Origin of the sequence: Streptosporangium subroseum, assembly GCF_900188345.1 — a bacterium.
Classification (GTDB): domain Bacteria; phylum Actinomycetota; class Actinomycetes; order Streptosporangiales; family Streptosporangiaceae; genus Streptosporangium; species Streptosporangium subroseum.
Genome location: NZ_FZOD01000064.1, coordinates 1 through 56282 on the forward strand (window position 1 = coordinate 1; position 56282 = coordinate 56282).

Here is a 56282-nt window from a genome sequence, read left to right on the forward strand (position 1 = left end):
CATTCGCTACGCGGAAGGCTTGCTTCGCCGCGCCTGCCACTGCGCTCACTGCGTCGGGCTCACTCACAGTGATCATCGTTCGCTCACCACTCCTCGTTCGCTGCGCGGAAGGCCTGCTTCGCTGCGCTTCACTTGATGACTCCGGTCAGGACGCCGACGGGCACCGCGAGGAAGCCGAGGACCATCACCACGGAGATCGCGGCGGCGACGCCCTTCAGCGCCCGGTAGCCACGCCCGCCCGCCAGGCCGAGCGTCTGGAACGCGCTCCACAGGCCGTGCCGCAGGTGCAGGCCGACCATGATCACGGCGAGCGCGTAGAAGAGGGTGACCGGCCAGCGCGAGGGGGCGAAGCCCTGGACCAGCCGCTCGTACGGCGTGCCGTCCCAGCCCGCCGGGTTGACCGTGCCGAACGTGAGGTCCAGCAGGTGCCAGATCACGAACAGGACGATGACCACGCCGCCGTAACGCATGGTGTGCACGGCATAGCCGCTCGCCCGGGACTTGCGCTTGGCCGCGTACTTGACCGGGCGGGCCTTCCTCGCCCGGCGGGCCAGGGAGATCGCCGACCACATGTGCAGGCCGACCGCCACGGTCAGCACCACCTCGACCAGGGTCAGCAGGACCCGGCGGGGAACGATCGGCTCGCCCATGGTCCGCAGGAAGTCGGCGTAGGCGTTGAAGGTCTCGGCGCCGAAGAAGCTCTTGAGGTTGCCGGCCATGTGGCCGATGAGGAAGAGGACCAAGATGGCGCCGGTGACGGCCATCACGGCCTTTTTTCCGTTGGAGGAGGCCAGGAACCGACCGGACCTCTTGGGCGTCTCGGTCTTCGCGGGGGTGTTCCCCGGCGGGTTAACCGGCGCGGTGGAGGATCCGCGCTCAATCGTGGCAGTCACATACGTGACGCTAGGTAAGGGTATTTACCTTCGTCCAAGTCATCGTAGATGTCGTTTCCATAGCCGCCGGCTATTACCTCTGCGTCCGTGCCCCTTTCATGTCCGCGCGTTGTCGGGTAGTGCGAGCAATCTCACATCATCTCCCACATCGGGGGTCGCCCCGGATCCGCGGCCATGAGGTCCGTACGCTAGGGAAACGTGCAGCTCCAGCAACTGGCCTACTTCGTGGCGGTCGCCGAGACACGTCATTTCACCCAGGCCGCCGAGCGGATGCGCGTCGCCCAGCCCTCACTGAGCAAGCAGATCAAAGCCCTGGAGGCCGAACTCGGCGCACCGCTGTTCAGTCGCGCCCGGGGGAACGTCACCCTCACCCCCGCGGGGGAGGCGCTGCTGCCGCTGGCCCGCCGGATGCTGGCCGACGCCGAGACCGCGCGGAGCGAGATCGGCGAGCTGGCCGGGCTGCGTCGTGGTCGGGTCAGGCTGGGAGCCACGCCCTCGCTCTGCTCGGGACTGCTGGCCGACGCGCTGGCGAGGTTCCACCACGCCTATCCCGGCATCGAACTGTTCGTGGAGGAGGGCGGCTCCCGCGACCTGGTCCGCACCCTCGCCCGCGGCCAGCTCGACCTGGCTCTGATCATCATGCCGCTGCAGACCGACGACCCCTCCCTGGTCACCGAGGAGATCCTGCGGGAGAACCTGGTGGTCGTCTCCCCCTCCACACCCCACGTGCGCAAGCCGTACCTGCGGATAGAGGAGCTGCGCGGGCGGCCGATGGTGATGTTCCGCCGCGGTTACGACCTGCGGGAGGCCACGATCAGCGCCTGCCGCCAGGCCGGGTTCGAGCCCAGGTTCGCGGTGGAGGGCGGCGAGATGGACGCCGTACTGCGTTTTGTGGAGGCCGGGCTGGGGGTCGCGCTGGTCCCCTCGATGGTCCTGGACGGCCGTCCGGGCCTGACCGGAACCCCGCTGGCGCCCCCCGGGCTGCGCCGCACCATCGCCATCGCCCACCGCAAGGACGTCGAGCCCACCCGCGCGGCTCAGGCCTTCCGCTCGACCCTGCTCTTCTTCCTCGCCGAGGCCGCCCATGACGGAAGCCTGCCCCAGGGACTCGACCTGATCACCAAGTCTTGATCCATACAGCTCCTGCCTCATCGGGACACCCCCATACGCCTCCATCTACAGTGAGAGGGCTCACAGCCTGGCTTTACGCGAACCGAAGAAGCGAGAGGACGACATGTACGTCGCGAATCTGAAGATCTCGGGCGTGCGCGGCTTCTCCGGGCCCCGGGAAGTAGATCTCGACTTCGCCCGCCCCGACGACACCTATGCCGGTTGGACCGTCCTGGCCGGCCGCAACGGTACGGGAAAGACCACTTTGCTTCAGGCCATCGGCCTGGCGATGGCCGGATCGTGGTTGATGCCCGGCGCCGACGTAGAGGCATGGGCCGACTCACCTCCTGACGATCAAGCACGCGCGGTGAGCGTCACGGTCCTTCCTGAGGGCCCGTTTGATGAGCTCGACCTCTTCACCAACCAGCGGGAGTCACTCACGATGACCACCCGATGGGGTCCGGACGGTGGAGTCCGATGGGAAGACGACAACCAGGCCTCCGGTCCGGTCGGCGGTCACGCCAACCGCGGTTGGCTCTGCATCGGCTACGGTCCGTTTCGTCGTCTGTCCGGCGGTCCCTCGAACAGGCGAAACCACCCTCGCCGAGGTCGCTATGACATCGGGATGAGCACGCTGTTCGACGAGGACGCCGCCCTGACCGAGGGCGTGAGCTGGCTCGTCGAACAGCACCTCCTTCGGCTGGAGGAAAAACCCGGCGCAGAGGTTCTTCTGGAAAACGTTCTTACTCTCCTCGCCGATGGCCTTCTTCCCGATGATCACCAGATATGCCGAGTCGATTCCGACGGTCTCTGGGTCCGCCGACGGGACGAGGAATTCCCACTGCGCAGGATGAGCGACGGTTACCGAGCCGTCACCGCCCTTGTCCTGGACATCGTGCGGCAGATGCACCTGGCCTATGGAAACCTCCGCCTGGACCACGGCGATGTCCCTGCTCTCCTGTATCCAGGAGTCGTGCTGATCGATGAGGTGGACGCGCATCTCCATGTGAGCTGGCAGCAGAAGATCGGCGATTGGCTGAAGACCCACTTCCCGATGATCCAGTTCATCGTCACCACCCACAGCCCCTACATCTGCCAGAGCGCCAGCCCCGGCGGGCTCATCCGGCTCCCCGGACCGGACGAGCAGGACTCCCCGGGGGTCGTGAGCGAGGATCTCTACCGACGGATCGTGTACGGCAGCGGCGACGACGCCGTCATGACAGAGTTGTTCGGCGTGGAATCCCCCTACTCCCCTCGTGCGGACGAGCTTCGCGAGGATCTCGGCGACCTTGAGATCAAGGTGCTCGACGGGACCGCGACGCCTGCCGAGATCAACGACTACAAGCAGCTCAGCAGGGAGCTGACGAGTTCGCCGACCGCTCGGGTACGGGAAATATCGCAGACTTTTGGGTCCGATTCGTGATCCCACTGATCCGACCGTCCCTTCCCGCGGAACTGGTCGGCCGGCTTGGCATACATACCGCTCATCTCCGTACCCGTTCTGCGAACGGATTGGCGGCCCGCGACCGATGGAAGAACGCGGCCGTGGACCGATCGGCCTTGCGTGAGGTACTACGACCCATGGCGCCAGGGATAGAGCGGTGCATGTACTGCGGTGACAGTCTTGGCACCGCGATCGACCACTTCGAACCGATCAAACTGGCCCCGTTGCGCGCCTTCGACTGGCTCAATCACTTTCTGGCATGTGAATACTGCAACAGCAATGCCAAGCGCGCCGAGTATCCATGCGACCCTCTGACCGGCGAGTGCCTGCTCATCGATCCCTCAATCGAAGATCCTCATGATCACCTTCGGCTCATCCTGAGCACCGGGCGCTATCGCGCCAAGACTCGCAAGGGGGAGGCCACCATCACCACCTTCCGGCTGGACCGCCGGCAGTTGGAGCGAGCGCGTCAGGACGCCTTTCAGCGATGTGAGGACATGCTTCGCGGTTACGCGAACCTTCTCTCCCGAGGAGAGCACCAGCGAGCACACGGACGGGCACAGGCCCTGTTACGGCAGCCGCATGCCGACGTGCTGTACGCGATGGTGCGCACGCTGGACTCCCCGGGAGCGGCCGTGGTTCTTGACGAAGACATCATGGGAATCCTGCGCACCCGGTTTACGGTGCCCGCTTCCTGGATCGGTGTCCCTGAGAGATCCTGAACCGTACACATCGCCAGAGTTCGCGGGTCACCGCGCCGGGCCCGGAGGTGTTGTCGGCCACGACATCCGCCACGCAGATCCGGAGATTGATCAACACCCTGTAAGTCCCGGTGTCACACTATTCTGCATACCGTTAATAGGTGTCCCCGAGCTCACGAAGAGGCGTCCGTGACCGCCCCCGACAATGAAACGCTCACGCTCCTCCTCATCGAGGACGACGCGGGCGATGCCTTCCTTGTGGAGGAGCTGCTCGGCGAGGCGAACAACCCACCCAAGATCATCTGGGTGCGCAGCCTGGCGGAGAGTCGGGTCCGGCTGACCACGGACGTGCACTGCGTGCTCGTCGACCTCTCGCTCCCCGACGCGAGCGGCCTGGAGGCGCTGGAGCAGGTGCTGGCGATGGCGCCTCACGCCGCCGTGCTCGTGCTGACCGGGCTGAACGACACCCATGTGGGCGCGGCGGCCGTGGCCGCGGGCGCCCAGGACTTCCTGGTCAAGCAGGACGTGGAGGCCCGGCTGCTGGCACGGGCGATCCGTTACTCCATCGAGCGCAAGCGCGCCGACCTGGCCCAGCGCAGACTGGTCGAGGCGGAGCTGCTGACCAAGGAGAACTCCCGCCTGGAGCGGGGGCTCCTGCCCGTCCCGCTGCTGGCCCCGGGGACCCTGGATCACCAGGCCCGCTACCTGCCGGGCCGGCGGCGCGCCCTGCTCGCCGGCGACTTCTGGGACACCGTGCAGACCCCTGACGGCTCCGTGCACGTGGTGGTCGGCGACGTCTGCGGGCACGGCCCGGACGAGGCCGCGCTGGGGGTCGCGCTCAGGATCGCCTGGCGGACCCTGGTCCTGGCCGGGCACACCGGCAACGACCTGCTGCGCACGCTCGACTCGGTGCTCCGCCTGGAGCGCAAGTCCGCGGAGATCTTCACCACGCTGTGCATCGCCACGATCGACCCCGCGCTCGACCACGTGCGAATGCACGTGGTCGGTCATCCGCCGCCGCTGCTGATCCGCGACGGCGTGATCGAGGTGGTTCCGGGCACCCCGTCGGGACCGCCCCTGGGGATCTTCCAGAACGTGGAGTGGTCGGAGCTCGATGTGCCGCTCGGCGGCGACTGGTCGATACTTCTCTACACCGACGGCCTGATCGAGGCCACCGTGGGCGGCGGGCCCGACCTGCTCGGCACCGAGGGCCTGCTCAACCTGGTCCACGAGCAGGGCGGCATCCACCTCGACCGTCTCATCGAAAAGGTCATCGAGCTGAACCGCGACGCGCTCAGCGACGACCTGGCCACCGTTCTCATCTCACGGAACGGGAAGCGATGAGCAACCGTGCCCGTCCGCATCCCCTGCCCGCGCCCGCCCCGGCGACGGGCTTCGGGAAGCTGCCCCTGGGCCGCTGGTTCCTTATCTCAGGAGCGGTCATCGCCCTGGTCTTCACGATCGCGACCGTTATCACGGTCGCCTCGCTCGTGGAGACACGCGCGGCCCGGGTGGGCGTGGTGGACGTCGTCGATCCCGCGGCGCTGCGCGTCCTGGAGATCTCCAACGCGCTGACCTCGCAGGAGAGCTCGGTGCGGACGTACGGCAGGACCAACGAGGTGACCGCCCTCCAGGAGTACAGGAAGGCGGTCACCTCCGAGGTCACCGCGCTGACCGCGCTCGACGGGCTGATGCCCCAGATGCCGGAGAAGGCCGTGGTGAGCGCCGAGGTGGCCCGGTTGAAGGCCGTGGGAGAGGCCTGGCGGCGTGACTACGCGGAGGTGGTCGTCGCCTCCGTCCCAACCCTGAAGACGGAGGCCTCCAGGCAGAGCGCGCCGATCAACGCCGCACGATACAACGACGTCCGCCAGTCGCTCACCGAGCTCCAGACCCACCTGAACCGGCTGCACTCGACGGGCAGCGCCCGGCTCGAACGGGGCTGGCAGGCTCTCTACCTCGCGCTCGGCGGGGTGGCCGCGGTGTTGGTCCTGGCCGGGATCGCCGCCGTGCTCATCGTGCGCTACGCCGTGCTCCGTCCGCTGGCCGAGCTGAACGCGCAGGTTCGCGCGGTCGCCCAGGGAGACTTCGACCACCGGCTCAAGGTCGAGCGTCCGGCCGAGCTGACCGAGCTCTCCGGCCACGTGGACGCGATGCGCCGCCGCATCCTCAGCGAGTGGCGCCGGGCATCCGAGACGCAGACGAAACTGGAGGATCAGGCGGCGGAGCTGCGGCGCTCCAACGGCGAGCTGGAACAGTTCGCCTACGTGGCCAGCCACGACCTGCAGGAGCCGCTGCGTAAGGTGGCCAGCTTCACACAGATGCTGGAGCAGCGCTACGGGGACCAGCTCGACGACCGCGCCAAGCAGTACATCGCCTTCTCCGTCGACGGCGCCAAGCGCATGCAGCTCCTGATCAACGACCTGCTCGACTTCTCCCGGGTCGGCAGGCTCGGCGGCGAGCGGACCGGGATCGACGCCAACCTGCCGCTGAAGGCCGCGCTGAACAACCTCGGCGCGCCGATCGAGGACGCGGGCGCGACGGTGACCTCCGACGAGCTGCCCGAGGTGCGCGGCAACCGGGCGCAGCTCACCCAGCTCTTCCAGAACCTCATCGGCAACGCGGTCAAGTTCCGCTCGCAGGAGCCGCCGAAGATCCACATTGGCGTACGGCGCGACGGCGACATGTGGGAGTTCTCCTGCACCGACAACGGGATCGGCATCGAGAGCAAATACACTGACCGGATCTTCCTGATTTTTCAGCGCCTGCACGGACGCGACGCGTACGCGGGAACCGGCATCGGGCTGGCGCTGTGTAAGAAAATCGTCGAGTACCACGGTGGTCGCATCTGGGTGGACGACGATGAACCCGGCAAGGCCGGAACGACTTTCCGCTGGACGCTTCCTCCTGGAGACACCGAATGAATGACCTGCGCTGGATCGACGTGCTCCTGGTCGAGGACGACCCGGGCGACGTCCTGCTGACGCGGGAGGCGTTCGAGCTCAACAAGGTCAGGAACAAGCTGCACGTGGTCAACGACGGCGAGCAGGCCATGGCCTTCCTCCGCAAGGAGGGCGACTACGCCGACGTGCCCCGGCCGGACCTGATCCTGCTGGACCTCAACCTGCCCCGCAAGGACGGCCGTGAGGTTCTCCAGGACATCAAGGCGGACGAGAAGCTCCGTGGGATCCCGGTGGTCGTGCTGACGACGTCGGAGTCCGAAGAGGACATCCTGCGCAGTTATAATCTGCATGCCAACGCGTACGTCTCCAAGCCGGTGGACTTCGAACAGTTCATCAGCGTGGTCCGGCGGATCGACGACTTCTTCGTGACCGTGGTCAAGCTGCCCAACTCCGGCCAGCACTACTGACCGTTGAGCACCACCGCCCGGCGATCAAGGGGTCGACAGGTCAGCTGACCTGGCCGTCGGGGAACTCCGCGGCGCTGTCCAGCCTGTGAGACACTGACAAATGCACAGCTCCTTCCTGACCAACGTGACAGGAATCACACCGGAGTAGTGAAAATGTGAGTGACCCTTCTCACCTAACCCCCGGGCTGCGTCGTAACGTATCCCCACCAATATGCGCGCGCACGTGTGAGCCGGCGCGACGATGGCCCAGCGCGCAGCACCGATGAGCGGCACAACTGAAACGACCCGGACCTCTTTGGCGAGCGAGGTCCGCGGGAGGTGGAGAGGTCTTGATGACCCAGACAACGGCCGACAGCCCGGCCAGACGACAGCGCGCACAGATCAAGGAGCGCACGTTACGAACCGATCCGTGGTGGCGCTATCCACTGATCACGTTCATCATCTTCATGGCATTCCTCGTCTACGCCACGTGGGCGATCTTCGATACAAGCTACTTCATGGCCCCGTACCACGCGCCGTTCGCATCGCCCTGTCTGGCGACGAGCTGTCCGGAGGGGGCGCGGCTCTTCGGCTTCGCGCCCTTCGGTGACTGGTACACGCTGCCTCCGGGGTTGCTGATCCTCGGCCTTCCCGCCGGGTTCCGCTTCACCTGCTACTACTACCGCAAGGCCTACTACAGGGGCTTCTGGCTGTCCCCGCCGGCGTGCGCGGTGAACGAGCCCCACAAGAAGTACACCGGTGAGTCGCGCTTCCCGCTCATCCTGCAGAACGTCCACCGTTACTTCTTCTACGCGGCGATCGTCGTCGGCCTCATCCTCGCCTACGACGCGGTGAAGGCCCTGATCGAGAAGCCTGACGGCCTCGGGACCTGGATCCTGATCGTCAACGCGATCCTCATCAACCTGTATTCCCTGTCGTGCCACTCCTGCCGTCACATCACGGCCGGTCGCCTGAACCACTTCTCCAAGCACCCCGTCCGTTACAGGGCCTGGAACGTGGTCTCCAAGCTCAACGCCAAGCACCAGGAGCTCGCGCTGGTCTCCATGTTCTCCGTCATGGGCGCGGACCTCTACGTCCGCCTGGTCGCCAAGGGCATCATCGCCTTCTCGTTCGCATAAGGATCACCTGTGGAAATCGAGCGTCACGAATACGACGTCGTCGTCATCGGCGCCGGCGGTGCGGGACTGCGGGCGGCCATCGAAGCCCGCCAGCAGGGCAAGCGAACGGCGATCGTCTGCAAGTCGCTGTTCGGCAAGGCGCACACGGTCATGGCCGAGGGCGGCGCGGCCGCTGCCATGGGCAACGTCAACAGCAAAGACAACTGGATGGTGCACTTCCGCGACACCATGCGCGGGGGCAAGTTCCTCAACAACTGGCGGATGGCCGAGCTGCACGCCAAGGAGGCCCCCGACCGGGTCTGGGAGCTGGAGGCCTGGGGCGCGCTGTTCGACCGCACCAAGGACGGCAAGATCAGCCAGCGTAACTTCGGCGGGCACGAGTACCCGCGGCTGGCACACGTCGGCGACCGTACCGGCCTGGAACTGATCCGCACCCTGCAGCAGCGCGTGGTCGCGCTCCAGCAGGAGGACGAGAAGCTGCACGGCGACGCCGAGGCGTACATCAAGGTCTTCCAGGAATGTACGGTCACCCGCCTGCTGAAGGACATGAGCCCCGCGCACGGCCCCGGTGGGGCGATCGCGGGCGCCTTCGGCTACTGGCGGGAGAACGGCAAGCTCATCCTGTTCGACGCCCCCGCGATCGTGCTGGCCACCGGCGGCATCGGCAAGTCCTACGTGGTCACGTCCAACTCGTGGGAGTACACCGGAGACGGTCACGCGCTGGCCCTGCTGGCCGGGGCGAAGCTGATCAACATGGAGTTCATCCAGTTCCATCCCACCGGCATGGTCTGGCCCCCCTCGGTCCGCGGCATCCTCGTCACCGAGTCCGTCCGAGGCGACGGCGGGGTGCTGAAGAACTCCGAGGGCAAGCGCTTCATGTTCGACTACGTCCCCGAGGTGTTCAAGGCCCAGTACGCCACCACCGAGGAGGAGGGCGACCGCTGGTACACCGACCAGGCCAACAACCGCCGCCCTCCGGAGCTGCTCCCGCGTGACGAGGTGGCGCGAGCCATCAACTCCGAGGTGAAGGCGGGTCGCGGATCGCCCCAGGGCGGTGTCTACCTGGACGTCTCCACCCGGCTCCCCGCCGCGGAGATCATCAGGCGGCTGCCGTCGATGCACCACCAGTTCAAGGAGCTGGCGGACGTCGACATCACCAAGGAGGCCATGCAGGTCGGCCCGACCTGCCACTACGTCATGGGTGGCGTCGAGGTCGACGCCGACACCGCGGCGGCGTCCGTCCCCGGCCTGTTCGCGGCCGGTGAGGTCTCCGGCGGCATGCACGGCTCCAACCGGCTCGGCGGCAACTCGCTGTCCGACCTCCTGGTGTTCGGCCGCCGCGCGGGCGCCGGAGCCGCTTCGTACGTGAACGCGCTCGCGGGCCGTCCGAAGATCTCCGATGAGGCGGTGACCGACGCGAAGGCGGAGGCGCTGGCCCCGCTGCAGCGTTCCGGTGAGAACCCCTACGAGGTCCACCACGAGCTGCAGCGCACGATGAACGAGCTCGTGGGCATCATCCGCAAGGAGGAAGAGGTCTCCGAGGCTCTGGAGTCGGTGGAGAAGCTCAAGGAGCGGGCCCAGGGGGTCGGCGCGGCCGGCAGCCGGATCTACAACCCCGGCTGGCACCTCGCGCTCGACCTGCGCAACATGCTCCTCGTCTCCGAGTGCGTGGCCAAGGCGGCCCTGCTCCGTCAGGAGAGCCGTGGCGGTCACACCCGCGACGACTTCCCGGGCATGTCGCCCGAGTGGCGCACCAAGATCCTGCTCTGCGAGCTCACCCCGGACGGCTCGGAGGTGATCGTCCAGGAGCAGGTTCAGCCTCCGATGCGCGACGACCTGATCCAGCTGTTCGACCGCGACGAGCTGAAGAAGTACATCACCGAGAAAGAGCTGGCCGACTTCGACGCGCTGGCCAAGGAGTAACCATGAGTTACAAGGCGAAGTTCCGCGTGTGGCGGGGCGAGGGCGGCGAAGGCAAGCTCGAGGACTTCACCGTCGAGGTGAACGAGGGTGAGGTCGTCCTCGACATCATCCACAGGCTCCAGGCCACCCAGGTCCCCGACCTGGCGGTCCGCTGGAACTGCAAGGCGGGCAAGTGCGGCTCCTGTTCCATGGAGATCAACGGCCGGCCGAAGCTCGGCTGCATGACCCGGATGTCCACCTTCACGGAGGACGAGACGGTCACCGTGACGCCCATGCGGACGTTCCCGGTGATCAAGGACCTGGTCACGGACGTGTCGTTCAACTACAAGAAGGCGCGGGAGATCCCGTCCTTCACCCCTCCGGCGGAGGTGAAGCCGGGCGAGTTCCGCATGCAGCAGATCGACGTCGAGCGGTCCCAGGAGTTCCGCAAGTGCATCGAGTGCTTCATGTGCAACAACGTCTGTCACGTCATCCGTGACCACGAGGAGAACAAGAGCAATTTCGCCGGTCCGCGTTTCCTCATGCGGATCGCCGAGCTGGACATGCACCCCTATGACGTGGCCGACCGCAAGGACTCCGCGCAGGAGGAGCACGGCCTCGGCTTCTGCAACATCACCAAGTGCTGCACCGAGGTCTGTCCCGAGCACATCAAGATCACCGACAACGCGCTGATTCCCATGAAGGAGCGCGTCGTCGACCGCAGGTACGACCCGCTGGTCTGGCTGGGCAACAAGATTTTCAAGCGCTCCAGCTCGAACAGCTGACATCTCCGGCAGCGCCGGTCGCGGAGGTTCGCGACCGGCGCTGCCGCGTTTCCCGGGACATTCTTCGAGGCCACGCCCGGCCAGCCGAAACCACCCTTTCGCCGTGGCACCGTCACGCCCGATACGGGACACCGTCACGCCCGATACCGGAAACCGTCACGCCCGAGACGTGGCATCGTCACGCCCGACAACGGTTCGTCTCCGCCCGGGGATCCGGGGCCGCCCGGAGCGACGGCCTCTCAGAGGTCTCCGCCTGCCTGCTCAAGCTTCCCTCAGGGAGATCCCCCCATCAGGGCAGGATACGGGGCGGCCCTGAGCCCGGAGACCACGGTGACCTCGACGGCGTCGGAACCCGCTCGATGATCGGTCGTCCTCTTTCCCGCCGGGGCGGGAAAGAGGACGCCGGCGGGCCGGCCGGCCCGCGCACCGCCTTACTTGGAACGCCCGAACAGTCCGCGCTTCTTCTTGCCCGTGTCCTGGCCGGGGAGCGGGTAGGCCGCCGTGCCGGTGGAATCGGCGGGAGACTGCGGGTCCGCGAGCGGCTCCTGGCCGGGGCCGCCCTGATCCGCCGGCCCCTGCGGGAGACGATCCCCCTGGGGCTCGAACGCGGAGGTTTCGCCGGAGCCCTGCGAGGAACCGCTCTGGAACTCGGAGGCGGGCGGCGGACCGTCCTGGAGGCGATCGGAGAACGAGTCCTGCCTCCGGACACCGGGTCCCATCGGCTCCGGAGCCGGCGCCCCCGGGAACTCCCCCGGCTCATGGGGGAACGGCGCTCCCTGAATCTCACGCGGCAACCGCGGGAAATCATCTCCCTGGAGATCGGAGCCGTACGGCGGAACGCCCTGGTCGAGGGGAGCGGCGTCGCCCACCGGGCCCTGGATCGTCTGCTCCCGATCCACCGGGCCGTATCCCGCCCGCTCCTGGGCTCCCGGGCCCTGACCCGCCTGCGGGCCGTACTGCTCACCCTGGCCGGCGGGATACTGCTCGTGACCCGGAGCCGGCATGTAGGCCGTCTGGCCGAACTGCTCCGGCGCCTGGGCGTGCTGCTGGCCGTACTGCTCCGGCGCCTGGGCGTACTGCTGGTCGTACTGCTCCGGCGAGTAGCCCTCCGGATAGACGGGGGCGTACATCTGCATCGGAACGAAGCTGATGATCGGGGCGTAGGCCGTACCGCCCTGATAGGCCCCGTGCGGGTAGCCGGGCGCGGGCCCGTAGCCGGGGCCCGCGGGATATCCCATGGGGTCGCGGGACAGGCCCCGGGGACCGGCCCGGCGGATGGCCGCGGCGTGGGCCAGGCGGCGCAGCCTGCCTTCGAAGATCAGTACGGCGAACAGCACCAGCAGGACCAGGATCAGCGCCGGGATGCCGAGCTGGTGGCTCAGCGTGGCGCCGTCGAACTCGGAGCCCGCGTTGCGGATCTCGTAGAGCTCGGAGGTCGGCGGTGCCTCGGCCGGCTGCGTCTCGGCCGGCGGCGGCGTGACGGTGGGGATGGTCGGGGTCTCCTCGGAAGGAGGAAACACGACCTCCGGGTCCGCACTCGGCGGCGGCGTGTCTGCCGGTGGCGGGACGATCGGCGGCGGCACGACCGGGGCCGAGGTCGGCGGCGGCTGAACCGGAGCGCTCGTCTTCGGCGGGGCCGGGGGAGGGGTCGTCGCCGGGACGGTGATCGTGGTGGTCACGGTCTTCTGCGGCACCTGGGTGCTCGGAGGCGGCGCCGGGTTCTCCGGGTCGTCGGTGACCGTGACGGTCACGACCGGCGTGGGCTCCTCGTCGCACGGAGCCGCCGGATCGGCGTCACACCCCGGGATCGACGAAGGGTCGGCCCCGACCATCCGAACCGCCGCGTCCGCCCGGATGGGACCGGTGAGCGGCGCGACGGCGAGCAGCAGCACCCCGCTCAGTCCCAGGGACATGACAACGGCGGTGACAGCTGCCGTACGCCGTGCTCGCGTCACCGGTGCCCTCCGAGATTCCTGCACAAACATGTCAAGGAGATACTAGTTGGGCAAAAGTAACAGCAAAGCGCCTTTTACAAAACGGGTCGCGCCCCACGGCGACGCCGGACCCTCATTTGCAGCCAGAGAAGGCCCAGGAGCGCCGCCATCGCGATCCCGACCGCCGGAAGACCCCGTACTCCCGACAGCAGCGAGCTCGACTCGGCGGCCGCCGGTGCGATCTCCGTGTTCGGGCCGTCCACATCTCGGGGAAGCGGTGCGCCCTGAAGCTGCGCATCGGCCGAGGCCCCCAGGGGCTGGGACATGATCGACGCCGGTGACGGCATCGCCGGCGGCATCTGCGGGGTGGAGCCGTTCAGCATGGGCGGCATTCCCGGCCCAACCGGCATTCCTGGCCCAACCGGCATTCCCGGTCCGCCGGGCATTCCCGGTCCGCCGGGCGCCATCGAGGCCATCGGCAACATCGGCGGCACGGCAGCCTGCTGCGGCCCGAACACCGGAGGTCCGGCCATCTGCGGCCCAGGCATCTGCGGCCCGGGCATCCGCGGTCCCGCCATCTGCAGCCCCGGCATCTGAGGCCTCGGCATCTGAGGCCCGGCCATCTGGAGTCCGGGCATTTGCGGCCCGGCCATTCGCGGTCCGGCGGCCGCGCCCTTGGCCGCTCCACCTGCCATCCCCGGCTTGCGGGGCGAGGAGGCGGAACGCGCCTTGGCCGCTCCCGAGCCGTCCTGTCCCGCGCTGCGGGGCATGCGGGACTTCTGATCAGGTACGGTGCCCGGCACCACGCCCCCGAGTCCTCCGGGGACCTGAGGCATCGGCTGCCCGGCTGCCGCCCCCTCGGGGGCCGGAGCCATGGAGAGCCCCGGGACCGACGCCCCCTTCTCCGCCTGCGGGGCGCCCTGTCCGGCCTCGGGCACGGGCACGGGAAGCCCCGGGACCACACCCTTCTCCGCCTGCGGGAAGCCCTGCCCAGCCTCCACCCGCGCGTCCGGCGGTGCGGCCTGCGCCTGCGACGTCGCCGGGGCCTCCGCGACCTCGCCCTGCGGCGCGACGGCCTCCGCCGGAGCCGGAGGCATCTGCCCCTCGGCCACCGCGGACCCGGCCGGAGCCAGCCTCTTCGCGGGCACGAACGACGTGTCGAGGATCTTCACAAGGGCGGCCAGGGCGGCCTTCTCCTTGTCTACGGCGGCCGCATCCTCCGCGGCTCCAGACGCCCCGGCGGAGGCCCCGGACGCCCTGAGGACATCGACGGCCTCGGCCCCGGAAATCTCGGGCGCCCTTTCGCCCGTCCCGAAGGCTCCGCCGTCATCGGAGGCGCCGGGCGCCCCGGGAACCCGACCCACCGTTCCGTCCGTCCCGAAGGCTCCGTTGTCATCGGAGGCACCGATCACCCCGGGAACCCGGCTCGCCGTTCCGTCCGTCCCGGAGGCTCCGGAGCCGTTGGAGGCGTCGAGCGGCCCGACAGGCCTGGGAGCCGCGCCGGGAGCGGGCTCGACCAGGCCGGGAGCGGATCCGGGCAGGGCGGGACGAGCCTCTTCCCCTGCCGGCACCTCGGACTCGGCGTCCACGGTGGCCGCCCGGATCGTGCCCTGGGCTTTCCGGGTCATCCACTCGCCCCCGGGCCCGCGCATCCGGGTCACCGCGGTCACCCCGATGTCCTGCGCCCCCTCAGGCACGTTGAGCAGCACGTCCACGGACTTTTCCCGACCGAGATCCCCCACCCTGCACACCTGCAGGCCGTCCGGGAGCGGCACCCGGCTGCCCGACGCGTCGGGGCATTCGATGCCCCTGAGCGCATCGGCGGGCGTCGTGACGATCGCCAGCCGGGCGTCGGTTCCCGGCCCCTCCAGCCGCACCGGGAACCTGATCACGTGGTCGGAGCCCGGCCACCGCGCCCCCACGCTGGAGCCGTCGGCCGCCAGGTCGAGGGGCACCGAGGCGGGTCCCGACGCCCCGATCGCGTATACCGCCGATCCGCCGCTCAGTAGGAGCGCCCCCGTTCCGACGGCCGATACGATCCGGGCACCCCGCCACCATCTGATCACTGCACTTCTCCGATCCCCCGATACGGACACGCAACATCGACACTCACAGTAATCGATGTGTAGCGCGGAGTTACCCCGTTCGGCTCTCGTCGAGACGCCCCTGAACGGCCCGCACGACCGGCAGGTCCGCGGGCAACCACGGAACGTCATAGAGTTCGTCAACGCTCAGCCAGCGCAGAGCCAGGTGCTCCCTGGTCTCCGGCTCCCCCTCCGAGAGCTTCGCCAGCCAGACCCTGAGAACGTAACCCCCCGTCAGCGGCCAGTCGCCGCCGACCTGCTCGCCGATCTTGACCAGGACCCCGAGCTCCTCCTGGCACTCCCGGACCAGCGCCGTGTGATCGTCTTCTCCCGGATCGACCTTTCCACCGGGGAACTCCCACCCACCGGCCAGCTCGGGCGGCCCGGCACGCTGGGCGGCGAGCAGTCTCCCGGTGTCGTCGACGATCGCGGCCCCCACCACGACTCTGGGATCCGATGGTGTCAACCTTGCTCCTTCAGTTTGAGCTGAGCGAGAACCTGAGGATTCTGCAACGGCCGGGTGAACCCCACGATGCCGGTCCGTTCCTTGTAAGACGTGACCTTGATCGGACCACACAGGGTGCACCTGGCCTCGACCATCTTTCCGGGCGAGACCACCATTCCCACGTGCCCGGGGTTGCTCGGGCCCGTACCCGGACCGGCGTTGAAAAAGACCAGGTCCCCGGCCTGTTCTTCCCCCTCCGGCACGTTCACCCCGAACGGCCACTGGCCGAACGTGGTGCGCGGAATGGTCAGGCCGACGCTCCGGTAGGCCATGTAGATGATCCCCGAGCAATCGTAGCCCGCGGGCCCCGTGCCACCCCAGATATAGGGTTTGCCACGCTGGGCCAGCGCGTATTCCATGATCCCGGCGACCGTGCCGGTCGGCGCCGCCTCCAGCAGGGTCTCGTCGCAGACCCCCTGTGCCTGCGGCGGGACACTGACCGCACCGTCCTTGGCGTACTTGCCGGCGATCTCCATGACCTGGTCCACGTACCACCAGGCCCGGTTGTAGATGAAGAGCGAGCGCCGCACATCCTCCGGCGCGCCGTTCCGCTTGAGCATCTTCGCCGCGCCTAGGATGGCGTCTGCCGGGTTGTACACGTCGGCCCAGCCGTCTCCGTCGCCGTCGGAGGCGTAACCGTTGAACTGAGACGGGATTTTGATCTTTGCCTTGCCGCCCCACGTGCTGATCAGAAACTGCATCGGCCCGGCGGCGCCGGCGGAGTTGGTGCCGCTCTGCACTCCGGGCAGCGTGGAACGGCCGTGGTTAGTCTCGCGCTTGCCGACCCCGGCGAGCACGTTCCACTGCACGCCGACCTTCTTGCCCTGCTCGCGATAGAGCTTCAGATACTCCTCGGGGATGTCGGACGTCGCGGTCTCGGACTCGTTGTCCGCGGCCTGAGCGTTCTCCTCACAGTCGGCCGCCTGGCCGCCGGTGAGGGCCGGGAAGCTGCTCATCATCAGCATCGGCGCCATGACCAGCGTGATCAGGCAGAGCGCCGCCACGGCGAAGATGAGCACGAGGCGGATCTTCCTGCTGTCCGTCATACGATTCCGCCGTTCATTCCGTCCCGCCGGTCTCCGAGGGCTGGTCGTCTCCCTCCTGGCCGGAGTCCGCCGGCTGCAGGTCGTGGACCCGCCAGTCGGTGCCGACCTCGATGAGCGTGACGGCGTACTCCTCGACCCGTTCCTTGGCCCCGCTCTTGGCCGTGACGTTCTGGATGCCGACGACCACGAAGACCACCGAGGCGCTGTTCACCTGCCGGATCTCCTTCACCCGCGCCGTCCCGACGGAGACGACCTGGTCGGCCTTGTTCGCCTCGACGGTGCCCGGCGAGGTGACCGTGCGCAGCAGCACCTCGGCGAACTCGTTCGTGGTGTAACCCTCCAGCCGGCTCCCGTAGGTCGCCGGGTCCTCGTCGTAGCTGAACGTGCCGTACTCGGCCGTGAACCGCTGGGCGTAGTCGGCGGCGGCGGCCAGCTCCTGCTTGGTCATCGGCAGGTAGGAGTAGACGTCGAAGGGCGCGTTGCTGGCCGTCGCCGACGGGCGCGGAGCCGCCGCGCTCACCTGCTCCTGCGATCCGAGCACGGTACGGCCCACGCCCGCCGGTTCGGCCGAATCCCGCTGCTCGTCGCCGGAACCCGACCCCATGGTCAGATAGATCCCGACCGCGGCGAGCATCACCACCAGCGCCGCGAAGACGAGTCCGCGCCGGTTGCCGCCTTCGTTCATCCGTCAGTCCTTGCTACGAGGGCGAAGCCAGAACGGCGCGGCCGCCTCGTCGGCCTCCCTGCCTCGTTCCGACCGCTTGGGCACCCAGAGCGGAGGCGCCTCGGACCTGTCCGGACGCCCGGCCCCGTTGTCTCTCGAAGAGCCGCCGAACGGGCTGCTTCCCGACCTCGAGGAGCCGCCCGAACCGCCCGAGCCGCCGCCGAAGACGCTCCCGCCGGACCTGGAGGAGCCCCGGGAGCCGCCGTTCTGCGATCCCGAGCCGGAGCCGCCTCTCGACGAACCGGATTCCGGACGGCGCGGACCGCCGCCCCCGAAGATGCTTCCGCCCGACCGGCCGCCCCCCGAGGAGGGCGCGAAGGACCTGCCACCCGAGGAAGGAGCCGAAGACCTGCCGCCCGAGGAGGGCGCCGAGGATCTGCCGCCGGAGGAGGGAGCGGACGGCCTGCCACCCGAGGAGGGGGCCGCGGAGGATCCGCCGCCCGACCCCGAGCTGCCCTGGGGGGCCCAGCCGCCGCCGGAGCGACCGCCGAACCAGCCGCCCCCGCTCCGCGTGGGAGAACCTCCCGACCTGGTCGGAGGTGTGCCGCCCGCCTTACCCGCGCCGGAGAGGTTGAGCGGTGGCGCCGCGCCGGGGCGCGCCGCGGTCACCGGACGACCGGTGGCCTTGCGCCGGCCACCCGCCTGCGCGTCGGTGTCCAGCGGCGCCGGCTGCGCGCCGGTCGGAACGCGGGCGCCCGAGGGTGTGCCCGTCGCCGAGACGCCGCCGCCCTCCTCGCCGCGGACCTTGCCCTGGGCGACCGTGGCGGCCGCCGTGGCGACGGAGGCGCCGCCGGCGATCGCCGCCGCCTGCAGCACGGGCTCCGCCTTCCGCATGCCCCACCGGCCCGCCCTGGCCGCCGCGACCGGTGGCAGCACGCCCGCCGCCCGCTGCAGGGTCGGAGCGCTGGCCGCGTCGCCCAGCATCCGGGTGGTGAGCGTGTGCCCGTCCATGGACGAGAACAGGTGCTGGAACGGCCGCCGGTAGAAGAACACCGCGATCGTCAGCAGCGCCATGAACATGACCTGCATGCCCCACGGCATCGCCATGGAGATGATCAGCGCGTATCCGTATATCAGCAGGCCCAGGACGAGGGCCAGCACCGCCTGCCTGAGCAGTGTGCCGACCACCATCTCGACCCAGCGCATGGCGATGATGCGGCCGGACCCCGGATGGACGCCAATCAACAGGAAGACCGGCGCGAGGATCAGCAACAGCAGGAACCCGACCTTGAGCGCCAGCAGCGAGATCGCCACCAGGAAGATCAGCAGCCCGGCGATCAGCGCGGCCATCAGCGCGCCGATCGCGACTCCCAGCCGGTTCGTCCAGTCCTTGCCCTGGAAGAGGAAGAAGATCGGGGTGTTCTGCAGCTTGTCCGCGACCTCCGTCTGGTACCGCGCCTGGTGGGCGCTGGTGCCGAGGGTCTCGGTGGCCTTCATCTCGGTCGCGTCGAGCGCCTGGATGCCCAGCAGCGTGGCCCCGAACGTCTTCACCACGGGGGCGTTGGCGTCGGCCGTGCCGAACTCGCCCATCAGCCACGGCTTGCAGACCAGGATCGACCAGAGCGCGTCGGCGTTCTGGTCGACGCCGGGCGTGCCCTGCTGACCGTATCCGCCGGCCTTGGGCTGGGGGTTGGTATCGCCCTCGCCCGGCAGGCAGGTCGCCCCGCCTGCGCCGGGAAGTCCGGAGAAGGCGGAGTTGACGACCTCGCCGGTCGCGTCGGTCACGGTCTTGCCGAGTCCGGTGAAGTCGCCGGGGCGGCTGAAGAACCAGACCGCCACGGTGACCGCGAGGACCATCCAGATGACGCCCTCGGCGGTCGTGGTCGCACGTTTGCGGATCAGGCCGTACCAGGCCAGCCAGATGGCCCCGAGGATCACGATCGGCCGCAGGAAGGGCCAGTACAGGGCGTCGGACAGGCGGGTCACGATGTCGTCGACGACGTTTTTGATCGACTCCAGCGGGCCCTCGGTGGCCGCGGCCTGGTAGGTGGTGATGGTCAGCCGGTCGAGGGCCTTGGCCCAGGAGAAGACCGTGTTGGCCATCGCGTTGCCCATCACCGCGGCGACGTCGTCACAGCCGAGCAGGTGGGTGTGCCAGAACTGGCCGCTCATGCCGTATCTGGCGTAGTTGCCCTCCGTGGCGGGGTCGGGTGCCGCCGGGGCGGCAACGGCCGGGGCGCCCGGTTTGGGCACGTCCGGAGGCGGCGGCTGGAGCAGGCCGTCCACGCCTCCGCCGACGACCTCGGGAGCGAGGTCCGGCGAGAGGTCGCAGGGCGCGGCGGCGACGGCGGTGGAGGTTTCCGCAGGGAGCACCAGCGGCACCACGAGAAAGGCGGACAGAGCCACCAGCCCGATGGCGATCCGCCTGCCCAGCCGTCCCTTGCGGGAGCGCTTCGGCCCGCTGCCGGGCCTCGGCCCTCCGCCCGGGTCCTTCGACCCCTTGCGGGGCCGAAGGATTCCGACCAAGCCCTTCAGCCCCTCACCGGGACCCTTCGGCCCTCTGCCTAAACCCCTCAGCCCTTTGCGGGAGCTCTTCATGACCGCACCTCCAGCGCCGCAGCCCCCGGCCTACTGACTCTGTCTCCCCCGAGCAGATCATGCACGTTCTCATCTGGTTTGTCGTGGGTCGGATTCGTATCGAGCCAGCGCAGCAGGTCGTCGGAGATGAGGTCCACTCCGATACGGCCCGCGCGACCGTCCAGATCCCGGAAGACGCACTCGCCGTTGCCCAGCGAGCGCAGCACCGCCTTGTGCTCCTCGGAGGGTTCGACCCCGAGCAGCGCCATCACGTGCTCCACCTCGACCCGCTCGGTGGACCGGAACGCGAACACCGAGGAGAGGCAGTTCGTCACCTGCTCGCTCAGCAGGTCGCCGGCGTTCTGCGAGACCAGGACCAGCGCGGTGTTGCGGGAACGACCCATCCGGCTCACCTCGGGCACCAGCTTGGCGCCCTCGGGAGTGGAGGTGATCGCCCACGCCTCGTCCAGGAAGATCGCCTTGGGTGTCCGCCGGTCCAGGCCGTTCATCAGGCCCCGCGCGAACTGCGCGACCAGATAGAGCAGCGCCACCGACAGCCGCTGCTCGTAGGAGTAGTCGTCGCGGCCGGTGGAGGCGTCGGGAAGGGTCAGTCCGCCGAGGGTGAAGACCGTGGTCCAGCCCTCGGTGTCGATCTGGTCGCCGCCGGAGGGGTCGAAACAGAGCCGGGCGAGATGCATCTCCGACATCGAGCGGAGCACCGCGCCCAGGTTCTTCGAGGCGGCGTCCTCGGTGTGCTCCAGGAAGTCGACGACCTTGCCCAGCGAGGGGTCCTCGGCGTTCGAGACCGCCGCGACCGCCTGGATCATGGCCGACTCGCGCTCCTCCGACATGCGCGGCAGCAGCAGACGCAGGGTCTCGGTGGCCATCGTCTTCTTGGCCGCGAGGTCGTCGCCGAACGAGAACGGATCGAGCAGGCCCGGCGCGGCCGAACCGAGAGGGATGATCCGCGCCTTCCTTCCCCGCTTCTGCAGCAGCTGCACCAGGGAGTCGGCGTCGCCCTTGGGGTCGATGACCGCGATCGTCACACCGCGCAGCGCCATCTGATAGATCATCAGCAGCGCCAGCGTGGTCTTGCCGCCGCCCGGCTCACCGGTGATCGCGATGGCCGTCGGCCGGTTGCGCGTGGCCGCCACCAGCGGGTCGAAGTGCACGATGCTCCGGGCACGGCCCAGGCTCTCCCCGATGTACGGTCCCATCCAGCCGGCCTTGCTCTCGTCGACCCGGTCTCCCAGGTCGACGGTGGCGGTCGCCATGCCGCCCGCGATGGTGCGCAGCGGCTGCCGCTGGGCGTAGGCGTTGACCCGGACCTTCTCGCCCGGCAGGGTCTCGCAGAACAGCGAGAACTGGTCACCCGTGGAGCTGACGATGTCGATGCCCATGTCGCGGTAGTGCTCCACGACCGCCTCGACCCGCTGCACGCAGATCTCCTCGGTCGGGGCGGACACGATCAGCCGGTGCCAGCCGTACACGAACGGCAGGCGCTCCTTGGTGATGCCGTGTTCGAGCATCCTGGCCGCGTCGATCTGCTCGGCCAGTGCCAGCGGCGCCTCCGCTCCCGCCTCCCGGATGTGGATGTCCATGTCACGGGCGTGGGCGAGCTTGCGCGCCACGTCCTTGCTGGCCTTCACCGGCGGGATCAGCCGCATCCTTGAGCTGACCTCCACGGGGAAGGGCATCTGGTCGGCGAAGTGCATCCACGGCTCGCCGTCGGGGAACGGCATGAGGTCGGGGAACCGGGCGAAGGACAGGTGCGCGACGTAGGAGTCGCCGTACGGCTGCTCGATCCGCAGCAGCGACCTGCCGTTGTGGATCTGCCCCTCGACCAGGGACTCGATCTCGCCCCTGCCCCACCGCCGCTTGGGACTGGCCGAGGTCGGCGGGTCGCCCAGGGATCCGGTCGCGGCATGCTGGAACAGCCAGGCGATCTCGGCGGAGGTCGCGTGCCTGGCGTACAGGGCGCTGGACGACAGCGCCCTGCCGAGCCGCTCCGCCTGGTCGGTCCACTTGGTGATCTCGGCCGTCGGGACGTGGTCGTCCTCGATGCCCAGGGCCTTCTCGCTGCGCTGGTAGAAGCCCAGGAGCTGGGAGAGCACTCCCTCACCCAGCTGCCGCCCGCGGGCGCCGAGCCGTACGCCGAGGTAGACCTCCTTGCTCCAGAAGTCCTTGGCCCAGACGTGCCGGTACATCTCCTCGAGGTAGTCGCGCCAGCCGGCGCCCTCGTCGGAGGTGGAGTTCAGGGCCATCGCCCACTCGGCCGCCGGGTAGGTGCGGTGCGCCACACGCAGGTGAACCTCCGCGTCCGGCATCCGGATGGTGGCCAGCGCGATCGTGATGTTGGTGGCCAGAGCCTCCCGCTCCTCGGGCGTGATGAACTCGTAGCTCACGGTCGGCAGCCGGAAGTAGGCCCACACCGACGATTCGGTCAGCAGGATCCGGTCGTCGAAATATCGGACGGCGAGGCGATTGCTCGCCCGCGACGCACGGCTCACCCGACCTCCTCGGTCGACCGTACGGCCGGACCTTCGTGCCTGCCGCTTCGCCCACTCACCTGGATCTCGTCACGCCCGTCCACCACATCTCCTCGTGCCCGGGGGATCACTGAGCTAATTCCTCCTCGCTGGGTCGAGCCGTCTGCACCGCACCGAAGCCCGCCACCACGACCCCGGCCAGGGCGAGATACGCCCGGCGGCCCGGCGTGCGCAGGTGGGACGGCTCCACCCTGTCGGATCTGCCGGGGGCCAGCTCGTCCTCCCAGGGCACCCGTACGATCGCCCGGCACCTGCCCCGCGCGACCGCCTCCGCCTGCTCCACATCGCCCATGCTGCGGCGGCTCACCCCGTTGACGACCATGATTGCCCGTTGGCGGAGGTCCGCGCAGCCGTGTCCGTCAAGCCACTCGTAGGTCATGGCCACCGCGTCCGGCCCGTCCTCGCTGGCCGGAACGACCAGGACGAGCTGGTCGGCGTAGGGCAGCACCCGGGCGGCCAGCGCCGCCGCCGGGTCCATGACCATCAGCTTGTAGTGCCGGTCCAGCATGTCCATGGTCTGGCCGAGCCGCCGGTCGGAGAAGAGCGAGCGGTCGGAGAGCCGCTGCTCGGCACCGGCGTCGGCGTCTCCGGCGAGGACCTCGAGACCGGAGGCGCAACGGCTGGTGTAGGCACGCATGCCCAGGTAACCGTGGACGTTGTCCAGGCCGGTCAGCAGGGAGCTCAGCGTCTCGGGGGACTCGACCTGGATCCGGCTGGACAGGGCGTGGGTGCCGATGTTCGCGTCGACCGCGAGCACCCGGTCCTCGCGGTATCGGGCGAAGGTGTGGGCGAGCATCAGCGCGGTCGTGGTCTGCCCGGCGCCGCCGGTGCATCCGAGCACCACCACCCGCCGGCTGCCGCTGAACACCGCCCTGGCCCGCGCCTCGTCGATCTCCGACCCGTCCGTACGGCCTCCGCCTCCGGGACCGATGACCACCTGGGCCAGCCGCCGCCAGCCGCCGGAGGAGTCACGGCCGACGACCGACTCCACCCGGCGGACCCTGGGCTCCTCGTGCCGGCGGACACCGGTCTCCTCGTGGCCGGGCCTGGGCACCGGCACCGAGGGCGTCACCGGATCGGCCTTGGCTGCGGACGCCGGAGGAACCGCGCGGATCGACATGTTCGCCGGCATCCCCGCGGACCGTTCGGAGGGCCACACCTTCGACGTCTCGGCGGGCTTCCCCACCGGCTGCCCCTTGCGATGCTGAGCCCACGCGCTCTCGTCGGTCTCCGCGGGAGGCCGCCCCTGCTCCGAAGCCCGCAGCCCGACCGGAGCCGGTCCGACGAACCTCGGCACGATGGAGGGGACCGACGGAGCGGAGGGCCGCTCGACGGGGTCGGGCACGATCGCGGGCCGCTCGGGAGTCTGGCCCGCGGAAGCGCGCTTCGGCACCTGACCACGGAGCTGTGCCGGTGTCCGGGGCTGCGCCTGGACCGGACCCTGAGCCTGGACCGGCCCCTGCGCCTGGACCTGGCCCTGAGCGTGCGTTTCGGACTGCGCCTGGGCCTGGGTCTGAGCGTGCGCCTGGACGGGGCCCTGAGCCTGTTCCTGGGAGTGGGCCTGATCCTGAGCTTGCGTTTGGGCCTGAGCTTGGGCCTGTGTCTGAGCCTGGGACTGGGCTTGAACCGGGATTTTGGTCGGGGCCGGGGCCTCCGCCGGATCCGAGATCCGAGCTGCGGCAGGGGTCTCAACCGGACCGTGACTCGGAGTCCGGCTCGGGCGCGGGTCCGGAACCTGAGCCGGAGTCACGGCGGCCGGCGAAGGCTGGTCGGGCATGGCCGGAACGCCACGCTCGGCTTCGGCGGAGGCCGCGAGCCGGCGCAGCCGCTTCAGCGCCTCGGTGCCGATCGGGGCCACCGGGGCGTCCGGAACGACCGACGCGGCAGGAGCCTGCTCACCCGGCGAGGTCGATTCGGCGGGATCCTTCTCGCGCGTGGAAGCCGCTTCGGCCGGCACGGCCGGAACCTGCTCGTGCGGCGAAGCCGATACGGCAGGAGCCTGCTCGCGCATGGAAGCCGCTTCAACCGATACGACGGGAACCTGCTCGCGCGCGGGAGTCGCTTCGAACGACACGGCCGGAACCTGCTCGCGTGGCGGAGCCGGTATGGCCGGAACCGGATCAGCCGGAACCTTGAACTGCGCGGCGGGAGCCTGCGGGGCCGGCGGGAGAAAGTTTCTCTCGGCAGGCATCGCGGGCGAAACGGCGGTCCCCGGTAGGGATGACACGGAGATGGCGGGAACGATCGGCATGACGGGGGGGAACGTCTCCGGGGAGACGGCCTGGCCGAGAGCCGGAGCGGTGCCCTTGCGAGGGCGGGCCACCGTACCCCAGGCGATGCGCTCGCCGGTGACCGGAGCGGCCGTGGCCGCCGCCGCGGCGGCGGCCACGGCAGGACGAACCTCGCGGGCGGAGGCGACGGCGACGCGCTTGGACTGGGCGTGACGGGCCTTGCGCGAGGCCCTGGCCCGGACCGTGGCCGCCGACTGCGGCGAGGCCTGCCAGACCCGGCCGGTCAACGTGATCTCGGAGGGTTCGTAGGCGGGAGCCATCCGGCACCAGGTGCGCGGTTCACCCATGTAACGCACTTGGGACTGGAGCAGCTCGGTGAGCCGCTTGCTCTCGATCACCGGCCGGGTGGAGAGCCAGGTGACGACGCCGGGCGGCACGAGATACACCACGTGCCAGGGCGCGCCGAAGGGCAGGCCGACCAGGTAGAGCAGCAGCGACCACGGTGCCAGCACGCCCACGAACACACCGATCCAGACAATCGGAAGCGGCATCGGTAGCCGTAGGTCGTACAGCTTGTAGAGCCGCTTCTCGATCCGCCAGATATTGGTATACGTGGGCAGGTCCACGCGCTCCTCCTTTTCCGCCTCTCCTTGTTTGACCGCTCAGACGCGGTCTCAATCCCCCCGGATGCCCAGTGCGCTCGCGATCGCCTTGGCCGTCACCTCGATGATGTTGGGCACGTAGAAGATCACTCCGATGGCGATCGCGAGAATGATGAACTGGACGAACCGGGTGATCTCACGGGTGAAGAGGAAGAAGAGGGCCACAACGGAGACGATGACCAGGAAGAGCGGAGCGAAGAAGCTGCGGAGAAAATCGGCAAGACCCTCGGTGTTCACGCCTGCCGGAGGAGCGGTTGGCTGAGCGAGCTCCAGCACGCTCAGCAGCATGGATTTCAGAATCACTTGTCGTCCTCCGTACTCATGATCGTGCCCGCCGGGCGGTGGCGGGAACGTGGCACACGCACGCACGGCTTCCCCACCGGCAGCTCATCGATCAGGGGGGGTCTGTCCACTGTGGACCGGCATCGTTCGATCATGATTACCCCACGGACCGTTCCGCACCGCGGATGCCCTTGACGAACCATTTGTCGCCCTGCTTGACCACAGTGAGCAGGTAGGCCTGCTCCAGCTTCCCTCCCATGTCACCGGGGTCCGCGGTCGGATCGGCAGACGGGGCCGCGCCCGCGGGCACACCCCACACGACCGTGGCGGTCACCTCTCGGGTGGCGCCGCCGGGAAGCGGCACGACGAGGTCCTTGAGCTCCACGAAGGTGAACGCGCCCCCGAACCCCTCCAGGGTGATCCCGGCGTCGGCGTAGCGCTGCAGGGAAGCGGTGTCGCTCGCGGCGTAGGCCTTGAAAAAGTCGGCCAGGGGGGTGCGGAGCTCGAGCTCCGCGGCCTCGTCGCGGTCGGGTCCCGACTGGGCGGGCAGGTTCGCCTGCGACGGGGCGGGCAGGATGCCCGGACGCCCGGAGACCACGAACTTCTTCGTGTCCGTGTCGTAGAAGACGGGCACGGACAGGAGCTGGCGGCGGCTCCCCGACTGGTACGTCAGGGTGACGACGGCGTTCTCCCGGTCGGTGATCTCGACGCCGTACGGTTGCACCGCTCCAGCGGCCATGTGGCCGAACCCGTCCCAGCCGAACTGGGGCTCCGCGCCGTCGGGCAGGAATGGGGCGAGTCTCGCCGCCCTCTCCTGCGAGCGGACGGCCTCGAAATTCAGGTAGACGGCGGCGAACTGACTCGCGAAAGAGGTGCCCTGGGTGACGGGAAATCCGTCCGTGGAAACAACGGCCGCGCCGGTGGCGGCACCCTGCTGAGTAAACCGCTCAAAAGGTGCACGGACCCCATTTACGACAATAACCACTATTAGCGCCCAAAGCACTGCGCGGCCCGTCCATACCAGCCAGCGTCCGCCTCCGCCCGACCATCGGCCCCGGGAAGACGCGCCTCGCCCGCGCGCCGGAGCGCGATCGAAATCGGGGTCGTGAGACGCTCCTGGGTATGCCGAAAGCTCGGGGTCGCCGGCGATCCGAGGATCACGCTGGACCGTCGCCCTTCGAGCCATCACGCCTCCGCTCGCGCCAATCCCCCGGCCGGCGCGGTGTCGTATTACCGCCGATCCCGTTAGCCATGGTGAAGCTCTTACTCTAGCCGCCCCGCCGATTCTTCCAGGAAAGCCACGCCTATGCTGCAGGGATCGTCGTGACTGAGCAAACTGAGTCTGGAATCCGTCCAGACCTGCTATCGCGCCGACACCTCGCTCTATCGTGTGTTATCCCTGGCCAGCGCATGGCCTGGTTACTCAAACGCCACCCATTGCTATCCAAACGGCACCCGCACTGTCGCGACCTGCACATTTAACGCGAAATTCATCACACAACGTCACCAAGGCGCAGAACGGACACGGACGGCGGCGGACCCGTCACCCCGGGAGCCCGGCGAGACATCCGGACCGCCGGCCAAGCATCGGGCGAGCGCATTTGCGACGCACAGCGGACGCTCATGAGCGCCGTCACCCACCCGGTCGCGTCCTCACCGAGAACGCCGGCGGCGCGGGTGCGCCGGTCGGTGGCGGGTGCGCCGGTCGGTGGCGGGTGCGCAGGTCGGTGGCGGGTTCGGCCAGAGGACAGACCCGCCCCTCCGGTGAAGATCATGCGGACCCCGTGCGGACCGAGGTGGCAAGGCGAAGGGCCCCGACACCGGTCAGGGCCCTTTCCGCGGGGTCTTCTACACGTTGAAGCGGAACTCCACGACGTCGCCGTCGCGCATCACGTAATCCTTGCCCTCGATGCGGGCCTTGCCCACCTGGCGGGCGGCGGCGATGGACCCGACCTCCACCAGCTCGTCGAAGGAGACGATCTCGGCCTTGATGAAGCCGCGCTGGAAGTCGGTGTGGATGACCCCCGCCGCCTCGGGGGCGGTGGCGCCCTTGCGGATCGTCCAGGCCCTGGTCTCCTTGGGGCCGGCGGTCAGGTAGGTCTGCAGGCCGAGGGTCTCGAACCCGATGCGGGCCAGCTGGGCCAGGCCCGACTCCTCCTGGCCGACGGACTGAAGGAGCTCGAGCGCCTCGTCGTCGGGAAGCTCGACGAGCTCAGACTCGATCTTGGCGTCCAGGAAGACGGCGTCGGCGGGCGCGACGATCGCCGACAGCTGCGCCCGCAGCTCCTCGTCCGTCAGCTCGTCGGCGTCGAGGTTGAACACGTAGAGGAACGGCTTGGCGGTCAGCAGGTGCAGCTCGCGCAGGTCCTTCGGGTCGATCCCCGCCCCCTTGGCCCCCGCGTACAGCGTCGTGCCGCCGTCGAGGAGCTTGACCGCCGCCTCCGCCGCGTCGAGCGTCGCCTTGCGATCCTTGTTGGTCCTGGACTCCTTCTGGAGGCGGGGAATCGCCTTCTCCAGCGTCTGCAGGTCGGCGAGGATCAGCTCGGTGTTGATCGTCTCGATGTCGCGCCCGGGGGCGACGTCGCCGTCCACGTGGGTCACGTCGGGGTCGGTGAAGACCCGGATGACCTGGCAGATGGCGTCGGTCTCGCGGATGTTGGCGAGGAACTGGTTGCCTCGTCCCTGCCCCTCCGAGGCGCCGCGGACCAGTCCGGCGATGTCGACGAACTCGACCTTCGCGGGCAGGATCTTTGCGGAGCCGAAGATCTCGGCCAGCTTCTCCAGACGCGGGTCGGGAACGCCGACGATGCCCACGTTGGGCTCGATGGTGGCGAACGGATAGTTCGCCGCCAGGGCGTTGGCGGTCTTCGTCAGCGCGTTGAAAAGCGTTGACTTACCGACGTTGGGCAATCCGACGATGCCGATGCTCAGGCTCACGTGAGATGAGTTTACGTGGAATCACCCAGTGCTACCCGCCGCAGGCAGATCACAGGCCGGTAGACATTGCGCTCGCGCGCCCGCAGGTAGCGGTCGGAGCCGCCGGGACAACCGTCCAGGGATCGGGCCCTGGCGGTCACCCTCGCCCAGGCCGCGGCCGACTCGCAGGAGGTCCTGACGAGCGCCTCGCGGCTCACCAGACCGCTGTCGGGCTCCGCCACGCAGTTCCCCGCGGTGAGAACCCGACCGCCCTTGCCCAGGCAGGCGACGGCCCCGGGGCCGACGGCGAGCGTGTCGAGGGTGCGTTCCGGACAGTCCGCGGCCCGGCCCACCACGGCCACCGCCCTCCCGTACCAGCCCCCCTCGGCGCACGGCCGCTCCCCGCCGCGCAGCGCCACGCAGTCGCCCGCGCGCAGCAGCCCGCCGCCCGCGCCCGGGTCGCCGGAGTGCGTGGGACCCAGATTCCGCACGCACGCCGTACGGCTCGTCCCCCCGGGGCCCGGCGGCGAGCCGGCGACCGTACCCCTCGCCGAGGAAGCGGGGGAGGTCGGCGCGCGCGGGGTCACTTCGGCGGCCGAACCCCCGGCGGAGGGAACCGTCTCGATCCTGACGAACTCGTCGGTGTCGGCCGGGCAGTCCGACGCCCGGGCGCCCACCGAGGTCACCCGCCCGTCGGCCCCCGCACAGGAGACCAGGTCGAACCGGGCCTCCTCCCGCCTCACACAGGCACCCTTCCGCCAGGTCATCGGGGTCGGCGCCGCCGCTGTCGCCTCGGGCCCCGAATCGGACCCTCCCGCGATGAACGCGCCCGTGGCGGCGATCGCCGCCGCGGCGACGACGATCGTGACACCCAGTGCCGACACCACTTTCCGACGTGAGCCGTGCTTGCTCACCAATCACCTCCGTGTTCGCAGTGAAACTTTGCGTGACGAAATGTGTTCGCACAAGCGGAATGCGCGGGCCGATCCCGAAAGCGTGTCGGCAAGCCAGGAGCCATCGGGCCTGCCATCATTCCGAGGTGGACGTCATGGCACTCGTTTTCCAGCTCGCCGTGGGACTCGCCGCAGGACTCGCGATCGGTTTCCTGCTGGGCCGGGCACGTGCCTCCTCCGGAGCGACGGACGTCGCCGTCCGTCTGGCGGACGCCGAGGCCCGCGCGAAGATCGCCGAAGAGAAGGTCGTTTACATCGAAGGGCAGCTCACCGATCGCTTCCAGTCCCTGTCGAGCCGGGCGCTCGACGTCAACAACCTGCGCTTTCTGGAGCTGGCCGAGACCCGCCTGGCCGCGAACCGCGCCGAGGCGGCCGGCGAGCTGGAGCAGCGCAAGCAGGCCGTCGAGCATCTGATCGAGCCGTTGAAGGACACGCTGGCCCGCGTCGAGACGCAGCTGCGCGACACGCAGACGGGTCAGCGGGCCGCCCACGCGGAGCTGGCCAAGCACATCGACGTCGTACGCGAGAGCAACGACCAGCTCCGCGCCCAGACGACCGCGCTGGTGCGGGCCCTGCAACGGCCGGAGGCCCGGGGCCGGTGGGGGGAGCTCCAGCTTCGCAGGGTCGCCGAGATCGCCGGGATGCAGCGGTTCTGCGACTTCGACGAGCAGGCGAGCATCACCACCGTCGACGGCGTGCTCCGGCCCGACATGGTCGTACGGCTGGCCGGCGGCAAGAACATCGTGATCGACTCCAAGGTCTCCCTGGCCGCCTACCTGGAGGCCGCGGAGTCCACCGATCCCGACCACCAGTCGGCCCGGCTCGACTCCCACGCCCGGCACGTGCGCGAGCACGTGGACCGGCTGGCCGCCAAGTCCTACTGGCAGGCGTTCAGCCCGGCACCGGAGTTCGTCGTGCTCTTCATCCCCGGCGAGGCCTTCCTCGCCCCGGCGCTGGAGCGCGACCCCGCCCTGCTGGAGTACGCCATGCGGCGGCGGATCCACATCGCCACGCCCACCACGCTGATCACCATGCTCCGCACCGCGCAGTACGCCTGGCAGCAGGCCGCGCTCAGCGAGAACGCGCTGGCCGTCTTCCAGGTCGGCAAGGAGCTCTACGAGCGGCTGAGCACCATGGGACGGAACATGGAGGCGATGGGCCGGTCGCTGAGCCGGACGGTGGAGTCCTACAACAGAACGGTCGGTTCCCTGGAAACCCGGGTGCTGGTGAGCGCGCGGAAGCTCAACGACCTGGGGCTGGTCGAGGCGGATCTGGAGAAACCACAGACGGTCGAGGATCTGCCGCGTCCGCTGACCTCTCCCGAACTGCTGGGAGAAGAGGAGTCAAGCTCGCCTCTCATCTCCCGGCTGAACGGTAAGTTGGCCAACGACCTGCCCTAGAGCTGTTCCCTGAAGACGCTGACAGCCGGACACTGGAGGCGGAGAGGGTGACCATGAGGGGGCCGAAGGGGCGACTGATGGACGAGCGAGGCTACGGGCAGCCACCTGGCGGGGTGATCTCATGAGCGAACGGGGCCGCAGTTCCGGCATCCGGCTGACCGCCCGGGGTGCGGTGGCCTTCGTGCTGGCGTTCACTCTGGTGGGCAGCGTCGCGCAGGTGTTGTCCGGGTGGCCGGTGATCGGGCCCGCGTTTGTGGTCGGCTGCGTGGTCGCGGTGTCGCTGGTGAACCGGCGGGATCTGCTCTCGCTGGTGGTGTCCCCACCGCTGACCTTCTTCGTGGCCACCGTGGTCACCGAGCTGGTCCGCGCGCTGACCACGGCCTCACCGATCCAGTCCTTCGGCCTGGGCGTGTTCACCGCGCTGTCCGGCGGCGCCCCGTGGCTGTTCGGCGGCTCGCTCCTGGTCCTGGTCATCGCCTGGCGACGGGGCCTCACCCAGTGCGTTCGCGAGCTGCGCGACGAGCTCCGGGCCGCCGGTCCCAAGGTTCCCCGCCCGAGGACCGCCGACGGTGACGGTTTCGCCCCCGAGCCGGAGGGCTATTTCGAACCCAAGGTGTACGGCACGCCGCGCGAAGGCCAGTAGGGGCGAGCGCGGGGCGGCGCCCGCCGTACGACGGCCTCGGCGGCCGCCGTACGGAGAGCGGATCAGACGGTGGCGGCGCGCAGGTCCTTGCGGAGCTCGTGCGGGAGCGCGAAGCGGACGCTCTCCTGGACGGACTCGACCTCTTCGACGTCGTTGAAGCCGTGCTGGGCGAGACGGACCAGGACCTCGGCGACGAGCTCCTCGGGAACCGAGGCGCCGCTCGTCACGCCGATCGTGGTGACACCGTCGAACCACTCGTCCTTGATGAGCGAGGCGTCGTCGACCAGGTAGGAGGCGTCCGCGCCGTGGTCGAGGGCGACCTCGACCAGTCGCTTGGAGTTGGAGGAGTTCTCCGAGCCGACGACGATGACCAGCTGGGCCTGGGCCGCGATCTCCTTCACCGCGACCTGGCGGTTCTGGGTGGCGTAGCAGATGTCGTCGCTCGGCGGGTCGATCAGGTTGGGGAAGCGCTCCCTGAGCCGGGAGACGGTCTCGATCGTCTCGTCCACCGACAACGTGGTCTGCGACAGCCAGACCAGCCGCTGGGGGTCCTTCACCTGAACGGTGCCGACCGAGTCGAGACCGTCGACGAGCTGGATGTGATCGGGTGCCTCACCCGCGGTGCCTTCGACCTCCTCGTGGCCTTCATGACCGATGAGCAGGATGTCGTAGTCTTGGGAGGCGAAACGCTTGGCCTCGTTGTGCACTTTGGTCACCAGCGGGCAGGTAGCGTCAATCGTCCTCAGGCTGCGCCGGGCGGCCTCCTCGTGGACTGCCGGAGACACTCCATGGGCGGAGAAGACCACAATGGCTCCCTCGGGCGCCTCCTCGGTCTCCTCAACGAAGATCGCTCCGCGCTCCTCCAGCGACTTGACCACGTGAGTGTTGTGAACGATCTGCTTACGCACATATATCGGAGCCCCGTACTGTTCAAGGGCTTTCTCCACAGCTTGGACCGCACGATCAACCCCCGCGCAGTAACCACGGGGCTTCGCCACAAGTACGCGTCGGGTCGCGGGGGTCTTTGAAGTCATGTTCTTATGCTACGTGGAACGCCCGCCGGGGCCGCCCACCCGTCCCATGAGCTACTCGGCACACCGTCCTGCCACATACAGCCTTCCCATACAGACCACATACAGCCTTCCCATACAGACCTCCCAGGAGACGACATGTCAGTCCCCGACATGATCCGTAACATGAGCAAATTCGCCGAGAAAGCGAAGGACCTTCCGCTTCACATGCTGCAGACGGCGCTGAGCGGCGTCGGCCAGGCCCTTCTGCTCGGCGACCGGGTGAAGACCAGGATCAAGGGTCTCGGCGGCCAGGAAGAGGACCGCGACGCGTCCGGCAAGCAGGCCACCGGCCAGCTGACCGACCTTGAGGAGAAGGGCGGCGAGAAGGCCGAGGAGAAGCCGGCCCGCCGCGCGCCGGTCATCTTCGCCCCCCGCCCGGAGAAGGCCGCCGCCAAGGCCACCACCGCCGAGAGCAACGGCACGAAGGCCTCCGAGCCGGTCATCTTCACCCCGGCCAAGCCCGCCGCGACCGAGACCGCCGCCGCCAAGCCCGCCGAGGCTCCCGCTCCCGAAGCCGTCCCCGCCGAACCCGTCAAGGCGGCTGAAGCCGAAGCTCTCGCTCCCGAGGCTCCCGCTTCCGAGGCTGTCGAGGCCGTCGAGGTCAAGGCCGTCGAAGCCGAGGCTCCCGCCGCCGAGACCGTCGAGGCCGCAGCTCCTGTTACCGAGGCCCCCAAAGCCGTCGAAGCCGACGCTGCTTCCGAGGCCGTCGAGGCCAAGCCCGTCGAGTCTGCGGCTCCCGCCGCCAAGCCCGCCGACGCTCCCGCTCCCGAGGCTGTCGAGGTCGTCGAAACCGAAGCCTCCGCCTCTGAGATCGCCGAGGCCAAGACCGTCGACGCTTCCGCTCCCAAGGTCACCGAGGCCGAGCCCGTCGAAGTCGACGCCTCTGCCCCTGAGACCGCCGAGCTCAAGCCCGTCGAGTCTGTGACTCCCGTTGCCGAGGCCGCCAAGCCCGCCGACGCTCCCGCTCCCAAGACCAGGGCCAAGGCCAAGGCCAAGCCGAAGGCCTCCGCGGCCGAGGTTGTCGAAACCGAGGCTCCCGCTCCCGTGTCCACCACGCCGGAGGCCGGGGCCGGGATCGCCACGCCCGAGGTCGCACAGGCCGACACCGCGGACGCCGAGATCGCGCAGGCCAAGGTCACGAAGCCGAGGACCACGAAGCCAAGGGTCGCGAAGCCGAGGGCCACCAAGGCGAAGGTCGCCGACCTCGAAGCCGCGAAGCCCGAGGTCACGGACGTCGAAACCGTGAAGCCCGGCGCCGTGGACGCCGCAGTGGCCGAGATCACCGAGACCGAGGCCGCACAGCCGGCCGGGGACCGGCTCCTCGCCAAGGCGGTCGCCGCCCCGGCCGAGCCGATGCCCGGTTACTCGGAGCTGACGGTCGCGTCCCTGCGCGCTCGCATGCGCGGCAAGACCGCCGTGCAGATCCAGGAGCTCATCGCCTACGAGCGGGCCACCTCCGCCCGGGACGCCGTCGTGCGGATGTATGAGAACCGCCTCGCCAAGCTGGAAGCCGCGGAATAGCCGCATCTGACGCGTAGGCTCGCCGCCATGAGTTCGAAGACCACGCCTGAGCAGCCCCTCCCGGTCCGCACGGTGTTGCAGATGGTCGGCGGCTGGATCGGCAAGCTCGGCACCATCTGGGTCGAGGGACAGATCACCGAGCTGACCGCCCGGGGTGGCACGGTGTTCCTGACGTTGCGTGACCCGGTGGCCAACGTGTCCGCCCGGGTCACCTGCCCTCGTGGCGTCTACGAGGCGACCGTTCCCCGGCCGGTGGACGGCGCCCGGGTTGTCATGCATCTGAAGCCGGACTTCTGGGTCAACAAGGGTTCCTTCGCGTTCACCGCCTTGGAGATGCGCCCGGTCGGCGTCGGAGAGCTGCTGGCGCGGCTGGAACGGCTGCGCCAGGTGCTCGCCTCCGAAGGGCTCTTCGGGGTCGACAGGAAGCGACGACCGCCGTTCCTGCCCGGAACGATCGGGCTGATCTGCGGCCGTGACTCGGCCGCCGAGCGCGACGTGCTGGAGAACTCGCGGCGCCGCTGGCCGGCGGTGCGGTTCAAGGTCGAGCCGGTGGCCGTACAGGGACCGTACGCGGTCGGTGAGGTCACCGAGGCACTGCGCAAGTTCGACGCGGACGACGACATCGACGTCATCGTGATCGCGCGGGGCGGCGGGTCGATGGAGGACCTGCTGCCCTTCTCCGACGAGGCGCTGATCAGGGCGGTGGCCGCGTGCCGTACACCCGTGGTCAGCGCGATCGGCCACGAGCAGGACAGCCCGCTGCTCGACCTGGTCGCCGACGTGCGGGCGTCCACTCCCACGGACGCGGCGAAGAAGGTCGTGCCGGACGTCGGCGAGCAGCTGACGCTGGTCCGCCAGCTCCGCGATCGGGGACGCAGGGTGGTCGGCGGCTGGCTGGACCGTGAGACGGCCTGGCTGGCCGCGGCCCGCTCCCGGCCCTCCCTCGCCGACCCGGTACGCGAGATCGAACGCAGGGCCGAGCAGGCCGAGCAGCTCAGGGACCGGGCGAGGCGCTCCCTCACCGGCTCCCTGGACCGCGCCCAGGACTCGCTGGAACACCTGCGCGCCCGCCTGATCACCCTGTCCCCCGCCGCCACCCTGGAGCGCGGCTACGCGATCGTGCAGCGCCCGTCGGGTGACGTCGTACGGCTCGCGCGGAAGGTCGTCCCCGGTGAGGAGCTGACCATCCGGTTCCCCGACGACCGGGTGACGGTCAGGAGCGATCCCGCCCCGTGACGAGGGACATGCGCGATTTCGCCACGTGAATGACGCCTTTCACCCCGGCCGGCGGTGGGGGTGGTCACGGAGCCGGGGCCGATCAGGAACGGTCCCGCCACGTGAGCGAGGGGTAGCCGTCGTCGACGAAGCCGAACTCCCGGTAGAGCGGCTCCCCGTCGGAGGTCGCGTGCAGGTCCACCCTGCGGATCCCGCTGTCGCGATACCACTGCAGGAGCGACACCATGATGGACCGGCTGTGCCCCCGGCGCCGGTGACGGGGGTCGGTGGTCATGCCCTGGATGTAGCCGTAGCGGCCGTCGGGGAGGCTGGGGCCGGGGAAAGGCTCGAAAATCAGGCCTATCCCACAGGCGGCCAGCCCCTCTTCGGGCGCGTCCACCACGTAAACGGCCGTGTCGAGGCTGCCCAGCCGGTCCTTGAGGCTTTCGGCGTACGCCTCCTGCCACTCGCTCTCGATCGGGTAACTGCCGTCCTGGGCCATGCGGTCGGCCAGAATCTCGCGGAGACGGACCAGCTCGGGGATGTCCTGGGGGTTCGCACCACGAACATTCATCCACGCAGTCTCGCAGGCCGTCGAACTGGGGCGCGTGTCGGCCGGTGACTCTAGGGTGGGGGGTGTGGCCGATGAGAAGTCCGAGAAGACACCGTCATATGAGCAAGCGCGCGAGGAGCTGACCGAGGTGGTCCGCCGTCTCGAGACGGGCGGGCTCACCCTGGAGGAGTCGATCGAGCTCTGGGAGCGCGGTGAGAAGCTGGCCGCGCTCTGCGAGGAGTGGCTCCAGGGCGCCCGGGTGAAGCTCGCGGCGGCCATGGCCCAGCGTCGGCAGTCCGACTCCGTCGGGGACACGCCCTTCTGAGCGACCCGGGGTCCAGCCGGGGCGGGGCGATCGCCCTGGCTCCTCACCCGTCGAGACGGTCGAGCTGGGCGGCCCGGGCCTTCTCGATGTTCCCGGCGAGTTCCCTGGTGGCCTGGTCGGCGCCCGCTCCCTGTTCGCCGCGGCACAGCAGGATCCCCTGTTCCAGATGCTCGCGCATGTTCTTGGCGAAGAGCCGGTCGAACGCGGCTCCCTTCGTCTGATCGATGACGCCGAGGTCGGCGGCGGTGACCATGCCGGGCATGTCGTGGCCCTCGTGCACGTTGGTCTTGGGCGCGCCCGACCGGTCCATCAGCGCGCGCAGCTTCAGGAGCTCGGCGCGGTGATCGGCGGCGAACAGCTTGGCCAGCTGGATGACCTCCGGATTCGAGGTCCGTTTCGGGGCCATCTCCAGCATGCTCAGCAGCTGCTCGTCCATCGGGATCATCAACTGCATCCAGCCGACGTCGGTGCCGTTGAAGGCCCCCGACGGCGTACTCGCCGCAGGGGACGCAGGAGACACAACCGGGGGCGAGGACACCGCGCTCTGGCCACTCGGCGCCGGCGGGTGGTGCGCGTGCTCCGAAGCGGGACCGCCGCATCCCGCGGCAAGCAGCGCGGCGACCAGCGCCGCCAGTGGCATACCGACGGCGGTGGCTTTCATGAGGTTCCTCCCTCGCCGGACGCTTCTGCGACCACGCCAAGAACGCTACTTAGTCAGCATCCTTAAAAAAAGGGGGAAACATCAACGGAAAGCAGCACCGGAAACCCGGTGGAGACGTTCCTTCTCCATTTCAGGCCGCCGACCTGGCCACTGACCTCCGCTCCCTGATGCACGGCTGATGCCATCGACTGAGGAGGACGTGCGGATTTTCCCGCCGGCCGAAGCAGGCCATGCCGCGCGAGAACGACGGCGCGGTGCGAGAACGGCTCGGCTCCGGAATCAGGGGGCGATGATCCTTGTGACGCCGAGACCCGCGTGGTGCTACGACGGGAGCTTCGACTGCTTTTTGAGAGATCCGGCGAGAGCGGACAGCTCGTCCCACTGGGCGGTGCCGGTGACGACGATCGTGACGTCGGGCAGGAGTTGCACGAGCGAGCGCTGGTCCTTGTCCTCGCGGAAGCGCTGCTGCCAGGTCACGCCGTTGATCTGGATGTTGCCGGTGGCCTTGTCGGTGTTGGCCATCCGGTTGGCGAACTCGGCGGCGGGCTTCTCGTCGCTCTGGGCGAGGCTCGCGTGGGAGCGCTCATCGTCCGGGCCCTTGGCGGTGGCGAAGCCGAGCTGCCAGGTCACCACGCCCTTCGTGTTCGTGGCCCGGGAACTGGTCGGAATCCATCCGGCGGGCACCGGCTCGGGCGACCAGACCTGGTAGGGCGCCATATGACGCATGTTGGCCACGTCGATCGAGAAATCGATCTTTGGTATGTGCTCGGTCCTGCTCTGTGGCGTGATCAGCAGAAAGATGCCGACGCCGACCAGGCAGACCAGCACCGCGACCACGTAGCCGTAGAAACCCTGAGTGAACCTTTGCACGACTGTCAACCTTATCCATACGGGGGCGCGGGCCGGTCCCAGGGGCAGTCGATCTTCCCGACGGCGGTGGACGCTTCTCCAGCCCGAACACGGAAGTTGCCCCCCGGGAGGTCCGATGAAGACCGGCACACCCCAGCCAGGACACAGGAACCACCCTCGGAAGCGGCGGATCTACCCGAACACAGGTCGGCACACTCTTGACCAGAACATGGAAGACGCCCTCGGGGACGGCGGACCTGCCCGATCGCGGCCGATACGCCCCGGGCAGGACAACCAAACCTCGGGAGCGGCGGACCTGCCCGATCGCGGTCGGCACGCCCTTGGCCAGAACGGGGAAGGCCCGCTCAGGGACGGCGGATCTGCCCGATGATGGCCAGCACGCCCTCGGCCAGCACGCGGGAGGCGTCCTCGTCCTCGGACAGGGCGACCTCGGAGACGGCCGCGGCGAGCGCGCCGGTGAGGACCACGACCAGGGCTCCCTCGTCGCCCTCGAACAGGGTGGCGTTGCGCTTGGCCCACTGGCGCAGCCGGTCGCGCATGATGACCTCGAATCCCGGCGGCCCGTCACCGCGCAGGAACAGCGCCGAGATCTCCCGCTCGGCCAGGCAGCCCTCCAGGTAGGCGCGGGCTCCCGCGATGAACAGCCGCATCGGGTCGTTCTCGCCCTCGGCCCGGACCGCCTGGACCGCCTGCTTGGTCCGCTGGGTCTGCCGGATCTGGAACTCGTCGAACAGCGTCAGGTAGAGATCGGCCTTGCCGGAGAAGTGGTGGTACAGGCTACCGACACTCGCCCCGGCCCGGGAGACCACGTCGGTCACCCCCGACTCCGCGAAGCCGCTTTCGACAAAGACCTCCCTGGCCGCCACGAGGAGTGCGACGCGCGTGGCGGCACCTCGCTCGGAGGTCCGTGCGGTCACGCCTGTCACCAGCCGATCCGTGTCGCTGCTCATGGTGGGCACATTATCCTCCGGCAGCCGGTCAGAGGGGGGCAACTACGATCGTTGGAGTAATCCATGAGAGGGGTTCCTCACCATGTCCGATCAGACTTCCGACCAGACGTCCGTCCCCGCCGCGCTCGCGACGGGTGATCGCGCGCCTGATCGCAACCTTGCTCTCGAACTGGTCCGTGTCACCGAGGCGGCCGCGATGGCCGGGGCTCGCTGGGTCGGGCGCGGTGACAAGAACGGTGCGGACGGCGCCGCGGTGAACGCCATGCGCCAGTTGATCAACACGGTGTCGATGAACGGCGTGGTGGTGATCGGCGAGGGTGAGAAGGACAACGCGCCGATGCTCTACAACGGCGAGCAGGTCGGTGACGGCAGCGGCGCCCAGTGCGACGTGGCCGTGGACCCGATCGACGGCACCCGGCTCACCGCCCTCGGCATGCCCAACGGGATCTCGGTCATCGCGGTCAGCGAACGCGGCTCGATGTACGACCCGTCGGCCGTCTTCTACATGGACAAGCTGGTCACCGGTCCCGAGGCCGCCTCGTCGGTGGACATCAACGCGCCGGTGGCCGACAACATCGCGGCGGTGGCGCGGGCCAAGGGCGGCGCGCCCTCGGACGTGACCGTGGTCGTCCTGGACCGCCCCCGCCACGAAAAGATCATCAGGGAGATCCGGGAGACCGGCGCGCGGATCCGGCTCATCACCGACGGCGACGTGGCCGGTGCGATCATGGCCGCCCGCATGGGCACCGGCGTGGACCTGATGCTCGGCGTCGGCGGCACCCCCGAGGGCATCATCGCGGCCTGCGCGCTCAAGTGCCTGGGCGGTGTCATCCAGGGCAGACTGTGGCCGCAGGACGACGCCGAACGGCGCCGGGCGCTGGACGCGGGCCTCGACCTCGACGCCACGCTGAGCACCGACGACCTGGTCAGTTCGGACGACGTGTTCTTCGCGGCCACCGGAATCACCGACGGCGAGCTCATGCAGGGCGTCCGCTACCGCGGCGGCGCCGCCGTCACCAGTTCGCTGGTCATGCGGGGCCGTTCCGGGACGATCCGCAAGATCGAGAGCGAGCACCAGCTCTGGAAGCTGCGCGCCTACAGCGCGATCAACTTCGACAGCGCCTCCTGAGACAACGCCTCCTGAGACAACGCCGTCTGAGACAACGCCGTCTGAAGACGGCTCCGGGCGGCGGCGCTCAGCGGCGGAACCAGGAACGGCGGGGGCGCTTGGGGTGTTTGGCGACGACACTGCCCATCGTGATGAATCCGGTGATCTCGATGACCGGGCCGTCCGGGGCGGGCCGGATCTGGTTCGTCTTGCCCGCCATGAAACCGGAGGCGGGCATCTCGATCCGGACGCCCTCCGGGACGATCAGCGTGAGGGTCCCGGCCATCACGGTGACCTGGAGGGTCACGTGGCTGGTCTGGAGCAGCGCCTCGCGCAGGTCGAGCGTGACGTTGGCACAGATCGCGGTGGCGGAGAACTTGCTGGGCACCACCCACCGTCCCGAGCGCTTCTCCGAGCCGAAGAACGCCGTCACCGGGCGGACGTCGACCTGCAGCGGCTGGGCCTCGGGCGGGAGCAGGTCGGCGGTGAAGACGGTGAGCTCTCCCAGGGTGCGGGCGCGGTAGAGCGCCGCGAGCCGCTCCTCGTACTCGTTGTGGTTCAGTCGCCCGTCGGCGAGGGCGTCGCCCAGTACGGCGGCCACCCGCTCGCGGTCGGCGTCCCCTGCCCGCAGGTCGCCGGGGCGGGGCTGAGGGGCGTGGTGACGAATGGCCGGGGGCCAGGGATTGTCCACCCTTCGACGATAATCCTCGCCGGGTCTCAGGGGGCCGCCCATCCGGCGGAAATACCAGGTAGCCGATCATTGACCCTTGGAGACCGCGCCCATACCCTGACGAGAACTTGAACCCCCCTCATGTTCTATGGAGGTCGTGGTGCCGACCCCACGTGACACTCAAGCCCGGGTGGCGACCTGGGCCGTGTTCTTCGTCCAGGGCCTCTGCTTCGCCACCCTGCTCACCCATGTGATCGATCTGCAGCACAAGTTCGGGCTGAGCGACGGCGACCTCACCCTGGTCCTGCTGCTCGTGCCGGTGATCGCCGGCGTCGGGAGCGCCGTCGCCGGTCTCCTGGCGGGGCGGTACGGCAGCCGCCTGGTCCTGCGGATCTCCCAGGTGGGCGTCTGCGCCGCCGTGATCCTGTCGGGCTGGAACGGCCAGCTCGCCGGGCTGTACGTGATCAGCGCCGTGTTCGGCCTGTTCGTCGGGGCGGTGGACGCGGCGATGAACATGCAGGCGGTCGCGGTCGAGCGCCGGTACGGCATGAGCGTGCTGACCGGTTTCCACGCGGTGTGGAGTGTCGGCTCGATGCTGGGCGCCGGGTTCAACTCCGCCTTCAGCGCGCTCGGGATGGACCTGGCCTGGTCGTTCTCCATCCCGGTGATGATCGGCGTGGTGATCTCAGTGATCATGCTGCCCCGGCTCTACAGCCGGGAGGAGGAGCGGGCGACCGAGCAGGCCGTACAGACGACGGCCCGGGTGCCGTGGCGGCCGATCATCCCCCTCTGCCTGGCGATGGCGTTCCTCTACGTCGGCGACGCGGCGGTCTCCAACTACAGCACCGTCTACATGGAGAAGGCGCTGCTGGCGACCGGCTGGCTGCTGCCCTTCGCCTACCTCGTCTACCAGGCGGCCATGCTCATCGCGCGGGTCCCGGGTGACTTCGCGGTGCGCAGGTACGGCCCGGCCCCCGTCGTCCGCGTGGGCGCGGTGATCGCGGCCGTCGGCACGCTCGGCATCGTCGTCGCCCCCGGCGTCCTCGTGGCCGTCATATCGTTCGGCCTGGTCGGCATCGGCCTGTCCGTCATCGCCCCGCAGTCGTTCTCGGCCGCGGGCCGCCTTGGGACCGGGGCGGAGACGGCGATCGCGCGGGTCAACATGTTCAACTACATCGGCTTCCTCGTCGGCGCGGCAGTGGTGGGCACCCTCAACGACACCGTGGGGCCGCGGGAGGCGTTCATACCCGCCGTGGTCATGGTGGCCCTGATCGTGTTCCTGGCCAAGGGCTTCGAGCCCAAGGCGGAGCTCGCCGCCCAGAGCCCCCAGAGGTAGGACACCGGTCCGTCCACGCCGGCGGAGCGGCTGAAAGCCGGCTGCGACTTCTCAGAGGTATAAGGGCTCCGGGCCCTTGACTCAGAGGTAGGGGCGCTGGGCCTTTCTGGCCTGGTCGCAGGCGATACGGGCCTGCCGCGTCTCGGGCAGGTCAGACGCCTCGGCCACGGGCAGTCCCATGGTCAAAACCTCGATCACGCGCGTCCCTCAGCCTGCCCGGCCTGATCGCCCCGCTCGGGCTGACCGGCCGTGAGTCTCCGCAGGTAGGCCAGGCTCTCGCGGACGTCCTCCTTCGGGTCGGCGTCGCCCGGACCGAGGATGACGTCCTGCTCCATGACGTACCACCCCCGATATCCGGCCCTCGTCAGGCCCGCGACGATCCCGGCGATATCCACGTCGCCCCGGCCGAGGGGGCGGTAGATGCCCGCCCCGACCGCCTGGGTGTAGGTCAGCTCGCCCGCTCCGACCCGCTCGGCGAGTGCGGCGTCCACGTCCTTGAGGTGAACGTGCGCGATCCGCTTCGCGGCTCGGGCGACCAGCTCGCCGGGGTCGGTACCGCCGATGAGCAGGTGACCGGTGTCCAGGCAGAGCGGAATCGCGCTGCCGTCGAGCACCCGGTCCACCTCGTCGCGGTTCTCCACCATGGTCCCCACGTGCGGATGCAGGGTGACCGTACGGCCGAACTCCCTGGCGTTCTTGAGGATCAGACGCAGGTTTCCCAGCAGGGTCTTCCAGCCGCGCGCGTCCAGGACCGGCTTGTCGTCGTAGCTCTCGCCCCCGGTGGACGCGGCCAGCACGACCACCTCCACGTCGCCGTCCCTGAAGGCGCGCATGGCCGCCCGGACCACCGGTAGCGGATCCAGCCCCGCGTCGTGCAGCACCACGGGGATGAACCCGCCGACCGCACGCAGGCCGTACTGCTCCAGCAGGGAGCGGCAGCGCGTCGGCGAGGGCGGCAGGAACCCCTCCGGACCCAGTTCGGTGGCCGTCAGGCCCAGCTCCGCCATCTCCGACAGCACGCGGGAGCGATCGAGCTGCTGGCCCCAGCCGGGAACCTCGCACACCCCCCAGGAGATCGGTGCACCGGCCGTCTTCAACGGACCACCTCCGTCACATGAACCGGACGTCCTTCGTGCCGGGAGAGCTCGGCGGCCTCCGCGAGATAGAGAGCGGCCAGGGCGTCCTCGACCGTGCAGGGACTGTCCGCTTCCCCACGTGCCGCGCTGAGAAACGCGTCAAGCTCGGCGACATAGGCGGCCCCGAACCTGGTCACGAAGTCCGGCCAGGGATCGTCTGGCGGCTGCAGACCTTCGGCGCCGGTCAGCGGCGTGCGCGGGTTGAGACCGACCACCTGGGTCTTCAGTGTGCCCGCCAGCTCCATGCGGACGTCGTATCCGGCTCCGTTGTAGCGGGACCCCTGCACGGTGACCAGCGTGCCGTCGTCCAGGGTGAGCAGCGCGGCGCTGTTGTCCACGTCATCGGCCTCGGCGAAAAACGCCTCGCCCCGGTTGGAACCGGTCGCGTAGACGGTCTCGGCCTCGCGGCCGGTGACCCAGCGCAGAATGTCGAAGTCGTGGATGTGGCAGTCGCGGTAGATGCCGCCCGAGGTGCGGATGTAGCCGGCGGCGGGCGGGTGAGGGTCGGCGGAGAGTAGATGCACCCGGTGCAGCGCGCCCAGCTCACCGTTGCGCAGCGCATTTCTCGCCTGGACGTAACCGGCGTCGAAGCGGCGCTGGAAGCCGATGTGCACGACCGTCCCGCTCTGCTTGGCCGCCTCGAGCACCCGGACCGTGTCGTCCACGCCGGCCGCGACCGGCTTCTCGCAGAACACCGGCACCCCCTGGGCACAGGCCCGTGTCAGGAGCCCGGCGTGGGTCGCCGTCGGGGTGGCGATGACCACCGCATCGGCGTCGAAGGCATCCCCCACCTGGGCTCCCAGCCCCACGGCCACCTCTGCCGCCCGCGCGCCGTCCACGTCGCTCACGACCAGCTCGTCGACCCGGGGATGCGCGGCCAGGGTCGCGGCATGAAGCGCCCCGATCCGGCCAAGACCCAGCAGACCAACGCGCATGATGCCTCCCTGGAAGAAAGCAGCTGGTCTTCAGTTCTAAACGAACCGGCCGGAAAGCGTCAAGGCTTTGTCAGGACATTCGGATGATCTATCAACTTCGAAGATGCGGCTCAATCCCGACCGGAAGTGAGCGGAGGAGCGGCACGCGAGGACGCCGGTTGCCGGTGTCGTAGCGGCGTCACGAGGCACCTTGCCGGTGCGCGGACGGCACCGCGCAATCCACCTCACTGATGCACGAAGTGCGACGTGCGACCGCCTCGCCGACACACAAGGAGCGACACACAACCACCTCGTCGATGCCCGGCGAGCGACCGCCTCGCCGGTGCACGGAGGGCGACGCGCGGTCTCACGATCAACGCGGCAGATCGACCGCGAAGGTCCGGACGATCTCGTCGGCGTGGTGGACGGGGAGGCGGGCGAAGCCCATCACCAGAGCGGGCGGGCCCGAGGCGTGCCGCATGGGCCCCACCGGCTCGGCGGTGAGGCCGCAGGCCTGGGCCGCCCGGACGGCGGACAACTCGTCCCAGCCGTCCGGCAGCTCCGCGAACAGGTGCAGTCCCGCGGAGACCCCGCACACCGTGATCTCGGGAAGGTGATCGGCGAGGGCTCGCACGAAGGCGTCGCGCCGGGCGCGGTACTCCCGGCGCACCCTTCTCAGGTTCCGGTCGTAACCGCCGGTCCTGACGAAGTCCGCCAGGGCGTACTGCTCCAGGACCGACGAGCCGAGATCCAGCTCACCGCGGGCCTGCCGTACCGACTCGGCGAGCTCGGGCGGGGCGGCCACCCAGCCCAGGCGGAGCCCCGGGGCCAGGGACTTGCTGATGCTTCCGGTCAGTACCACCCGGTCCGGGGCGAGTCCCTGCAGACAGCCCACCGGGTCGCGGTCGAACCGGAGCTCCGCGTCGTAGTCGTCCTCCAGGATCATCGCACCCGTCTCGGCGGCCCACTCGATCAGCTCGGCCCGGCGGCAGGGGGAGAGCACGACCCCTGTCGGGTACTGGTGCGCGGGGGTGAGCAGCACCGCCCGCGCTCCGGTCTTCGCGAGGGCCCCGACGTCGACGCCCTCCCTGTCCACGGGGACCGCGACCAGGTCGGCGCCCGCGGCGCGGAGCAGGGGAAGCTGGCGCAGGCCGGTGGGATCCTCGACCGCCAGCCGGATCCGGCCGGAACGCGAGGCGGGATGCGCGACCGAGTCGACGAACCAGTCGAGATCGTGGCTCGCCCGGCTCCAGGGAAGCCGTCCGGCGAGCGCCTGGACCGTCAGGCTCAGCCCCTGTGCCACCCCGCTCACGATCACCAGGTTGTCCGGGGTGACGTCGGCCGCACGGACCCTTCCCAGGTAGGCGGCCAGTTCCTCGCGCAGGTCCGGGATCCCGCCGGGGTCGCCGTAGTCCAGCGCGTCGGCGGGCAGGGTGGTGAGGACCCTCCTCATCGAGGCCAGCCACCGCTCGCGGGGAAAGGCCGTCAGATCCGGGGATGTGGAACGGCGCCCGTAATACGGCCCGGGTACGGACATCACGGGACCGCTCCCGGAAGACGGCCCGCCGGGCATCGCCGGATCACCCCGGAGCAACCCGCCACCGGGCGATACGGGGCCATCATGGGACGACCCACGACCGGGCGGTACGGAACCACCGTGGGACGCCCAATAGCCGGGCGACACGGGGCCGTCATGGGACGACCCATGGCTGAGCGGCACGGAACCACCCTGGGAAAACCCACGACCGGACACCACCGGATCACCGGGGGACGACCCGCGACCGGACGGCACGGAGTCGCCCTGGCGTGTCCCACCGCTGGAAGGCACGGAATCGTCATGGGACGGTCTACGGCCAGGCGGCACGGGATCACCGACCCGCGACCCGCGATCGGGTGGCACGGGGTCGCCGTGGCGCGGACCGCGCGGGATGGAGCCGCCTCCGGGATCCTCAGGAAGCCGGCACGCCGTCGGGGCCACGCTGGTGCCCGCGCCGACCCGCGAGATCAGGAACCCCTCGGCGACAAGCTGCTCGTAGGCCTCCACGACCACCCCGCGAGACAGCCCGAGATCTCTGGCCAGCTCGCGGCTGGCGGGCAACCGGGCCCCGGCCGTCAGGCGGCCGCGCCGTACGGCCTCGCGGAGCTCGCGGGCGATCTGGCACGCGATGCCGCCCGCCGAACGGTCGACGGTGAGATGCAGGTCGGCCAATTGGTCCTCTGTTTCGCCGCTCCATTGGACCCGACAAGTGAACCATTGCCTTCCTAGCATTTCCCACATGAACGCAGATGTCAGCACCCTCAGCCCTCGCGTGAAGATCCGCGGCCTGGGTGAGGCGGCTGGGGCGATGTTTCTGGTGGGCACCCTGGCCGGGGTCTCCGGCGTGATCCAGGACTATCCGATCTACGGCGGCCAGGCCCTCCGCTATCTTCTCGCCGCCGGCGTCCTGTTCGCCGTCGCCCGGATCGCGGGGCTCGGGTTCGTCCGGCTCACGCTCCGCGAAACCCTGCTGCTGGTCGCGCTGTCCCTGACGGGGCTGGTGATCTTCAACGTGGCCGTGATCGAGGCCACCCGGCATGGCGGTCCGGCCCTGGTCGGCACCGTGCTCGGCACCGTCCCGCTGGCGCTGGCCCTGCTCGGCGGCCGTCCCACGCCGCGGGTCATCGGGGCGGCGACGGTGGTCGTGTCCGGCGCGACGCTCGCCACCGGGCTGGGCAGCGGCGATCTGCCCGGGCTGCTGTGGTCGCTGGTCGCGCTGTTCTGCGAGGTCTGCTTCTCGCTGCTGGCCATTCCGCTCCTGCCCAAGCTGGGCGCGGTCCGCATCTCGGCCTACACCGCGACGCTGGCCGTACCGCTGCTGGTCGTCGTCGGCCTGCTCGTGGACGGCACCGCGATGCTGCGCGTGCCGAGTCCGTCCGAGGCCCTGGGCCTCGGCTACCAGTCGGTGATCGTCACCACCGTGGCGTTCTTCCTCTGGTACGACGCCCTGCCCCGGCTCGGCGCAGGGACCGCGGGGCTGTTCGCGGGGCTGATCCCGGTGGGAGCCATCGCCACCGGCGCGCTTCTCGGCCTCGGCACGCCCTCGGTCCCCGACCTGATCGGAGCCTCCCTGGTCGTCGCCGGAATCGTCATCGGCCTCAGCGCGACGGCCTCCCCTTCACCGGCGACCGCGGCGGGCGCGCCCGCTGCCGAGGCACGTCCACCGGCGTCTCCGCCGAGTTCGCCGTCTGTCGAGGCAGGCTCGCCGACGACTCCGGCGGGCTCACCTGCTCCCGGGGCGGATCCATCGAGGATTCCGGCGCTTTCGCCCGCTGCTGAAGAACATCCATCGGCGTTTCCGGCCAGCTCGCCGGTGAATGGGGGCATTTCCCATCGACGCTCTTGATGCTCTGAAGGGCGATCGCGATCAGCGACGCCGCGAGCCCGGCGACCACGATGAGTGCGATGATCGCCATCATAATGATGGTGCTGGTCATATCAGCGTTTCCGGTGTTCATGATGCTCTCCGGCTTCCGGACGTTCAGTCCGCTCTCTCTTTCAGCTTCCTCTGTGGTTTCGAACGCTTGCCCCCGATGGACGCCACGAACGATCCACGCTTGTCCCAAATACGGATTTAAATGCTTATTTCGCCCCATAAGCCGTACGGCAGGCAGGGGGCCGAGGCGCCTTCCGTGCGCGGCCACGCCGGGCGGGCGGGCGGCAGGCCCGCAGGTAGAACCGGCAGAAGTCCGTGACGCCCGGCCATGCCGGGCGGGCCGGGCGATGCGCCCGGCGGGCAGACCGGGCGGGAGGGCTCAGCGAGTGAGTCCGGGAGAGGCCGTACCCTCTTGGAGGACCGGAGATGGCGCCCCCGCACGGAGGATCGAAGACGATGCCCGAGTTCGACTACACCGACCTGCTTCCCCTGGGACCGGATGAGACGGAATACCGTCTGATCAGCGCAGAGGGGGTGCGCGTGGTCGAGGCTGCGGGACGCAGGTTCCTGGAGGTCGAGCCCGAGGCTCTGCGGCTGCTGACCGAGACCGCGATTCACGATATTTCCCACTATCTGCGGTCATCCCACCTCGCCCAGCTTCGCAAGATCATCGATGACCCCGAGTCAAGCGGAAACGACCGCTTCGTCGCCCTCGACCTGCTGAAGAACGCCTCGATCTCGGCGGGCGGCGTGCTCCCGATGTGCCAGGACACCGGCACCGCGATCGTCATGGGTAAGCGCGGCCGCCACGTGCTCACCGACGGCGCCGACGCCGAGCACATCTCCCGCGGGGTCTACGACGCCTACACCAGGCTGAACCTGCGTTACTCCCAGATGGCCCCGATCACCATGTGGGAGGAGAAGAACACCGGCTCCAACCTCCCCGCCCAGATCGAGCTCTACGCCGAGGACCCGGCGGGCCACCCCGACGAGTACAAGATGCTGTTCATGGCCAAGGGTGGCGGCAGCGCCAACAAGTCGTTCCTGTACCAGGAGACCAAGGCGGTCCTCAACGAGAAGCGGATGCTCCAGTTCCTGGAGGAGAAGATCCGCTCCCTCGGCACCGCCGCCTGCCCGCCGTACCACCTGGCGATCGTCGTCGGCGGCACCTCCGCCGAGTTCGCCCTGAAGACGGCCAAGTACGCCAGCGCCCGCTACCTGGACACCATCCCCACGGAGGGCTCCGCCTCCGGCCACGGCTTCCGGGACCGCGACCTGGAGGCCAAGGTCTTCGAGCTCACCCAGAAGCTCGGCATCGGCGCGCAGTTCGGCGGCAAGTACTTCTGCCACGACGTCCGCGTCATCCGCCTCCCCCGTCACGGCGCCTCGTGCCCCGTCGCCATCGCGGTCTCCTGCAGCGCCGACCGCCAGGCCCTGGCCAAGATCACCTCAGAGGGGATCTTCCTGGAGCAGCTGGAGACCGATCCGGCGAAGTTCCTCCCTGAGACCACGGACGAGCACCTCTCGGACGACGTCGTGAAGATCGACCTCAACCGCCCGATGCAGGAGATCCTCGCCGAGCTCACCAACTACCCGGTCAAGACCCGCCTGTCGCTGACGGGACCGCTCGTGGTCGCCCGCGACATCGCCCACGCCAAGATCGGCGAACTTCTGGACGCCGGCGGCGAGATGCCGCAGTACCTCAAGGACCACGCCGTCTACTACGCCGGTCCCGCCAAGACTCCCGAGGGCTACGCCTCCGGCTCCTTCGGCCCGACCACCGCGGGACGCATGGACTCCTACGTCGAGCGCTTCCAGGCCGCCGGCGGCTCCAAGATCATGCTTGCCAAGGGCAACCGTTCCAAGCAGGTCACCGACGCCTGTAAGGCCCACGGCGGTTTCTACCTCGGCTCCATCGGCGGCCCCGCCGCCCGCCTCGCCCAGGACTGCATCCGGAAGGTCGAGGTCCTGGAGTATCCCGAGCTCGGGATGGAGGCCGTCTGGAAGATCGAGGTCGAGGACTTCCCCGCCTTCATCGTGGTCGACGACAAGGGCGACGACTTCTTCACCGACTCCACCGGCCCCGTCCTGTCCATCGGCCGCCGCTGAGCGGTCGCTTCCCACAGGTGCTCAGGCTCCGCCGTACAGGCGCCCGATGTCGACGAGTTCGACATCGGCGCGCCGCGCGGCGGTGTGCACGAGGTCGTCGGTGAAGCCCGACCGGGCGAACAGCAGCAGTTTGGGCAGTGCGCCGACTCTGGCGCTCGGAAGCAGTCCGCGCAGGTGCTCAAGCCGCTGGAGCTGAGAGACGGCCATGGGCGCCGTCGTACCCTTGGCCTCTCCGATCGCGATGATCCGGTCGGCGGCGAACACCTCAGGCCTTCGGCGTCCGGAAGCACGCCCATCGCCGCCGCCTACCGCGACGCCCGTATCGGTTACGCGGAGAAGCGGTAGGGTCTGACCAACCAGGCGAATGTCACTCAGCGTGTCCCAACAGTTGCGAGCATGAAAATCTGACCGAAGTTGGCAAGAATATTCGGCCCGGTCTCTACTGGTCTCATTACGCAAATCGGTAAGCTGCACCACATGCGTGCGCCGCCCGGATACCTCCTAGCAGCGCGCTATCGGCTGTCGGAGCCGGTTGGGCGCGGCGGCATGGGGACCGTATGGCGAGCATACGACGAGCTCCTCGACCGTGAAGTCGCGGTCAAGGAGGTTCGACTGCCCTTGATCCTCGACGAAGAACTCCGTGCCGAGCTGTGCGCCAGGACCGAGCGCGAGGGCCGGGCGACCGCGATGGTCGCCCACCCGTCGGTCATCACCGTCTTCGACGTCGTCACCGAGGATGAGCGTCCCTGGATCGTGATGGAGCTGCTCCGCGCCCGATCCCTGGAGCAACTTCTCCAGGACGAGGGCCCGCTGCCTCCGCAGCGGGTGGCGGAGATCGGGTGGCAGGTCCTGGGCGCGCTGCGTGCCGTGCACGCCAAGGGAATCCTGCACCGCGACGTGAAACCCAGCAACGTCCTGGTGACCGAGGACCGGGCGGTGCTCACCGACTTCGGCCTCGCCGCCCTCGAAGGCGATGTGTCGATCACCCAGGCGGGCATCGTGCTCGGCTCCGCCGGATACATCGCCCCCGAACGCGTGCTCGGCGCCAAGGCCAACTCGGCCGCCGACCTGTGGTCACTCGGCGCGACCCTCTACACCGCCGTCGAAGGCCGGGGCCTGCACGGGCGCCGTACGGCTGCCGCCGCGCTGGCCGCCCTGACCAGCGGCGAGCCGATTTCGCTGGAAAAGGCGGGGCCGCTGACCCCGGTGCTGCAAGGTCTTCTCAAGATCGACCCGGTCGTACGGCTCGACGCGACGCGCGCCGCGCTGATGCTCGCCCGGGTGGCGTCCGGCGGAACGGCCGAGGAGCCGCTCCCCAGGCCCGCGAACAGGACCGTACGGAGCACGGCGCCGATCGCCGTGCCCTCGTTCGGCCGGCGCTCACAGCACCGCGGGCTGCACCGGGTCGGCCCCCCGCCGCCCGCACCGACTTCACCGTCGGCTCCACCGTCGGCCCCGCTGTCGGCCCCGCTGTCGGCTCCGCTACCGCCCCTGCGTCCCGGCCCGACCTCGGTGCCGCACCCTCGGGGGCAGCGCCGCCCGGGTGAGGGCGTGCATCGCAAGCAGACGGAGGCACCCCCCACCAGGAGGCCGTTTATCCGATTTGTGGCACCCCTTATCAGGCTGGCGCTGCCTCGTCTCCTGTGGCCCCGCGAACTCCGTAAGCGGGGATAAAGCACTTCTCAAGAAGAAATGGCTATCTTCTTCTCATGCCGGAACAGCAGATGCGCGTGCTCGCGGACCGCTACGAGCTGATCGCGCCGCTCGGCCGGGGCACGATGGGCACCGTTTGGCGTGCCCACGACCGTTCCCTGGGTCGCGAGGTCGCGATCAAGGAAATCCGTCAGGAGCCCGGGCTCAGCGAGGCCCAACGCACCGAACTTCGGGAACGCATGATCCGTGAGGGTCGTATGGCCGCCCGCATCAGCCATCCCTCCGTGGCCACGATCCACGATGCGATCGTCGAGGACGGCAGCCCATGGATCATCATGGAGCTGGTCCAGGCGCGCTCCCTCGAAAGAGTGATCGAGGAGGAGGGGCCGCTGCCACCCCGCCTGGTCGCCGAGATCGGGGTAGATCTTCTGGGCGCGCTGCGGGCCGCCCATGCCCAAGGCGTGCTCCACCGCGACGTCAAGCCCGGCAACGTGCTGATCACCGAGAGCGGCCGGGTGGTGCTCACCGACTTCGGCATCGCCAAGGCCCAGGGCGACACGAGCCTCACCAGGACCGGCATGGTGATCGGTTCCCCCGGATACACGGCGCCCGAGCGGGCCCGCGGCGAGCACACCGGGCCCGAGTCGGACCTCTGGTCGCTGGGAGCCACCCTGTACTTCGCGGTGGAGGGCCGCCCGGCCTACGAACGCTCCTCGGTGTCGGAGACCCTGGCCGCGCTGATGAGCGAGCAGGTGGACCCCCCGACCCAGGCCGGACCGCTCCGCCCGGTGCTGGAGCAACTCCTGAACAGGGACTACAAGACGCGGCTGACGGCCGCCCAGGCGAACGCGATACTCCGGGCCGTGGCCGACACCCCCTCGCATCTGGCGGATTCGACGCCGGCCCCCGCACCCGTGCCCCCCGCCTCGCAGACGCCCAGGGCTGCGGCCCCGACGGACGAGGGGTACGACGCCGATCGCACCATGATGATCATCCGGCCCAAGGGCGGTCTCCGCATCCCCGGCAGCGGCCCGGCCCCCGGCGCCGAGCCTCCCGCCCCCGCGTCTCCGGCCTCTCCCGCGGCCGCCTCGGCGACCCCGCCTCCGAGCGGGCCCCCGGAGACCGGATGGGTGGAGAGGCCGGTCGTCCCGGGGCTGGGAAGGCCGGTCGCGGGACGACCGAGCCCACCCGGCCCTCCCGGACCCGGCGCGCCCACCGTGGGCCGGCAGGGACCGCCCAGCCCTCCCGGACCTGGCGCGCCCACCGCGGGACGACAGGCCAGGCCTGGCCCTCCCGGACCTGGTACGCCCGCCGCGGGACGGCAGGGACCGCCCGGATCTCCCGGACTCGGCACGCCCGTCGCCGGGCGGCAGGGACCACCCGGCGCCTACCCTCAGCGGCCTCCGGAGGGTTCGGCGCAGTGGCCGCCGGCCGGTGCGCCGCACGGATTCTCCCCGGCCGCGAGGCCGGATCTGACGGACACGCCGCCGCACGGATTCCCGACCGTGCCGGGACAGGGAGCCCCCCTCCAGGGACAGCAGGGCCCCGGAGGGACTCCGTCGACCTGGCAGCCCGACGCGTTCAGCGGAAACTTCCCGCCGCCTCCCGGGCTGGGGACCGACCTCTTCGCGATCGCCGGCCAGGGCGGCCCGGCCGTTGATCCCGGTCAGGAAGAGCGGAAGGCCTCGGTGCAGAGGAAGCGGACCGGCATATTCATCCTCATGGGCGTGGCGGTGTTCGCCCTGTTCGTGATCATGGTTCTGGTCATGTCGACCTTCACCTAGTCCGCGTGATCCCGAGGACGGCTCGTGCCGGCGATGACGACCTCCACGTGACACGCGGGTGCCCCGAGGGCGGCTCGTGGTCGCGGTTGGGGACCTCCACGTGACACACGTGGTTCCGGGAGCGGCTCGTGGCCGCGGTGGGTGACCTTCGCATGGCATGTCGTGGTCCCCAGGGGGTCGTCACCTGGCGGATGGTGAGCGCCGTGGCGGCGACCCGGTGGCCGGATCCCGGTTTGTTTCATCGAACAGGACGCAGACTGGATCCATGAGCGAGTATCGGATCGAGCACGACTCGATGGGCGACGTACGAGTTCCGGCGGACGCGAAGTGGCGGGCGCAGACCCAGAGGGCGGTGGAGAACTTCCCGGTCTCCGGGCGCGGGCTGGAGAGCCCGCACATCGCCGCCCTCGGCCTGATCAAGGCGATCGCCGCCGAGGTCAACGCCGAGCTGGGGGTGCTCGACAAGGAGCTGGCCCAGGCCATCGCCGAGGCCGCCACCGACGTCGCTGAGAACGAGTGGGACGGTGAGTTCCCCGTCGACATCTTCCAGACCGGGTCGGGCACCTCCTCCAACATGAACGCCAACGAGGTGATCGCCACCCTCGCCGAGGAGCGACTGGGCCGCCCCGTCCACCCCAACGACCACGTCAACGCCTCGCAGTCCTCCAACGACGTGTTTCCCACCTCCATCCACGTTGCCGCCATGACCGAGGTGACCTACCACCTCATCCCGTCGCTGCGGCACCTGGCCACCGCGCTGCGGAACAAGTCGCTCCAGTTCGAGGGAGTGGTCAAGGCGGGCCGCACCCACCTGATGGACGCCACCCCGGTCACGCTGGGCCAGGAGTTCGGCGGCTACGCCACCCAGATCGAGAACGCGATCTCCCGGGTGCGGAGCTCGCTCCCCCATCTCTCCCAGCTCCCACTGGGCGGCACGGCGGTCGGCACCGGCATCAACATCCCGCCCGGCTTCGCCCCCAAGGTCATCGAGAAGCTCCGGGAGGCCACCGGGCTCTCGTTCTCCGAGGCTCCCGACCACTTCGAGGCCCAGGGTGCCCGGGACGCCATCGTGGAGCTCTCCGGTCATCTCCGCACGGTCGCGATCTCACTCAACAAGATCGCCAATGACCTCCGCTGGATGGGGTCCGGGCCTCGCACGGGGCTGGGTGAGATCAACCTGCCCGATCTCCAGCCCGGATCCTCGATCATGCCCGGCAAGGTCAACCCGGTCGTCCCCGAGGCCGTGTGCATGGTCGCCGCCCAGGTCATCGGGAACGACGCGGCCATCGCCTTCTCCGGCGCCTCGGGCAACTTCGAGCTCAACGTGATGCTCCCGGTCATCGCGCGCAACGCCCTGGAGTCCATCCGGCTGCTCGCCAACGTCTCCCGACTGCTGGCCGACCGGTGCGTGCACGGCATCACCGCCAACACCGACCGCATGCGTGAGTACGCCGAGTCCTCGCCGTCGATCGTCACGCCGCTCAACACCCATGTCGGCTACGAGGAGGCCGCCAAGATCGCCAAGCAGGCATTGGCGGAGCGTAAGACCATCCGCGAGGTCGTCATCGAACGCGGGCACGTCGCCAACGGCACCCTCACGGAGGAACAGCTCGACACCCTCCTCGACGTGCTGTCCATGACCCGTCCGCCCTCGTAGATCATCGAGGTCTGAAAGACTTCGAGACATGACCCAGATCAAGTTCTACGGACGCCGCGACGTCTGGTCCGACCTGCGCCAGGAGATCTCCGACACCGTTCACGACTGCCTGGTCGAGGCGTGGCGGCTTCCCTCGAACAAGAGGTTCCACCGGTTCTTACTCATGGACGCCGAGGACCTGATCTGCCCGCAGCGGAGCGAGCGGTATCTCATCGTGGAGATCATCTGCTTCCTGGGCCGGACGGACGAGGCCAAGCGTGATCTCATCCGCACGCTGTTCGCCCGGACCCAGGAGAACCTCGACCTCCCCGCCGAGGACCTGGAGATCGTGATCCTGGAGGCGCCCATGGTCAACTGGGGCATCCGCGGTCTCCCGGGCGATCAGCTGGCGCTCACCTACCCGGTCACGCTCTGACCGCCACGCGCCCTGGCCCACCGCACGACGTGGCGGGCCGGATCCCGGCGCGGTGCCGTACGGCGCCGCGGGAGACCGGCCTCGCCATGACGTCCGGAGCGGGGTTGACCTTGCCGGGCGGCCAGACGGGGGCACCCCACATAAGCGCTCGGATGAGTGTGTCGACCAGCTACATGGGCCGGGATTCACGTCATTGCCTAGATTCGGCACCATGATTGACCTAGCGGGGCGGCGGGCCGTGGTGACCGGGGCGGGCAGCGGGATCGGGCGCGCCTGCGCGCACCGGCTGGCCGCCGCCGGAGCACATGTGGTGGTAGTCGACATAGACGCCGAGACCACGGCGAAGGTCGCCACGGAGATCTCGGGAACACCGGTGGTCGCGGACCTGTCGGTTCCCGGGTTCGTGGACGCGCTCCCCAGCGACGTGGACATCGTGGTGAACAACGCCGGGTTCCAGCACGTGGCCCCGATCGAGGAGTTTCCCCCGGAGGTGTTCTCCAAGATCATGAAGGTCATGGTGGAAGCACCGTTCCTGCTGGTCCGGGCGGTCCTTCCGGGGATGTACGAACGAGGGTGGGGGCGCATCGTCAACATCTCGTCGGTTCACGGGCTCCGCGCCTCGCCGTATAAATCCGCATACGTAACCGCAAAGCATGCCCTTGAGGGGCTGTCCAAGGTCATCGCCCTCGAAGGCGCCTCGCACGGCGTCACCTCCAACTGCGTGAGCCCCGCCTACGTCCGCACGCCGCTGGTGGAGAACCAGATCAGCGCCCAGGCCGAGACGCACGGCATCGGCAGGGACGAGGTGATCGAGCAGATCATGCTGGCCCCCGCCGCGATCAAACGGCTGATAGAGCCGGACGAGGTGGCCGAGCTGGTCGCCTACCTGTGCGGCCCGCACGGCTCGTTCATCACCGGGATATCCCTGCCCGTGGACGGCGGCTGGACCGCACGCTGAACCGCGACTCGTCGCCATGACACCCGTGAGGACGCGCCGGTGACCTGGACTGAGGAACGCTGTGAGGACGCGCCGGTGATCTGGACTGAGGAGCGCGGGAGCGGAGCGGACGCGTGACGAGGGAAGCTCGCCGGGTAAGAGCGTCCGAACCGCGATGCGCAGCGTCGCCATTGATGCAGCGCGGAGCGGACGCGT

46 protein-coding genes are annotated in these 56282 nt (G+C 69.3%); 23 read left to right on the forward strand and 23 right to left on the reverse strand.

Annotated elements, in window-relative coordinates:
• Positions 1-128: 128 nt before the first annotated feature.
• The gene (locus CHC08_RS38460) at positions 129-893 is read right to left on the reverse strand and encodes a succinate dehydrogenase cytochrome b subunit (protein ID WP_089212320.1); all 765 of its coding nucleotides are present in this window, start codon (positions 891-893) and stop codon (positions 129-131) included.
• A 198-nt stretch (positions 894-1091) separates the two neighbouring features.
• Here CHC08_RS38460 and CHC08_RS38465 point away from each other — a divergent pair, with 198 nt between their 5' ends.
• The 9 genes from CHC08_RS38465 (at position 1092) to CHC08_RS38505 (ending at position 11320) form a co-directional block, all read left to right on the forward strand.
• A complete protein-coding gene (locus CHC08_RS38465) occupies positions 1092-2024 on the forward strand; it encodes a LysR family transcriptional regulator (protein WP_089212321.1) in 933 nt (310 codons plus the stop codon).
• A 103-nt stretch (positions 2025-2127) separates the two neighbouring features.
• A complete protein-coding gene (locus CHC08_RS53065; protein WP_089212322.1) occupies positions 2128-3426 on the forward strand; it encodes an AAA family ATPase in 1299 nt (432 codons plus the stop codon).
• Between the two features lie 182 nt (positions 3427-3608).
• On the forward strand, positions 3609-4169 hold the full coding sequence (locus CHC08_RS38475) for an HNH endonuclease family protein (RefSeq protein WP_089212323.1): 561 nt from the start codon (positions 3609-3611) through the stop codon (positions 4167-4169).
• A 168-nt stretch (positions 4170-4337) separates the two neighbouring features.
• Positions 4338-5492: a PP2C family protein-serine/threonine phosphatase gene (locus tag CHC08_RS38480; RefSeq protein WP_089212324.1), complete on the forward strand. Its 1155-nt coding sequence runs from the start codon at positions 4338-4340 to the stop codon at positions 5490-5492.
• On the forward strand, positions 5489-7069 hold the full coding sequence (locus CHC08_RS38485) for a sensor histidine kinase (protein WP_089212325.1): 1581 nt from the start codon (positions 5489-5491) through the stop codon (positions 7067-7069). Before CHC08_RS38480 ends, CHC08_RS38485 begins: the two co-directional genes overlap by 4 nt.
• Entirely contained in the window at positions 7066-7515 is a 450-nt protein-coding gene (locus CHC08_RS38490) for a response regulator (protein WP_089212326.1), read from the forward strand. The genes CHC08_RS38485 and CHC08_RS38490 overlap by 4 nt, the downstream gene beginning before the upstream one ends.
• Before the next feature lie 332 nt (positions 7516-7847).
• The gene (locus CHC08_RS38495; RefSeq protein ID WP_089212327.1) at positions 7848-8633 is read left to right on the forward strand and encodes a hypothetical protein; all 786 of its coding nucleotides are present in this window, start codon (positions 7848-7850) and stop codon (positions 8631-8633) included.
• A 9-nt stretch (positions 8634-8642) separates the two neighbouring features.
• Positions 8643-10556 carry a fumarate reductase/succinate dehydrogenase flavoprotein subunit gene (locus CHC08_RS38500; RefSeq protein ID WP_089212328.1) on the forward strand — a complete coding sequence of 638 codons (1914 nt, stop codon included), beginning with the start codon at positions 8643-8645 and terminating at the stop codon, positions 10554-10556.
• Between the two features lie 2 nt (positions 10557-10558).
• Positions 10559-11320 (forward strand): succinate dehydrogenase/fumarate reductase iron-sulfur subunit, encoded by a 762-nt coding sequence (locus CHC08_RS38505; RefSeq protein ID WP_089212329.1) that lies wholly within the window; start codon positions 10559-10561, stop codon positions 11318-11320.
• A 431-nt stretch (positions 11321-11751) separates the two neighbouring features.
• On the opposite strand, the gene CHC08_RS50045 is transcribed toward CHC08_RS38505, so the two are convergent.
• The 12 genes from CHC08_RS50045 to CHC08_RS48815 all read right to left on the reverse strand — a co-directional run bounded on the left by CHC08_RS50045 (position 11752) and on the right by CHC08_RS48815 (position 29684).
• Positions 11752-13233: a hypothetical protein gene (locus CHC08_RS50045; protein ID WP_089212330.1), complete on the reverse strand. Its 1482-nt coding sequence runs from the start codon at positions 13231-13233 to the stop codon at positions 11752-11754.
• A 116-nt stretch (positions 13234-13349) separates the two neighbouring features.
• A complete protein-coding gene (locus CHC08_RS38515; protein WP_089212331.1) occupies positions 13350-15320 on the reverse strand; it encodes a hypothetical protein in 1971 nt (656 codons plus the stop codon).
• Between the two features lie 70 nt (positions 15321-15390).
• Complete coding sequence (locus CHC08_RS38520) at positions 15391-15804, reverse strand: (deoxy)nucleoside triphosphate pyrophosphohydrolase (RefSeq protein WP_245878826.1); 414 nt, start codon at positions 15802-15804, stop codon at positions 15391-15393.
• On the reverse strand, positions 15801-16889 hold the full coding sequence (locus tag CHC08_RS38525; RefSeq protein ID WP_089212332.1) for a C40 family peptidase: 1089 nt from the start codon (positions 16887-16889) through the stop codon (positions 15801-15803). Before CHC08_RS38525 ends, CHC08_RS38520 begins: the two co-directional genes overlap by 4 nt.
• A gap of 13 nt (positions 16890-16902) precedes the next feature.
• Entirely contained in the window at positions 16903-17574 is a 672-nt protein-coding gene (locus CHC08_RS38530; RefSeq protein WP_089212333.1) for a hypothetical protein, read from the reverse strand.
• A gap of 3 nt (positions 17575-17577) precedes the next feature.
• A complete protein-coding gene (locus tag CHC08_RS38535) occupies positions 17578-20079 on the reverse strand; it encodes a type IV secretion system protein (protein ID WP_245878827.1) in 2502 nt (833 codons plus the stop codon).
• A 68-nt stretch (positions 20080-20147) separates the two neighbouring features.
• Entirely contained in the window at positions 20148-22640 is a 2493-nt protein-coding gene (locus CHC08_RS38540) for an ATP-binding protein (RefSeq protein ID WP_089212335.1), read from the reverse strand.
• 106 nt (positions 22641-22746) lie between these two features.
• Complete coding sequence (locus CHC08_RS38545; protein ID WP_089212336.1) at positions 22747-25536, reverse strand: TcpE family conjugal transfer membrane protein; 2790 nt, start codon at positions 25534-25536, stop codon at positions 22747-22749.
• Positions 25537-25584: 48 nt separating this feature from the next.
• Positions 25585-25860 (reverse strand): hypothetical protein, encoded by a 276-nt coding sequence (locus CHC08_RS38550; protein WP_239514524.1) that lies wholly within the window; start codon positions 25858-25860, stop codon positions 25585-25587.
• A 151-nt stretch (positions 25861-26011) separates the two neighbouring features.
• Positions 26012-26839 carry a conjugal transfer protein gene (locus CHC08_RS38555; RefSeq protein ID WP_245878828.1) on the reverse strand — a complete coding sequence of 276 codons (828 nt, stop codon included), beginning with the start codon at positions 26837-26839 and terminating at the stop codon, positions 26012-26014.
• Between the two features lie 863 nt (positions 26840-27702).
• Positions 27703-28791, reverse strand: coding sequence for a redox-regulated ATPase YchF (ychF, locus tag CHC08_RS38560; protein WP_089212339.1), 1089 nt, complete (start codon positions 28789-28791; stop codon positions 27703-27705).
• A gap of 11 nt (positions 28792-28802) precedes the next feature.
• Positions 28803-29684, reverse strand: a complete 882-nt coding sequence (locus CHC08_RS48815) for a hypothetical protein (RefSeq protein WP_143653518.1) — start codon at positions 29682-29684, stop codon at positions 28803-28805.
• A gap of 134 nt (positions 29685-29818) precedes the next feature.
• On the opposite strand from CHC08_RS48815, the gene CHC08_RS38570 reads away from it, so the two are divergent.
• Both CHC08_RS38570 and CHC08_RS38575 read left to right on the forward strand, forming a co-directional pair.
• Positions 29819-31123, forward strand: coding sequence for a DNA recombination protein RmuC (locus tag CHC08_RS38570; protein ID WP_089212361.1), 1305 nt, complete (start codon positions 29819-29821; stop codon positions 31121-31123).
• 121 nt (positions 31124-31244) lie between these two features.
• A complete protein-coding gene (locus tag CHC08_RS38575; protein ID WP_089212341.1) occupies positions 31245-31766 on the forward strand; it encodes a DUF6542 domain-containing protein in 522 nt (173 codons plus the stop codon).
• 62 nt (positions 31767-31828) lie between these two features.
• On the opposite strand, the gene CHC08_RS38580 is transcribed toward CHC08_RS38575, so the two are convergent.
• On the reverse strand, positions 31829-32800 hold the full coding sequence (locus CHC08_RS38580) for a 4-hydroxy-3-methylbut-2-enyl diphosphate reductase (RefSeq protein ID WP_089212342.1): 972 nt from the start codon (positions 32798-32800) through the stop codon (positions 31829-31831).
• A 162-nt stretch (positions 32801-32962) separates the two neighbouring features.
• Here CHC08_RS38580 and CHC08_RS50050 point away from each other — a divergent pair, with 162 nt between their 5' ends.
• Positions 32963-34360: a hypothetical protein gene (locus CHC08_RS50050; protein WP_179282459.1), complete on the forward strand. Its 1398-nt coding sequence runs from the start codon at positions 32963-32965 to the stop codon at positions 34358-34360.
• 27 nt (positions 34361-34387) lie between these two features.
• Positions 34388-35596, forward strand: coding sequence for an exodeoxyribonuclease VII large subunit (gene xseA, locus CHC08_RS38590; protein ID WP_089212344.1), 1209 nt, complete (start codon positions 34388-34390; stop codon positions 35594-35596).
• Between the two features lie 82 nt (positions 35597-35678).
• On the opposite strand, the gene CHC08_RS38595 is transcribed toward xseA, so the two are convergent.
• Entirely contained in the window at positions 35679-36149 is a 471-nt protein-coding gene (locus tag CHC08_RS38595; protein WP_089212345.1) for a GNAT family N-acetyltransferase, read from the reverse strand.
• Between the two features lie 64 nt (positions 36150-36213).
• On the opposite strand from CHC08_RS38595, the gene CHC08_RS38600 reads away from it, so the two are divergent.
• Positions 36214-36453 (forward strand): exodeoxyribonuclease VII small subunit, encoded by a 240-nt coding sequence (locus tag CHC08_RS38600; protein ID WP_089212362.1) that lies wholly within the window; start codon positions 36214-36216, stop codon positions 36451-36453.
• Positions 36454-36496: 43 nt separating this feature from the next.
• Here the strand turns inward: CHC08_RS38600 and CHC08_RS38605 are convergent, their stop codons facing one another.
• The 3 genes from CHC08_RS38605 to CHC08_RS38615 all read right to left on the reverse strand — a co-directional run bounded on the left by CHC08_RS38605 (position 36497) and on the right by CHC08_RS38615 (position 38934).
• A complete protein-coding gene (locus tag CHC08_RS38605; protein ID WP_089212346.1) occupies positions 36497-37114 on the reverse strand; it encodes a DUF305 domain-containing protein in 618 nt (205 codons plus the stop codon).
• A 321-nt stretch (positions 37115-37435) separates the two neighbouring features.
• On the reverse strand, positions 37436-37984 hold the full coding sequence (locus CHC08_RS38610) for a DUF4245 domain-containing protein (protein ID WP_089212347.1): 549 nt from the start codon (positions 37982-37984) through the stop codon (positions 37436-37438).
• A 344-nt stretch (positions 37985-38328) separates the two neighbouring features.
• Positions 38329-38934 (reverse strand): TetR/AcrR family transcriptional regulator, encoded by a 606-nt coding sequence (locus CHC08_RS38615; RefSeq protein WP_089212348.1) that lies wholly within the window; start codon positions 38932-38934, stop codon positions 38329-38331.
• Between the two features lie 82 nt (positions 38935-39016).
• On the opposite strand from CHC08_RS38615, the gene glpX reads away from it, so the two are divergent.
• Entirely contained in the window at positions 39017-40063 is a 1047-nt protein-coding gene (glpX, locus tag CHC08_RS38620) for a class II fructose-bisphosphatase (RefSeq protein WP_089212349.1), read from the forward strand.
• A gap of 67 nt (positions 40064-40130) precedes the next feature.
• Here glpX and CHC08_RS38625 read toward each other — a convergent pair whose 3' ends face one another.
• Complete coding sequence (locus tag CHC08_RS38625) at positions 40131-40733, reverse strand: DUF1707 SHOCT-like domain-containing protein (protein ID WP_245878829.1); 603 nt, start codon at positions 40731-40733, stop codon at positions 40131-40133.
• Between the two features lie 139 nt (positions 40734-40872).
• Between CHC08_RS38625 and CHC08_RS38630 the strand changes: the two genes are divergently transcribed.
• On the forward strand, positions 40873-42048 hold the full coding sequence (locus tag CHC08_RS38630) for an MFS transporter (protein WP_089212363.1): 1176 nt from the start codon (positions 40873-40875) through the stop codon (positions 42046-42048).
• Positions 42049-42242: 194 nt separating this feature from the next.
• On the opposite strand, the gene CHC08_RS38635 is transcribed toward CHC08_RS38630, so the two are convergent.
• From CHC08_RS38635 to CHC08_RS52005, 3 genes are all read right to left on the reverse strand, one after another.
• Positions 42243-43145, reverse strand: coding sequence for a TIM barrel protein (locus tag CHC08_RS38635; RefSeq protein WP_089212351.1), 903 nt, complete (start codon positions 43143-43145; stop codon positions 42243-42245).
• The gene (locus CHC08_RS38640; protein WP_089212352.1) at positions 43142-44119 is read right to left on the reverse strand and encodes a Gfo/Idh/MocA family protein; all 978 of its coding nucleotides are present in this window, start codon (positions 44117-44119) and stop codon (positions 43142-43144) included. Before CHC08_RS38640 ends, CHC08_RS38635 begins: the two co-directional genes overlap by 4 nt.
• A gap of 352 nt (positions 44120-44471) precedes the next feature.
• A complete protein-coding gene (locus CHC08_RS52005; protein WP_245878830.1) occupies positions 44472-46307 on the reverse strand; it encodes an aminotransferase-like domain-containing protein in 1836 nt (611 codons plus the stop codon).
• A gap of 67 nt (positions 46308-46374) precedes the next feature.
• On the opposite strand from CHC08_RS52005, the gene CHC08_RS38655 reads away from it, so the two are divergent.
• Both CHC08_RS38655 and CHC08_RS38660 read left to right on the forward strand, forming a co-directional pair.
• Positions 46375-47481 carry a DMT family transporter gene (locus CHC08_RS38655; protein WP_179282461.1) on the forward strand — a complete coding sequence of 369 codons (1107 nt, stop codon included), beginning with the start codon at positions 46375-46377 and terminating at the stop codon, positions 47479-47481.
• Positions 47482-47967: 486 nt separating this feature from the next.
• Entirely contained in the window at positions 47968-49620 is a 1653-nt protein-coding gene (locus CHC08_RS38660) for a fumarate hydratase (protein WP_089212353.1), read from the forward strand.
• A gap of 21 nt (positions 49621-49641) precedes the next feature.
• Here the strand turns inward: CHC08_RS38660 and CHC08_RS38665 are convergent, their stop codons facing one another.
• Complete coding sequence (locus CHC08_RS38665; protein ID WP_089212354.1) at positions 49642-49884, reverse strand: hypothetical protein; 243 nt, start codon at positions 49882-49884, stop codon at positions 49642-49644.
• Positions 49885-50097: 213 nt separating this feature from the next.
• Between CHC08_RS38665 and CHC08_RS38670 the strand changes: the two genes are divergently transcribed.
• From CHC08_RS38670 to CHC08_RS38690, 5 genes are all read left to right on the forward strand, one after another.
• Positions 50098-51294 carry a serine/threonine-protein kinase gene (locus CHC08_RS38670; protein WP_089212355.1) on the forward strand — a complete coding sequence of 399 codons (1197 nt, stop codon included), beginning with the start codon at positions 50098-50100 and terminating at the stop codon, positions 51292-51294.
• A 35-nt stretch (positions 51295-51329) separates the two neighbouring features.
• Complete coding sequence (locus CHC08_RS38675; protein WP_089212356.1) at positions 51330-53057, forward strand: serine/threonine-protein kinase; 1728 nt, start codon at positions 51330-51332, stop codon at positions 53055-53057.
• Between the two features lie 265 nt (positions 53058-53322).
• The gene (locus CHC08_RS38680) at positions 53323-54714 is read left to right on the forward strand and encodes a class II fumarate hydratase (RefSeq protein ID WP_089212357.1); all 1392 of its coding nucleotides are present in this window, start codon (positions 53323-53325) and stop codon (positions 54712-54714) included.
• Positions 54715-54742: 28 nt separating this feature from the next.
• Positions 54743-55129: a tautomerase family protein gene (locus CHC08_RS38685; protein ID WP_089212358.1), complete on the forward strand. Its 387-nt coding sequence runs from the start codon at positions 54743-54745 to the stop codon at positions 55127-55129.
• A 211-nt stretch (positions 55130-55340) separates the two neighbouring features.
• Positions 55341-56087 carry a 3-hydroxybutyrate dehydrogenase gene (locus CHC08_RS38690; protein ID WP_089212359.1) on the forward strand — a complete coding sequence of 249 codons (747 nt, stop codon included), beginning with the start codon at positions 55341-55343 and terminating at the stop codon, positions 56085-56087.
• Positions 56088-56282: the final 195 nt, after the last annotated feature.

What these genes read in the sequence shown, in the direction of transcription:
- CHC08_RS53065 (WP_089212322.1), top strand. Translation starts at nt 2,128, where the DNA reads ATGTACGTCGCGAATCTGAAGATCTCGGGCGTGCGCGGCTTCTCCGGG.
- CHC08_RS38475 (WP_089212323.1), top strand. Translation starts at nt 3,609, where the DNA reads ATGTACTGCGGTGACAGTCTTGGCACCGCGATCGACCACTTCGAACCG.
- CHC08_RS38485 (WP_089212325.1), top strand. Translation starts at nt 5,489, where the DNA reads ATGAGCAACCGTGCCCGTCCGCATCCCCTGCCCGCGCCCGCCCCGGCG.
- CHC08_RS38490 (WP_089212326.1), top strand. Translation starts at nt 7,066, where the DNA reads ATGAATGACCTGCGCTGGATCGACGTGCTCCTGGTCGAGGACGACCCG.
- CHC08_RS38495 (WP_089212327.1), top strand. Translation starts at nt 7,848, where the DNA reads ATGACCCAGACAACGGCCGACAGCCCGGCCAGACGACAGCGCGCACAG.
- CHC08_RS38505 (WP_089212329.1), top strand. Translation starts at nt 10,559, where the DNA reads ATGAGTTACAAGGCGAAGTTCCGCGTGTGGCGGGGCGAGGGCGGCGAA.
- CHC08_RS50045 (WP_089212330.1), bottom strand. Translation starts at nt 13,233, where the DNA reads ATGTCCCTGGGACTGAGCGGGGTGCTGCTGCTCGCCGTCGCGCCGCTC.
- CHC08_RS38525 (WP_089212332.1), bottom strand. Translation starts at nt 16,889, where the DNA reads ATGACGGACAGCAGGAAGATCCGCCTCGTGCTCATCTTCGCCGTGGCG.
- CHC08_RS38530 (WP_089212333.1), bottom strand. Translation starts at nt 17,574, where the DNA reads ATGAACGAAGGCGGCAACCGGCGCGGACTCGTCTTCGCGGCGCTGGTG.
- CHC08_RS38550 (WP_239514524.1), bottom strand. Translation starts at nt 25,860, where the DNA reads ATGCTGCTGAGCGTGCTGGAGCTCGCTCAGCCAACCGCTCCTCCGGCA.
- CHC08_RS38570 (WP_089212361.1), top strand. Translation starts at nt 29,819, where the DNA reads ATGGCACTCGTTTTCCAGCTCGCCGTGGGACTCGCCGCAGGACTCGCG.
- CHC08_RS38575 (WP_089212341.1), top strand. Translation starts at nt 31,245, where the DNA reads ATGAGCGAACGGGGCCGCAGTTCCGGCATCCGGCTGACCGCCCGGGGT.
- CHC08_RS38580 (WP_089212342.1), bottom strand. Translation starts at nt 32,800, where the DNA reads ATGACTTCAAAGACCCCCGCGACCCGACGCGTACTTGTGGCGAAGCCC.
- CHC08_RS50050 (WP_179282459.1), top strand. Translation starts at nt 32,963, where the DNA reads ATGAGCAAATTCGCCGAGAAAGCGAAGGACCTTCCGCTTCACATGCTG.
- xseA (WP_089212344.1), top strand. Translation starts at nt 34,388, where the DNA reads ATGAGTTCGAAGACCACGCCTGAGCAGCCCCTCCCGGTCCGCACGGTG.
- CHC08_RS38595 (WP_089212345.1), bottom strand. Translation starts at nt 36,149, where the DNA reads ATGAATGTTCGTGGTGCGAACCCCCAGGACATCCCCGAGCTGGTCCGT.
- CHC08_RS38605 (WP_089212346.1), bottom strand. Translation starts at nt 37,114, where the DNA reads ATGAAAGCCACCGCCGTCGGTATGCCACTGGCGGCGCTGGTCGCCGCG.
- CHC08_RS38615 (WP_089212348.1), bottom strand. Translation starts at nt 38,934, where the DNA reads ATGAGCAGCGACACGGATCGGCTGGTGACAGGCGTGACCGCACGGACC.
- glpX (WP_089212349.1), top strand. Translation starts at nt 39,017, where the DNA reads ATGTCCGATCAGACTTCCGACCAGACGTCCGTCCCCGCCGCGCTCGCG.
- CHC08_RS38640 (WP_089212352.1), bottom strand. Translation starts at nt 44,119, where the DNA reads ATGCGCGTTGGTCTGCTGGGTCTTGGCCGGATCGGGGCGCTTCATGCC.
- CHC08_RS38655 (WP_179282461.1), top strand. Translation starts at nt 46,375, where the DNA reads ATGAACGCAGATGTCAGCACCCTCAGCCCTCGCGTGAAGATCCGCGGC.
- CHC08_RS38660 (WP_089212353.1), top strand. Translation starts at nt 47,968, where the DNA reads ATGCCCGAGTTCGACTACACCGACCTGCTTCCCCTGGGACCGGATGAG.
- CHC08_RS38670 (WP_089212355.1), top strand. Translation starts at nt 50,098, where the DNA reads ATGCGTGCGCCGCCCGGATACCTCCTAGCAGCGCGCTATCGGCTGTCG.
- CHC08_RS38675 (WP_089212356.1), top strand. Translation starts at nt 51,330, where the DNA reads ATGCCGGAACAGCAGATGCGCGTGCTCGCGGACCGCTACGAGCTGATC.
- CHC08_RS38680 (WP_089212357.1), top strand. Translation starts at nt 53,323, where the DNA reads ATGAGCGAGTATCGGATCGAGCACGACTCGATGGGCGACGTACGAGTT.
- CHC08_RS38685 (WP_089212358.1), top strand. Translation starts at nt 54,743, where the DNA reads ATGACCCAGATCAAGTTCTACGGACGCCGCGACGTCTGGTCCGACCTG.
- CHC08_RS38690 (WP_089212359.1), top strand. Translation starts at nt 55,341, where the DNA reads ATGATTGACCTAGCGGGGCGGCGGGCCGTGGTGACCGGGGCGGGCAGC.